The sequence below is a fragment of the Nocardia sp. NPDC055165 genome (genome assembly GCF_053606985.1).
The window spans coordinates 171,037-226,584 of the sequence record NZ_JBSGSS010000014.1; the positions used below are offsets into that span (position 1 = coordinate 171,037).

A 55,548-nucleotide genomic window follows, 5' to 3' on the forward strand; every position below is an offset into this window, starting at 1 on the left:
CGTCGATCTGTTCGCCCACCACCCCGCGGACGTCATAAGCCTTGATCACGGCATTCACGAGTTCGCCAGAGCGCGCGAGGGTCGTCATGGGGCTAACCCTAGCGGGCTGCGCCGACTCTTCGGGATCCTGGCCGGACTAGCTACGGATCCGGCAGAACCCGTAGGTGGCCGCGGCGGCCCGTGCGCGCGGTGCGGGGGGCCGCGGCGGCGTTGTCGCGGTAGCCCGGCTGGTCGGCTTCGGCGGCGGGGCGGCGGCGCAGGCCCGCTTCGCGGACGGCTTCGGCCAGCGCGGTGAGGTCGTCGTCGTCCGGGGTGCTCGAGGAGAAGCCGCCTTCGTGGCGGACCAGTTCCCAGCCCTTGGGCGCGGTGATGCGGCAGGCGTGCGTTTCGCAGAGATCCCAGGAATGCGGTTCGGCGACGGTGGCCAAGGGTCCGACGACAGCGGTCGAGTCGGAGTACACATAAGTCAGCGTCGCTACAGCCGGGTTCTTGCAGCCGGGTCGGCAGCAACGACGCATAGGGATCACGACGTCGAGATTAGCCCTCCGCGGCCCGAAAGTGGATACGGACACGCCCTAATGGGCGAAGGCGGAGGTACGCATGATCGGCACGGCCGCGCAGCGTTCGTCGGTCTCGAGCGCACGGCCGGAGCGAAGGCGGAGGTACGCCTATTCGGGCTCGGGATCGATCAGATCGGGGTCTACACCGAGGTAGGTCGCGATCTGCTGGACGAGGACCTCGCGCAGCAACTCGACCAGATCGTCGGGATCGGCGGCCCGTAATTCCAGCGGCTTGCGGAACAACACCACTCTGGCCCGAGTGGCCGCACCGTGCCGGTCGACGCCCGCGGGGATCAGCCGCGACAGCGGCACCGGTCCGTCGGCGACCACCTCGTCCGGCCAGGTGACCGAATCAGGATGCAGTGGACGGATTTTCGGCACATCGTCGACGGCGATATCGAGCTTGGTGAGGCGATCGTGCCAGCGGGTGTCGAGTGGGGCGAACGCCTCGAGCACGAGCCGATCGAATTTCTGGCCCCTGGTGCGCCACGCGGGCACTGTCGGCGGAAGCATGGGGCCTCGGACTCCGCGGCCGCGGCGGGTCACCGAACGAGCGGTGGGTGCCGGAGAATGACGCCGGGAACGTGCCATGGGTCTTTCACCTCTCTCGCCTGCACCGTGAAGATCAACAAGGGCGTTCGCCCGGAGACACCGACGTACTGCGCCTGCGTGGCTCCGGGCCAGGCCTGGAGAGAGTCTACTTTCGAACAGTCACTTAACCGATTCCGCGCTTCAGCCTGCGACGCTCTCGTTCCGAGAGACCGCCCCAGATGCCGAAGCGTTCATCATGTGCCAGTGCGTATTCCAGGCACTGGTCACGTACTTCACAGCCCAAGCAGATTCGCTTGGCCTCACGCGTCGAGCCGCCCTTCTCGGGGAAGAACGCCTCGGGGTCGGTCTGAGCGCAGAGGGCACGTTCCTGCCACTGCTCTTCGATCGACTCGAACATTTCGTCGAAGCCCGTAACGACCAGACTCAGCCGGGGAGCCGCGACTTCGCTTACCACGTCCGGTTCCTGCCAGCTCATGTCAGCGCAGACAGCGTGAGCTGCGCCTGCTGTGGAATCGGTCGGCGAGACCAGATCTTCGGTCATCGTTCCGCCTCCTCACTATGTGTTAGCGCAGAATGATTCTTTCCGTCGGTCCGAATGAGATCTCCGACGGCCCAACACCGCGACGTAGTCTCGCGGGCTTCCCCGAGCCTGCCTTCCGGCGAGTGGGAACCTTCTCGCAAACGTCCCCTGCGCTGTGTCCTCGCGCCGTGGCCGTTTCCGGCGACGTGGAACCCTCTCGCAAACGCCCCCGCGCTATGCCCTCTCGCGGTGACCGGAATGACATGTCTGTGATTAGACACGCCGCACTTGCCGGTGGTCAACCCGCCGTCACCCTTCCGTTACACTCCGCACCCGCCTTTCGTGTTGATCTTGTTATGTGCCGTGGCAAATGACCAGCAACTTCGCTGTAATTCGGCGCGGAAGCGACGGGCAACCGTCACTCACTAGGCTGTGACCCTGTGACTGCACAACACGCGGTGCGCGAGCCCAAGATCGCCGTTCTCGTCGGCGGTGTCGGCGGTGCCCGGTTCCTCCAAGGCGTCCGGCAGCTGCTGCCCGAAGCCGACATCTCGGCCATCGTCAACGTCGGCGACGACGTCTGGATGCATGGCCTTCGCATCTGTCCCGACCTCGACACCTGCATGTACACCCTCGGCGGTGGCATCGACACCGAGCGTGGCTGGGGCCACGCCGACGAAACCTGGCACGCGAAAGAGGAGCTGGCGAAATACAACGCCCAGCCCGATTGGTTCGGCCTGGGCGATCGCGATATCGCCACCCACCTCATTCGCACCGAAATGCTGCGTGCCGGATATCCGCTGTCCGCGGTCACCGAAGCGCTGTGCAATCGCTGGCAGCCGGGGGTGAAGCTGATTCCGGCTACCGACGATCGCTGCGAAACCCACGTGGTGGTCAGCGATCCCGACAATGCTGGCGAACGTCGCGCGATCCACTTTCAGGAATGGTGGGTGCGGTACCGCGCGGCGCTCCCGACTCACGGATTTGCCTCGATCGGCGCCGAGCAAGCCTCGCCGGCGCCGAATGTGACCGAAATCATAGGCTCCGCTGACGCCGTGTTGCTGGCCCCGTCCAACCCCGTCGTGAGCATCGGCGCGATCCTCGCCGTGCCCGGAATCAGAGGCGCGCTACGCACCAGCGAAGCCAAGGTGATCGGGCTCTCGCCGGTGATCGACGGAAAGCCGTTGCGAGGCATGGCCGATGAGTGTCTGACCGCGATCGGCGTGGAGTCCACCGCGGAGGCGATCGGCCGCCACTACGGCGCCCGCTCGGCCACCGGCATCCTCGACGGGTGGCTGGTGCACTCCACCGACTCCGCCGATGTTCCCGGCGTGGAGGTGCGCAGCGTTCCGCTGTTGATGACCGACCCCGAGGCCACCGCTGAAATGGCGCGCGCCGCATTGGAATTGGCGGGAGTGAAGGTATGAGTTCGCAGACGAACGACACCGGCGGCGCGTTGCCCGACCACGCCGCCGACGAGTTGCGGATCCTCCCGGTGACCGGGTTGCCGGAGTTCCGGCCCGGCGACGACATCGCCGAACACCTTGCGGCACAGGCACCCTGGCTCGCCGACGGCGACATCATCGTGGTCACCAGCAAGATCGTGTCGAAGGTCGAGGGGCGCATCGTCGTCGCGCCGGTCGACCCCGAGGAGCGCGACACCGCTCGTCGCAAGCTGGTCGAGGACGAAGCCGTGCGGGTGCTCGCGCGCAAGGGCCGCACCCTCATCACCGAGAACCGGCTCGGCATCGTGCAGGCGGCCTCCGGGGTGGACGGCTCCAACGTGGCCGAGGGTGAATTGGTGCTGCTGCCTGTCGATCCCGACGGCAGCGCGAAGTCGCTGCGCACCGCGCTCGCCCAGCGGCTCGGCGTCGACGTGGCCGTGGTCATCACCGACACCATGGGCCGGGCCTGGCGCAACGGGCAGATCGACGCAGCCATCGGGTCGGCCGGGCTGCGGGTGCTCCATGATTACGCCGGCTCGGTGGACGGGCAGGGCAACGAACTGCACGTCACGCAGGTGGCCGTCGCCGACGAGCTCGCCGCCGCCGCCGATCTGGTCAAGGGCAAGCTCGGCGGAGTCCCGGTGGCGGTGGTGCGCGGGCTGCGGACCGACGACGACGGGTCGACCGCGGCGGCACTGCTGCGCGGTGGCATCGACGACCTGTTCTGGCTCGGCACCGCCGAAGCGCTCGAGCAGGGCCGCAAAGAGGCTGTGCCGCTGCGTCGTTCGGTGCGCGCGTTCACCACCGAGGCGGTGGACCCGGAACGGATCCGCGCCGCCGTGGCGGTCGGCCTCACCGCGCCCGCGCCGCACCACACCCGCCCGGTGCGCTTCGTCTGGCTGCGCAAGGCGACGCTGCGGACCCAGCTGCTCGATGCCATGACCGAGAAGTGGAGCGAGGACCTCACCGCCGACGGGCTCGACCCCGAACGCGTGCGGCGTCGGATCGCGCGTGGCCGAATCCTTTTCGACGCGCCGGAAGTGATCATCCCGTTCTGCGTGCCCGATGGCGCCCACGACTATCCCGACGCTCGTCGTCAGGCGGCCGAGCAGACGATGTTCACGGTGGCCGTCGGCGCGGCGGTGCAGGGGCTGCTGGTGGCGCTGGCCGCCGACGGCCTCGGCAGCTGCTGGATCGGCTCGACCATCTTCGCGCCCGAGATCGTTCGCGAGGTCCTCGGGCTCGACGAGGACTGGATGCCGCTGGGCGCCATCGCGATCGGTCATCCCCTGGAGGAGCCGGTGGCGCGCACCGTCGGCTCGCCAGGCGCGGGCCTGGTGGAACTGTGAGCGCGGAGTCGCTGCACGCGTCGGCGACCGAGTTGCTCACGCACTGGGAACCCGAGGCCCGCGCGGATCACTCACTGCGCGAAGCGATTCTGGCCTTCCTCGGCTCGGCTCCCCGCGGGTGTCTGCGCGAACACGCGCCCGGCCACATCACCGCGTCGGCGATCGTGTTGTCGCACGACCGTCGCGACATCCTGCTCACCCTGCACCCACGCGTCGGTCGCTGGATCCAGCTGGGTGGTCATTGCGAACCCGATGACAAGACCGTGCAGGACGCGGCGCTGCGGGAGGCGGTGGAGGAATCCGGCATCCCCGACCTGATTCTCACGCCGGGTCTCTACGGCGCGCAGGCGCACCCGATCACCTGCTCGCTCGGCGTGCCGACGCGGCATCTGGACCTGCTCTTCGAGATCGTGGCGCCCCCCGGTGCGGTGCCGGTCCGCAGTGCCGAATCGACCGATCTGCGGTGGTGGCCGGTCGACGGGCTACCACCGGGCGCGGACGTGCTACTTCCGGTCAGAGGCCGAATGTAAAGGCCCCTGAAAAGGTCACTGACCTGTAACGACGGCGACCGTGTCCAGTTCGGGCACGGTCGCCGTCCGCGTTATCGAGTCGTCACTGCTTTACAAATTGGCCAATTTGTCTAGACAGCGGACGCATCCGGACATATCGTCTGTGACAGAGAGTTACGCACATCACACGTGTGAGATGTGCCTCGGGACTGGAGACGATGATGTCGACTGATGCCAACGCGTCCGAGCAGCGGGTCGCACCGCCGCAGTGGCGAGATTCCAAGCGATATTTGTGGCTGTGGGGGCTGTTCGCCCCGACCGGCCTGTTCACGATCGCGATCCCCCTGATCTGGGGCCTCAACCAGCTCGGCTGGCATCGCATCGCCGAGATCCCGTTCTGGCTCGGGCCGGTGCTGGTCTACCTCGTGATCCCGCTGGCGGACCTGTTCTTCGGTCCCGACGGCAACAACCCGCCCGACGAGGTGATGGAGTACCTGGAGAACGACAAGTACTACCGCTACCTCACCTACCTGTACCTGCCGTTCCAGTACGCCTCGCTCATCTTCGCCTGCTACATCATCACCGCGCCGAACCTGCACTGGCTGGGCTTCCCCGGCGGCGCCAATGTGGTCGACAAGATCGGTATCGCGATCAGCGTGGGCATGATCGGCGGCATCGGCATCAACACCGCGCACGAACTCGGTCACAAGAAGGTCGAACTGGAACGCTGGCTCGCGCGCATCGCGCTGGCCCAGTCGTTCTACGGGCACTTCTACATCGAGCACAACCGTGGTCACCACGTGCGGGTCGCCACGCCGGAAGACCCCGCGAGTTCGCGCATCGGTGAGTCCTTCTGGGCATTCTGGCCGCGCACGGTCTGGGGCAGCCTGCGCTCGGCCTGGCATCTCGAGAAGCAACGTCTGGGTCGGCTCGACAAGAGTCCCTGGACGCTGCGCAACGACGTGCTCAACGCCTGGGCGATGTCGGTGGTGTTGTGGCTCGGATTGATCGCCGTATTCGGCATCGAGGTGCTGCCGTATCTGATCCTGCAGGCCGTGATCGGGTTCAGCCTGCTCGAGTCGGTGAACTACCTCGAGCACTACGGCCTGGTCCGGCAGAAGACGGCCGGCGGACGCTACGAACGACCCGCGCCCGCGCACAGCTGGAACAGCGACCACATCGTCACCAACATCTTCCTCTACCACCTGCAGCGCCACAGCGACCATCACGCGTATCCGACCCGGCGCTACCAGACGCTGCGCAGCTGGGACGGTGCGCCGAACCTGCCCAGTGGCTACGCCAGCATGATCCTGCTCGGCTACTTCCCGCCGATCTGGCGCAAGGTGATGGACAAGCGCGTGCTCGCGCACTACGGCGGGGACGTCACCCTCGCCAATATCGAACCCAAGCGCCGGGAACAGGTGCTGGAAAAGTACGGAACCGAGGTCGGGTCGTGAGCGCCTACAAATGTCCGGTGTGTGATTTCGTCTTCGATGAAGCCAAAGGCGCGCCACGCGAAGGATTTCCGCCTGGCACACTGTGGACGGCCGTTCCCGACGACTGGTGCTGTCCGGACTGTGGGGTGCGGGAAAAGATCGACTTCGAGGCGGTAGGAGTTTCGCAGTGACCGACTACAAGCTGTACCAGTGCGCACAGTGCGGTTTCGAGTACGACGAGGCCCAGGGCTGGCCCGACGACGGCATCGCCCCCGGCACCCTCTGGGAAGACATCGCCGACGACTGGACCTGCCCGGATTGCGGTGCCCGCAAGTCCGACTTCTTCATGGTCGAGATCGAACGTTCGTGAGCGTCGCGGGTACCCCGCGCAACGGTTCGCGCATCCCGTACCAGGAGGCCGCGCGCGAACTGCTGCGCAACTCGGTCCTGGACGGGATGCGCGAACTGCTCACCGAGCGTGACTGGTCCAAGGTCACGCTCGGTGACGTCGCGGCCAGGGCCGGGGTGAGCAGGCAGACGCTCTACAACGAGTTCGGTTCGCGCGCGGGGCTCTCGCAGGCCTACGCGCTGCGCCTGGCCGACGACCTCGTCGACCATGTGCGCGAGGCGCTCGATGCCAATGTGGGCGATGCCCGCGCCTCGATCCGGGTCGGGATGACCGGCTTCTTCCTCTCCGCCGCGGGTGACCCGCTGGTCCGCTCGCTGCTGAGCGGGGAGATGAAGCCGGACCTGTTGCGGTTGATCACGCTGGACGCGGCCCCGCTGCTCGAGCACGCCACCACGCGTCTGACTCAGGTTTTCGTGCACAGCTGGGTGAACGCGACCGATGCCGAGGCCGATGTGCTCGCGCACGCGCTGGTGCGGATCGCGCTGAGCTACATTCCGAATCCGCCCGTGCCCGAACGCGACGCCCCGGCCGAGATGAGCGCACTGCTCAGCCCGTACGTCGAGGCAATTGTGCAGGTACGGGGCATCCGTGTCCCATCCGGTGAAGTGGATCACTGAGAGAAGTCACAAGCTCTGATTCGCCCCTGTGTAACCATCACCACGTTTGAGGATCTGCCGCTGTGTAACGCGCCTACGGTCTGTCAGTATTCACATCGGTCGGCGATTGGTCTTTTTGTAGCGGAGCGGGTGTGCAAACGGTTGGCAAACCGGGGGGTCTTCGTGATCCCAAACGGTATCTCTGGGCTTTAGGGCTGATCGCCCCGGCGAGCGCGCTGTTGCCCTCCCAGCTGGTGTTCCATACCAAGGCTGAAGTGTTCTGGTGGATCGGACCTGTCATCGTCCTGATCGCCATTCCCGTGCTGGACTGGATCGTCGGCGAAGACGGCAACAATCCCCGCGACGAGGACTACGCGGCGCTCTCCGCTGACCGGTACTACCGGTGGTGCACCTACCTGTTCCTGCCGATCCAGTTGATCAGCCTCGGTGTGGCCTGCTTCATGTGGACGAGCCCCGAGCTGGCCCTGGTCGACAAGCTCGGATTGGCCGCCACGGTCGGCTTCGTCAGCGGCATCGGCATCAACGCCGCCCACGAATTGGGCCACCGGGTGGAGAGTGCCGAAAAATTGCTGTCGAAGATCGCGCTGGCCCAGTCGGGCTACGGGCACTTCTTCGTCGAGCACAATCGCGGACACCACGCCCGCGTGGCAACCCCTGAGGATCCGGCCAGCGCCCGGCTGGGCGAATCGCTGTGGGAGTTCCTGCCGCGCAGCGTGATCGGCGGGTTCCGGTCGGCCGTGCACCTCGAGCGCGCCCGCCTGCTCCGGCAGGGTCGCGGCTGGTGGAGCGCCGACAACAACATTCTGCAGGCCTGGGCGATGACGGCGGTGCTGTTCGGTTCGCTGACGCTCGTGTTCGGCCCGTCCATCCTCCCGTGGCTGGCCGTCCAGGCCGCGATCGGCATCGCGCTGCTCGAGACCGTCAACTACGTCGAGCACTACGGGCTGCTGCGCGCGCGCAAGCCCAACGGCCGCTACGAACGGTGCTCCCCGCGCGACAGCTGGAACTCCGATCGCCTGGTCACCAACATCTTCCTGTTCCATCTGCAGCGCCACAGCGACCACCACGCCAACCCGGGCCGCCGCTACCAGACCCTGCGCAGCAGCGAAGAAGCTCCGCAGCTGCCCGCCGGGTACGCCACCATGATCGTGCTCGCGGCCGTTCCGCCGCTGTGGCGTGCGGTGATGGACCCCAAGGTCGCGGCGCACTACGGCGGCGACCTGAGCCTGGCCAATGTCCCGCCCGCGAAGCCGCGACGGTTGCTGGCCCGATACCGCGCGGCGGCCTGAGACTCCACCTCGGCGGAGGAGGGGAACTCGCGCGGCCCCAGACGGTAACCTAGCCAACGTGACGACCTCAGAACTCCCCGCGCGCACCGAGCTCACCCCCGACGTCCGCAACGGCATCGACTACAAGGTGGCAGACCTCTCGCTGGCCGAATTCGGCCGCAAGGAGATCCGCCTCGCCGAGCACGAGATGCCGGGCCTGATGGCGCTGCGCCGTGAATACCACGACGTCCAGCCGCTGAAGGGCGCGCGAATCTCCGGATCGCTGCACATGACGGTCCAGACCGCCGTCCTGATCGAAACCCTCGTTGCTCTCGGCGCCGACGTGCGCTGGGCCTCCTGCAACATCTTCTCCACCCAGGATCACGCCGCCGCCGCCATCGTGGTCGGCCCGAACGGCACCGTCGACGAGCCCAAGGGCATCCCCGTCTTCGCCTGGAAGGGCGAGACGCTGGAGGAGTACTGGTGGGCCGCCGAGCAGATGCTCACCTGGCCGAACGCCCCGGCCAACATGATCCTCGACGACGGTGGCGACGCGACCATGCTCGTGCTGCGCGGCGCGCAGTTCGAGAAGGCCGGTCTGGTTCCGCCCGCCGACGCCGATCACTCGGCCGAGTACACGGTGTTCCTCGACCTGCTGCGCGAGAGCCTCGAGGCCGACAAGACCAAGTGGAGCGTCATCGCCGACTCGGTCAAGGGTGTCACCGAGGAGACCACCACCGGCGTGCTGCGGCTGTACCAGTTCGCCGCCGCGGGTGAGCTGGTGTTCCCGGCGATCAACGTCAACGACTCGGTCACCAAGTCCAAGTTCGACAACAAGTACGGCACCCGCCACTCGCTGATCGACGGCATCAACCGCGGCACCGATGTGCTCATCGGCGGCAAGAAGGTGCTGATCTGCGGTTACGGCGATGTCGGTAAGGGCTGCGCCGAGTCGCTGGCCGGCCAGGGCGCGCGCGTGCAGGTCACCGAGATCGACCCGATCAACGCGCTGCAGGCGCTGATGGACGGCTACGACGTGGTCACCGTCGAGCAGGCGATCGGCGACGCCGACATCGTCATCACCTCGACCGGCAACAAGGACATCATCACCCTCGACCACATGAAGGCGATGAAGGATCACTCGATCCTGGGCAACATCGGCCACTTCGACAACGAGATCGACATCGCGGCGCTGGAGCGTTCGGGCGCGACCCGGATCAACATCAAGCCGCAGGTCGACGAGTGGACCTTCCAGGAGACCGGCAAGGCGATCATCCTGCTGTCCGAAGGTCGCCTGCTGAACCTGGGCAACGCCACCGGCCACCCCTCGTTCGTCATGTCCAACAGCTTCTCCAACCAGGTCATCGCCCAGATCGAGCTGTGGACGAAGCCGGAAGAGTACGACAACGAGGTCTACCGCCTGCCCAAGCACCTCGACGAGAAGGTCGCCAAGATCCACGTCGAGGCCCTCGGCGGCACCCTGACCAAGCTCACCAAGGATCAGGCCGAGTACATCAACGTGGACGTGGAAGGCCCGTACAAGCCGGAGCACTACCGCTACTGAGTTCTGTACGCCACGGTGGCCCGTCGACCTTCGGTCGGCGGGCCGCCGTCGTCATCCGGCGGGTAATCTGCTGCGCATGGGCGTACTGATTGCGGTCGAGGGGCTCGATGGTGCCGGTAAGCGGACTTTGATCGACGGGCTGATCGCCGAATTGTCCGCGAAGGGCTTGCGGGCGGACAGTCTGGCCTTTCCGCAATACGGGCATTCGATCCACGCCGATCTGGCGGCGGAGGCGCTGCGCGGGGGCAACGGCGACCTGGCCGGCTCGATCAACGGCATGGCGATCATGTTCGCGCTCGACCGGGCGGCGGCGCGCGCGGAGCTGTCGGACCTGTTGGGCGGCAACGACATCGTGATCCTGGACCGATGGGTGGCGTCCAACGCGGCCTACTCGGCCGCGCGGGCGCACCAGGACGCCGACGGCCAAATCGTGTCGTGGGTGGGCGATCTGGAGTTCGGCAGACTCGAACTGCCAACGCCGGATCTCACCGTTCTGCTCGACGTGCCCACCGAGGTGGCGGCCGAACGCGCCCGGCTCCGAGGCGAACTCGACGACACCCGCGCCCTCGATGCCTACGAACGGGACGGCGGTCTGCAGCGGCGCACCGGCGAGGTCTATCGTGAACTCGCCGACCGCGACTGGTTCGGCCGGTGGTGGACATACCGATCCGATGACGATAGGCCTGCGTTACTCACCCTCTGCTCGGAAATCTTTTCCGGATAAGGTTGGATACGCGACGGGTTCACACCATTAATGGCGTGGCGGCCCGATCCTGGCCATGGAGATGACAACATAGGACTATGAAGCCCAAGATTCTGGTCGTCGACGACGATATGGCACTCGCTGAGATGCTGACCATCGTCTTGCGCGGGGAAGGGTTCGACCCGCATGTGGTGGGCGACGGCACACAGGCCCTGTCAGCGGTGCGGGAGATCCGCCCCGACCTGGTACTGCTCGACCTGATGCTGCCCGGCATGAACGGCATCGACGTATGCCGGGTGCTGCGGGCCGATTCCGGCGTTCCGATCGTCATGCTCACCGCCAAGACCGATACGGTCGATGTGGTCCTCGGCCTGGAGTCCGGTGCCGACGACTACATCGTCAAACCCTTCAAGCCCAAGGAGCTCGTCGCCCGCGTGCGGGCGCGTCTGCGCCGCACCGAGGACGAGCCCGCCGAGCTGCTCTCGATCGCCGACATCGTCATCGACGTGCCCGCGCACAAGGTGACCCGCGGCCCCGGGCAGATCTCGCTCACCCCACTGGAGTTCGACCTGCTGGTCGCGCTCGCGCGCAAGCCGCGTCAGGTGTTCACCCGCGAGGTGCTGCTCGAACAGGTGTGGGGCTACCGGCACGCCGCCGACACCCGTCTGGTGAACGTGCACGTGCAGCGACTGCGCGCCAAGGTCGAGAAGGATCCGGAGAACCCGGAGATCGTGCTCACCGTGCGCGGCGTCGGTTACAAGGCCGGACCGCCGTGATCGGTCACTGCGGGGCGCCGCTGTGACCACTGGTCCAGTGGCGCAGCTGCGGCGATGGGCGAGCCCGATCATGGCCTGGTTCCAGGCCGTCGGGACCGCACTCGGCCACCTGTGGCGCCGATCGCTGCAGCTGCGGGTCATCGTCTCGACGTTGACCCTGTCGCTCATCGTGATCACGATCCTCGGGGTCGTGCTCACCGGTCAGATCACCGACCGGCTCCTCGAAGCCAAGATCAACGCGGCTGTCGAGGAGATGGATCGTGCCCGCAGCACGATCGAGAACAAGATGTCCGGCGTTCCGTCCGGTAACAGCCAGGATCAGCAACTCGCCGACGCGCGAGCCGCGCTGTCCAGCCGTGGTGGCACCGGGCAGTCCAGCGGCGCCGCGGGCAGTTTCGACTCGGCGCTGGCGATGGTCGGCGGCACTCCGCCACACGAGATCGCGGCCGGACCGCTCGCCGAGGTGCCGCAGGAGCTGCGCCGATTCGTCCAGCGCAATCAGGTCTCCTACCAGTTCACCACCGTCGCCGACCCCGACGGCTACCGCGGGCGCGCGCTGGTCATCGGCAGCCCGAGCGCCGAGGTCGCCACCCTGGAGATCTACCTGATCTTCCCGCTGGCCAGCGAGGAATCGAGCCTGTCGCTGATGCGCGGCACGATGCTCATCGGTGGCGTGGTGCTGCTGGTGTTGCTCGCCGCGATCACCGCGCTGGTGACCAGGCAGGTGGTGCTGCCGATCCGGTCGGCGGCGCGGATCGCGGGCCGATTCGCCGACGGCCGACTCAAAGAACGCATGCTGGTGCGCGGCGAGGACGACATGGCCCGGCTCGCGCAAGCGTTCAACGAGATGGCCGAGAGCCTGTCGAACCAGATCACCCAGCTCGAGGAATTCGGCAATCTGCAGCGCCGCTTCACCTCCGATGTCAGCCACGAACTGCGCACCCCACTCACCACGGTGCGCATGGCGGCTGACCTCATCCACGGCTCCAGCGACGATCTCGATCCCGCCCTCGCGCGCAGCTCCGAACTGCTCGTCAACGAGCTGGACCGGTTCGAGGGCCTGCTCAACGACCTGCTCGAGATCTCCCGCCACGACGCGGGTGTGGCCGAACTGCAGGTCGAATCGCTGGATGTGCGGATGTGCGCGCGTGCCGCGATCTCCACGGTCCGCCATCTGGCTCGCGACGCCCAGGTCGAGGTGGTGATCGACCTACCGGAGGAGCCGGTGGTCGCCGAGGTCGACCCGCGCCGCGTCGAGCGCGTGCTGCGCAACCTGCTGGCCAACGCGATCGACCACTCCGAAGGCAAGCCGGTGCTGATCCGCATGCGCGGCGACGCCGAGTCCAACGCTGTCGCGACTGTGGTGCGCGATCAGGGCGTCGGGCTGCGGCCGGGCGAGGAAAAGTTGGTGTTCAACCGGTTCTGGCGCTCCGACCCCTCGCGGGTGCGTCGCTCGGGTGGCACCGGGCTCGGCTTGTCGATCAGCGTCGAGGACGCGAATCTGCACGAGGGCAGGCTCGAGGCCTGGGGCGATCCCGGCGTCGGCGCGAGCTTTCGGCTGCTGCTCCCGATGGTGCGCGGCCGCAAACTCGGGCAGAGCCCGCTCGCCCTGGAACCGATGCTGCGCAAGGTCCCCGCGCTGCCGGAAGCCGAACCCGAGCCGACGACCGTCGAAGCAGAACCGGCCGGACCGACCGCGGACGAGGCGACGGGATCGGAGACGGCCGACGTGGAGCAGACCGGACCCGACTCGGCCGGACCCGACTCGACTGTTGTCGAACTGACGGTCGTCGAGCCGGGAGACGAACCGCGAGACGACCCCTCGGCCGACGATTCCGGTATCGAACCGCCTGCGGCAGGCGCGCACCCGGCGACCAACGGCCGCGACGCGGCCCCCGCCGACGCCGACCGCGACGAGTCGACGCCCACCGAGACCAGAGACAGGAAGTCATGACTAGTGCGCGTGGTGATCGTCGGGATCGGCACGGCGCCGCACTGGTCGCGGCGGTTCTGGCCGGGCTGATGGTGCTCACCGGGTGCGCCAGCCTGCCGGAGTCCTCCGCACCGCAGGCACTCGGCACGATCAACCGCGCGCCCACCTCCGAGGGCCCGACCCCGCCGACCTCCGGCCGCGACCCCGACCTGCTGCTGGGCGACTTCCTCACCGCCAGCGCCGACCCCACCAACCAGCACGCCGCGGCCCGCCAGTACATGGCGCCCGAGACGGCGGGCAGCTGGAACGACGAGGCGAGCACCACCATCGTCGACGATCGCCCCGACACCCTGCGCGAGTCGCGGTCGGGCGACAAGGCCAGCTATGTGCTGCGCGCCCGCAAGGTCGGCGAGCTCGCCCGCGACGGCGGTTACCGCGCCACCGAGGGCACGCTCGAGAACAAGATCGAGATGAGCAAGATCGATGGCGAGTGGCGGATCACCGAGCTGCCGCCGGGCGTCGTGATGGGCAACGACGCGTTCGTCAAGTCCTACCACCGCTACGTCCTGCACTACATCGACCCGGGTAACTCGCTCCTGGTCCCGGATCCGCGCTGGATCTCGGTGCCGCGCGCCCAGCTCACCGAGCGATTGATCGGCATGCTCGCCGAAGGCCCGCAGTCCACGATCGCCCCGGTGGTGCGCAACCAGTTGGCGCAGCCGGTCTCGCTGCGCGGTCCGATCACCAAGGCCAACAACGAACCGGGTGACGTCGGTGTCGGCATCGGGGGAGTGCGCATCGACTTCGCCGGGATCGGCGGACTCGGCCAGCGCGATCGCGAACTGCTCGCCGCGCAGGTGGTGCTCACCCTGGCCGGCGCCGACATCCTCGGACCGTACGTGCTGCTCGCCGACGGTAAACCGCTCGACGACCGGTACGCGGCCAGCGGCTGGTCGGTCGCCGATGTCGACCAGTACAGCGCCTCGGCGCCCGGCCAGAACCGGATCGGCCTGCACGCCCTGCGCAACGGCGCCCTGGTGCAGGTCACCCCGGACGGGATCGTCACCCCGAGTGGTTCCTTCGGCGAGGCGACCAACCTGCAGTCCGTCGGCATCTCGGCCGACGGACAGTTCGTCGCCGCGGTCGCCGACTCCGGCAAACCGCTGCCAGAAGCCGCCCGCACCCTGCTCATCGGCAACTACGGGGCCAAGGCGTTCGCGGTCGCCGAGGGTGCCAGCATCGCCCGTCCGTCCTGGACCAGCGACGGCGGCGCCGCCTGGACAGTGATCGACGGTGACCGGGTCATCCGGGCGGTCACCGATCGGGCCACCGGCAATGTCTCCACCGAGGACGTCGACATCACGGCCCTGTTCGAAGGCGCGGGCGCTCCACGTCCGCCGATCAGCGAGGTGGTGGTCTCGCGCACCGGCGTGCGCGCGGCGCTGATCGCCGACGGCAAGGTGTATGTGGCGGTGGTCCAACGTCGCCCCGACGGCAAGTACGCGCTCACCTCACCGCTGCCGCTCGCGCTCGGCCTGAGCTCGCGCGCGGTGTCGTTGAGCTGGGTCACCGGCGACACGATCATGGTGGCCCGCGAGGGCAATGTCGACCCGGTCTTCACCGTCTCCATCGACGGTTCGCAGTTCAGTGCGGTGACCTCGCAGAACCTCACTCCGCCGGTGCGGGTGGTGACGGCGGCCCCGGCCACGCAGTACGTGGCCGATTCCCGGGCCGTCCTGCAGCTACAGACCGCCGATCCGACCCGCAACGACCGTTTCTGGCGTGAGGTACCCGGATTGACCGGAGAACGGGTTGTGCCGGTCTTGCCGAGCTGATCATGTCGGTGCCCGCTGTCATGCTCGTGCGCTATGAGAACCCTGCTGGACCTGATCCTGCCCGATCGGTGCGGTGGCTGCGGTGCGGTCGGCGAGAGTTGGTGCGCCGAGTGCGCGGCCGAACTCGCCCGCGATCCCGTCCGGGTGCGGCCGCGCGCTGATCCCGGTGTTCCGTGCTGGGCGCTCGGTCCTTACGCCGGTGTGGGCAAGCGGGCGGTGCTGGCAGCCAAGGAACAGAACAGGCGCGACCTCGCCGCCCCACTCGGGCTGGCGCTCGCCCACGCGCTTGCCCGCTTGCGTGCCCCCGATCGCCCGCTGTTGCTCGTGCCCGCGCCGACCAGAACTGCGGCGGCACGCCGGCGCGGTGGTGACCCGGTGGCCCGCTCGGCCGAGGTCGCGGCACGGTGGCTGATCGATTGCCGGAGCGTGCCGCTGCTGCGGATGGGACGCGGTGTCCGGGATTCGGTGGGCTTGACGACGCATGAGCGTTCCCACAATGTGCGCGGCAAGATCATGACTGTCGCCGAACCGGACGAATGGGTCGCCGTCAGCGCGAAAGCCCAGGTAGTGCTGGTAGACGACGTGCTCACCACCGGTGCCACCGCCTGCGAATCGACACGTGTTCTCAGCCGGATCGGCATAGTTCCGCGCGCGGTTTTGGTGACCTGCGCGGCTTGACTGATGAAAGTTCGCGTGAACAGTGGCGGACTTGCCGATGGCGGACTAGCGTCGCGAGCACACACCGAACCACAAGTTTGGGAGGTGGTGCCGCGGATACAGGTGCCGGGCGATTCCCGATCGGCACAGCTCAATCCCGCCGCCCTACGTTGGTAGTTGTGCGGCCATATCCGGGAGGTACGCGTGACGACTTCTTCACGGGCATCAGTGCAAGATGCTGAACCCACCACGGCACTCCAGAACGGTGCCACCGAGACGATCGACTTCGAGACCCCGAACGCCGAAGTGGTGGTCTCCGGTCGCAACGTCGAAATCCCTGACCACTATCGAATCTACGTCGCGGAGAAGCTGTCTCGGTTAGAGCGCTTCGACCCGTCGATCTTCCTCTTCGATGTGGAACTGTTCCACGAACGCAACCGTCGTCAACGCAAGGCCTGTCAGCGTGTGGAGATCACCGCGCGCGGCCGTGGACCGATCGTGCGCGCCGAGGCGTGCGCCGACAGTTTCTACGCCGCGCTGGAATCGGCCACCCAGAAGATCGAGAGCAGACTGCGCCGGGCCAAGGACAAGCGGCGCGTCGTGCACTACGGCGACAAGACGCCGGTCTCGGTCGCGCAGGCCACTGCCACACTGGTCGACGAGTCGCTGTTCACCCCGCCGGACGGTTCCGCTGCCCACGACCACGACGAGGCAATCGACGAGGCGGGCCCCGGCCACATCGTGCGCACCAAGGTGCACACCGCGACACCGATGTCGGTGGACGACGCCCTCTATCAGATGGAATTGGTCGGCCACGACTTCTTCCTCTTCCATGACAAAGAGACCGACCGCCCGTCGGTGGTCTACCGCAGACACGCCTTCGACTACGGCCTGATCAAGCTGGCCTAGAACCCCTGACCGATCCGGGCATCCGCCGTGCGGGTGTCCGGATCTTGTTCAGCAGCCGAAGGTCTCGTGATGTACGGCCTCGGTCAACGATCGGCCGGACCGCCAACCGAAACGTTCCAGGTCCGGCACCTGCTGGAACGCGTCGACCGGGCCCACGCACAGCCAGGCCACCGGCTTGATCCCGGTGGGCAGGCCGACGAGTTCGCGCAGGAATTCCGGATCGTAGAACGACACCCAGCCCACCCCCACCTGCTCGGCGGTCGCCGCGAGCCACAGATTCTGGATCGCCAGCACGGTGGAGTACACGCCGGTCTCCGGCACACTCGCCCGCCCGAGCACCTGTGGGCCGCCACGCGAATCATCGTGCGTGACAACCACACCCGTACCGCTCTCGACGATTCCGTCGATCTTGATCGGCGCGAAGGTCATCGCGCGCTCGGCGGGCAGCGCCGCACCGAACTCGACCCGCTTGTCCGCCACATGGTCGGCGAAACGGCGCAGGGTCTCGGCCTGACGAACCACCACGAAGTCCCACGGTTGTGAGTTCCCGACGCTGGGCGCGCGATGCGCGGCGTCGAGGATCCGCAGGAGGGTGTCGTCGTCGACGAGCTCGCCGGTGTATTCGGCGCGCACGTCACGACGCAAACGGATCGCGTCGTAGACGCTCAGCTGATCGGCACTCACGCCGACCATACAACCGCAGCCGGTCAGGCCATGGTCCGGCGGGCCAGCTTGCGGCCGGCGGCCAGTGCGGTGCGCAGTCCCTGGCGACGCCCGGTCACCGGGTCGATCGAGGGGGTGGTGTTGCCGGCGAACAAGCGTTCGGACTTGGTCTCCGGCGCATCGTCGGTGGTGTGGCGCAGGTACTTGTTCGGCAGCGACAACTTGAGAATGGTTCGCCACGACTTGAAGTACTGCACCGGCAGCGAACCGGTGGTGTAGGGCAGGTCGTACTTCTCGGCCAGCTCGCGCACCCGCACCGCGATGGCGGCGTAGCGGTTGCTCGGCAGGTCGGGGAACAGGTGGTGCTCGATCTGGTGGCTGAGGTTGCCGCTCATGAAGTGCAGCAGCGGTCCGCCGCTGATGTTGGCGCTGCCCAGCATCTGGCGCAGGTACCACTCGCCCTTGGTCTCGTTCTCGATGTCGGCCTTGGTGAACTTCTCGGCGCCGTCGGGGAAGTGACCGCAGAAGATGATCGCGTTGGTCCACACATTGCGCATCACGTTGGCGGCGATGTTGGCGGTGAGCGTGGTGACGAACGCCGGGCCGGTGAGCAGCGGGAAGACCACGTAGTCCTTGGCGGCCTGCTTGCCGATCTTCTTCAGGACCAGGGTGCGGTCGGCCTCGAACTGCTTCCACTCGGGCGAGTCCTTGGCCCACTTCTTCTTGGCGACCTTGCCCAGCTCGAGGTGCTGGATCGCGACGCCGTACTCGAACAGCGCCTGCAGCAGGAAGTTGTAGATGGGGTTGCCCAGGTAGAACGGCATCCAGCGCTGGTCACGGGTGACGCGAAGCAGGCCGTAGCCGATGTCGTCGTCCATGCCGAGCACGTTGGTGTACTTGTGGTGCAGGAAGTTGTGGGTGATCTTCCAGTGCGCCGACGGGCCGGCGTTGTCCCATTCCCAGGAGGTGGAGTGGACTTCCGGATCGTTCATCCAGTCCCACTGCCCGTGCATGACGTTGTGCCCGATCTCCATGTTCTCGATGATCTTGGCGGAGCCGAGCAGGGCGACGCCGGCCAGCCAGGCCGGGGGCAGGAAGCTGGCGAACAGCACCGTGCGGCCGCTGATCTCGAGCGCGCGCTGTAGCCGGATGACGTTGCGGATATAGCGCGCGTCGGCTGCGCCGCGAGAGGATTCGATCTCCCGGCGGATCGCATCGAACTCCGCGCCTAGAGCTTCGACATCCGCTGCGGTGAGGTGCGCGTATTCCTTGACATCCGAGATCGCCATGGCGGCTACAGTACCGTAAGTTACGAGAGCGTAGGTTGGCGATTTTCGGGACGAAATGTGTGATAAGTCCTATTGCGCGATCGAGATGGAAATGTTATCGAGCATGGCGAGCCATGCGACGAGCTGCCTTGTCCCGCAACACGCCCCGTTCGCGCACGGCGCGTTCACCCAATGCCCGCTTGGCCTCGCGCAGCGCCAGCTTCTCCTGCCGGGCTCGAGCCTTGAGCGCCGTCTTCGCCTCGCGCAGCACTTCCTTCTCGTGCCGCGCCTTGATCTCGAGCGAGACCTTGGCATCGTGCAGCGCCGAGCGCAGACCGAAACGCTTTCCGGTCTCCGGGTCGACCCGCAGGCTGTCGGGCAGCGAGATGCCGGCGAACTTGCGCTCCGACGACGTCTCGGGCGCATCGTCGGCGGTGCGCTTGAGGAAGCGATCCGGCAGCGCCAGCTTGTGGATGGTGCGGAAGGCCAGCAGGTACTGCTTGCCCAGCGATCCGGTGGTGTAGGGCAGGTCGTACTTGTCGCACAGTTCGCGCACCCGGACCGCCACCTCCGAGTACCGATTGCTCGGCAGGTCGGGGAACAGGTGGTGCTCGATCTGGTAGCAGAGGTTGCCACTCATGAACGCCATCACGGGGCCGGCCTTGAAGTTGGCGCTGCCCAGCATCTGGCGCAGGTACCACTCGCCCTGGGTCTCCCCGTCGAGCTGCTCGGCGGTGAACTTCTGCGCGCCGTCGGGGAAGTGGCCGCAGAAGATCACCGCGTACGACCAGAGATTGCGGACGAGGTTGGCGGTGGCGTTGGCCTTGAGCGTCGACTTCCAGGCCGGGCCGGTCAGCGCCGGGTAGATCACGAAATCCTTGGCGACCTGACGGCCCGCCTTGCGGTAGAACTCGATGTCGGGCGGCGAGGTCATCGTGACGCCCTCGACGCCGGCCAGCTCCTTCTCGATGCCGAGATCGTGCAGCGCGATACCCCACTCGAAGGTCGCGGCCAACAGCAGATTGGCGGCGGGCTGGACCAGATGCACCGGACGCCACGCCTCGTCGCGGGTCATCCGCAGAATGCCGAAGCCGAGGTCCTCGTCCTTGCCGAGCACGTTGGTGTAGGTGTGGTGCGAATAGTTGTGCGCCCGGCGCCACTGCGCCGAGGTGCCGGTCATGTCCCACTCCCAGGTGGTGGAGTGGATCTCGGGATCGTTCATCCAATCCCATTGGCCGTGGCTCACATTGTGGCCCAGCTCCATGTTCTCGATGATCTTGGCGACCGAGAGCATCGCGGTGCCGCCCAGCCACGCCCAGCGATTGCGGCTGCCGAACAGCACCGCGCGCCCGGCGACCTCGAGAGCTCGCTGGGCGGCGATGGTGCGGCGGATGTAGCGGGCGTCGCGCTCGCCACGGGAGGTCTCCACCGAACGGCGGATCGAATCGAGTTCTTTCCCCAGTGTCTCGATGTCGGCCGCCGTCAGATGGGCGAAGGCCTGAATATCGGTGATGGCCACCGGGGGTCCTCCTGTTGATTATCAGCAGCTGATGCCGCGGGTTCTCGGCCTGGGAACCTCGATCTTGCCTGGTCGAGGGCGCTGCTCGGTCGCACTCTTCGGCGAGTCCGGAATCGAGACGCCGAAAAACCCGGCGCTGCGCGCCTAGGGCTGTCGCCTCGATGCTGTTCGGCCTGTGAGTGATCCTAAGTCGCGCCCTCAGGCATTGATCGAAGTGAGGGGCCTAAGCGATAGCCGCCGGTCACGGGTTGTGGCCGACGCATAGGTCAAGGGTACCCGCTCGGCGGTTCGGCAACCGGTTAGATGTCCAGCGTGCAGTCGCCGGCGGCGGCGGAGATGCAGGTTTGCACCTTGTCGCCGGGCTGACGTTCGTCGCCATTGCGGAGGTCGCGGGCGTGTCCCGCGGACAGCGTCACCACGCAGGTCTGGCAGATGCCCATCCGGCAGCCGAAGGGCAACTGCACGCCGACGGACTCACCGGCTTCGAGCAGGCTGGTGGCGCCGTCGACGGTGAGGGTGCGTCCGGTGGTGCCGAAGGTCACCGTGCCGCCCTCGCCGATCGCGGAGCGTTCCACCTCGAAGCGCTCGATGTGCAGCTGGTCGCCCACACCCGCGTTCTTCCAGTGGCTTTCGATCGCGTCGAGCATCGGGGCAGGCCCGCAGGCCCAGGTCTCGCGTTCGCGCCAGTCGGGGTAGAGCTCGTCGAGGCTGGCCAGGGAGAACAGGCCGTGGGCATCGGTGAGCTGCAGGTGGGAGACGAAGCTGGGGTGCTTGTCGTGCAGGGCGCGCAGTTCGGCGCCGAACATCACGTCGGCGTCGGTGGGTGCGGAGTGGACGTGCACCACATCGTTGACGCCGTCGCGCCGGTCCATCGTGCGCAACATCGACATGACCGGGGTGATCCCGCTGCCCGCGGTGAGGAACAGCACCTTCGCCGGCGGCGGCTCCGGCAGCACGAACCCGCCCTGCGGCGCGGCCAGCCGCACGATGGTGCCCGCGGCCACCCCGTTGACAAGGTGGCTGGACAACTTGCCTTCCGGCATCGCCTTCACCGCGATGGAGATGAGCCGCTTGCCGCCCTCGCCGGTCCAGTCCGGCGGGCAGGTGAGCGAGTAGGAACGCCAGTTCCAGCGGCCGTCGATCAGGATGCCGATGCCGATGTACTGCCCGGGGCGGTACTTGAAATCGAAGCCCCAGCCCGGCTTGATCACCAGGGTCGCCGAGTCGGCGGTCTCCTTCTGGACCTCGACGATGCGCCCGCGCAGTTCGCGCGCCGACCACAGGGGGTTGGCCAGATGCAGATAGTCGTCGGGCAGCAGGGGAGTGGTGACCCGGGCTACCGCGCCGCGCAAGATGTTCAGCTTGCCGCCGCGGTCGGCGACCTGCGCCGCCGGTGCTTCGAGCCATTCCCGGAACTTGTCGATGACCATGCTGTGCGATTTCTCCCTGTCGTGCATCCGGTCCACCGTGGGGTAGCCCTCTCGCAGCCAGGTTACGGCATCGTAGGTTCAGCGCCAGTTGTGAACATTGGGCAACCCCGCCGCCGCCCGCCGCAGATTACAACAGCTCGAGCAGGAACGGCAGTTCTTGTGGTGCGTACCAGGCAAGCTGGTGGTCCTCCGCGTCACCGAGCACGAATTCCGCGTCGGTATCGCCGAGGTCAGCGGCGTCGATGACGTCCACCGCCTTGGCCACCTGCGGCTCGGCCTCGGCCAGGTCCACATGCACGGCCGCGACCTGTTTGAAGGTGACCGGCCCCGACAGCTTCACCACAGCATCGTCGAGATCGGGCCGCAGTTTCGCCCCCGCTACATCCGCCGCGATCACCGCGCGCCGATACACCGGGCCACCCGGGGTGGTGGCCGAGCCCTCGGCGTCGTCGTCGAGTCCGTCGCGCTCGGCGCCGATCAACCGCATGGAGGCCCGGGCGGCTTCCTGCATCGCCACTTCGGCGAGCTCCTCGTCGTCGCCCGCGGCATAGGCCTCGCGCAGCGCGGGCGTCACGGCGAACGCGGTCGCCCCGAGCGGGAGCAGTTGCTGCTCGTCGACGAGTTGGCGCAGCAGCGGAATCGTCGCCGGGATGTAGACGCGCATCGTGTCGTTCTCAGAGACAGGCACCGAGCAACTCCTCCATCGATTCGTGCACCGATGCCGCGAGGACATCGATATCGGCCATGGCGTCGCGGTCGGCGTTGAGTCCGTAGAAGACCTGACCGTCGTACGAGGTGAGCCCGAAACTCAACGTCTGATTGCGCAGCAGCGGTGATACCGGATACATCTCCAGCATGCGCGCGCCGCCGATGTACATCGCGGTCTGTGGTCCCGGCGCGTTGGTGATCACCAGATTGAAACTGTTGTCGGCGAAGGTACTCGCCGCGCGCACACTCATCGCGTGCAGGCTCGCGGGCGCGAACCCGGCCAGGTGCACGAGTGTGCGCGCCCGCACCCCGCGGCGCTGCCTGCCCGCCGCTTCGGTGGCATGCGAGATGTGGGAGAGCCGCATCGTCGGATTCGGTTCGCCCACGGGCAGATCGATGAGGAACGAGGACACCTCGCTGGCCGGGGTCAGCTGATTGTCGCCGTCGACATAGACCGACATCGGCACCACCGCGCGCAGATTGGTCGACTCGACCAGTGCCTCGTTGCGCGAGAGCAGCCAGTTACGCAGCGCCCCGGTGACCACCGCGAGCACCGCGTCGTTGATCGAGCAGTCGAAATGCCTGCGGATCGTGCGGTAGTCGTCCAGATCGGTGCGCACCACGTCGAAGCGGCGGCTGCGCGAGGTGCGGGCGTTGAGCGGGCTGTCCGGCGCCGCGCTCGAGGTCGCCGCGCGCACCACGCTGGCCGCGGCCTTCACCGCCATCCGCGTGCCGCGCACCACCCCGAACGCGTTCGATCCGGCGTCGCGCATCACGCTGTAGGCCTCGCGCGGTTGCGCGGCCAGTTGCGAGAGCGCTCCGGCGAGCAGTTCCACATCGGTGGGTTCGCGCGGCGCACGCCACGAGTCGTCGGCCAGTTCGCGCGGCAGCGGGGAGTTGTCGAGGATCACGTGCCCGATCTCCAGGGCGGTGTCACCGTCGACGAGTGCCGAGTGCGACTTGGTGAACACCGCGGCGCGCCCGTCGGCGAGGCCCTCGATCAGATACATCTCCCACAGTGGTCGTCCCTGGTCCAGGGGTCGCGACGCGAGCCGGGCGACGAGATCGTAGAGCTGGCCGTCGCTGCCGGGACTCGGCAGCGCGGAACGCCGGATGTGATAGCTGATGTCGAAACGGCTGTCCTCGACCCAGACCGGCCTGCCCATGGCGAGCGGGATCTCGCGCACCTTGCGGCGGTAGCGCGGCACCATCGGCAGCCGGGATTCGACCAGGTCGACGAGGCGTTCGTAGTCCAGTACCTGGCCTGTGCTGTCGGGGGAGGAGTTGTTCAGGATCGCGAGAGAGCCGATGTGGATCGGGTTACTGCTCGACTCGAGCCGATAGAACGACGCGTCTTGCGGCGTCAATCTCGTGATCACGCGCTCCGAAGCTCCTTCCGGTGCCGCATGGCGCTGATCGGGCACGCGCTACATCCTACGTCACGGCAGGTGAATCGCGGTGCCGGGCAAGGAGGCTCGCCGAGCGTCGTGACCTGGGGTAATGACTGCGCCGGTACGCCGGGCACGGGTCCGCGCCGCCGGGTACGGTGGTCTGCGGACTACCATCGCCGTTGAACACAACTCCGACCAGAGGACTGACGAGACCCGTGCCTGCGCTGACACTGACGAGGTTGCTACGGATTGGTGAAGGTCGCATGGTCAAGCGGCTCTCGAACCTCGCCGATGAGGTCATCGCGTACGGCGACGAGATCGAAGCGTTGACCGACGACGAGCTGCGTGCCAAGACCGACGAGTTCCGTCAGCGCTACGCCGACGGGGAAACCCTCGACGACCTGCTGCTCGAGGCCTTCGCCGTGGCACGTGAGGCGTCGTGGCGAGTGCTGAACCAGAAGCACTACAAGGTCCAGATCATGGGCGGCGCCTCGCTGCACCTCGGCAATATCTCGGAGATGAAGACCGGTGAGGGCAAGACGCTCACCTGTGTGCTCCCCGCGTACCTGAACGCCATCTCCGGCGACGGCGTGCACGTGGTCACGGTCAACGACTACCTCGCCAAGCGCGACTCCGAGTGGATGGGCCGTGTGCACCGCTTCCTCGGCTTCGAGGTCGGCGTGATCCTGGGCGGTATGACTCCCGCCGAGCGTCGCGTGGCCTACGCCGCCGACATCACCTATGGCACGAACAACGAGTTCGGCTTCGATTACCTGCGCGACAACATGACCCACTCCCTGGACGATCTCGTCCAGCGTGGTCACAACTTCGCCGTGGTCGACGAGGTCGACTCGATTCTCATCGACGAGGCCCGCACCCCGCTGATCATCTCGGGCCCGGCCGACGCGTCGTCGAAGTGGTACGCCGAATTCGCGCGCATCGCGCCGCTGCTGAAGAAGGATGTCCACTACGAAGTGGACATCAAGAAGCGCACCATCGGCGTGCACGAGCAGGGCGTGGAGTTCGTCGAGGATCAGCTCGGCATCGACAACCTCTACGAGGCCGCGAACTCGCCGCTGGTGAGCTACCTGAACAACGCCATCAAGGCCAAGGAGCTCTACCAGCGCGACAAGGACTACATCGTCCGCGACGGCGAAGTGATCATCGTCGACGAGTTCACCGGCCGTATCCTGGTCGGCCGCCGCTACAACGAGGGCATGCACCAGGCGATCGAGGCCAAGGAGAAGGTCGAGATCCAGCCGGAGAACCAGACCCTGGCCACGATCACCCTGCAGAACTACTTCCGCCTCTACAGCAGGTTGTCGGGCATGACCGGTACCGCCGAGACCGAGGCCGCCGAGCTGCACTCGATCTACAACCTCGGCGTGGTCCCGATCCCGACGAACAAGCCGATGGTCCGCAAGGACCAGGCCGACCTGATCTACAAGTCGGAAGAGGCCAAGTTCGCCGCGGTGGTCGACGACGTGACCGAGCGGCACGAGAAGGGTCAGCCGGTCCTGATCGGTACCACCAGCGTCGAGCGCTCGGAGTACCTGTCCAAGCAGTTCACCAAGCGTGGTGTGGCGCACTCGGTGCTGAACGCGAAGTTCCACGAGCAGGAAGCCCAGATCATCGCCGAGGCCGGTCGCCCCGGCGCGGTCACCGTGGCCACCAACATGGCCGGTCGTGGTACCGACATCGTGCTCGGCGGCAACGCCGACATCATCGCCGACATCCTGCTGCGCAAGCAGGGCCTCGATCCGGTGAACACCCCCGACGAGTACGAGGCCGCCTGGCACTCCGCCCTCGACCAGGTCAAGAAGCAGACCGAGGACGACGCCGAGACGGTTCGCGAGGCCGGCGGTCTCTACGTGCTCGGCACCGAGCGCCACGAGTCGCGTCGTATCGACAACCAGCTGCGTGGACGTTCGGGCCGTCAGGGCGACCCGGGCGAGTCCCGCTTCTACCTCTCGCTGGGTGACGAGCTGATGCGCCGCTTCAACGGCGCCGCGCTCGAGTCGATCATGACCCGCCTGAACCTGCCCGACGATGTCCCGATCGAGGCGAAGATGGTCTCCAAGGCCATCAAGAGCGCCCAGACCCAGGTCGAGCAGCAGAACTTCGAGATCCGCAAGAACGTGCTGAAGTACGATGAGGTGATGAACCAGCAGCGCACCGTCATCTACGGCGAGCGCAACCAGATCCTGCGCGGCGAGGACATGGAGGGTCAGGTTCAGAACATGATCACCGACGTGACCACCGCCTATGTCGACGGCGCCACCGCCGAGGGTTACGTCGAGGACTGGGATCTGGACAAGCTCTGGACCGCCCTCAAGACGCTGTACCCGGTGAGCCTGGATCACAAGGAACTCACCGGCGAGACCGCCACCGGCGACGCCGGCGAACTCACCCGCGACGAGCTTCGCGAAACGCTCCTCGACGACGCGCACACCGCCTACGAGAAGCGCGAGCAGGAGATCGACGGCCTCGCGGGCGAAGGCGCGATGCGCAACCTGGAACGTCAGGTTCTGCTCTCGGTCCTCGACCGCAAGTGGCGCGAACACCTCTACGAGATGGATTACCTCAAGGAGGGCATCGGCCTGCGCGCCATGGCCCAGCGCGATCCGCTGGTCGAGTACCAGCGCGAGGGCTTCGACATGTTCGCCGCCATGCTGGAAGGCCTGAAGGAGGAGTCGGTCGGCTTCCTCTTCAACCTCCAGGTGGAGGTCCAGCAGCCCCAGCCCGAAGGCGTCTCGGTCGACAAGGGTCTGCGCTCCCCGGTCGGTGCCCGCCCGCAGGACACCCCCGCGGAGACCCAGGCCCCGCCTGCTCTGCGTGCCAAGGGAATCAGCGACCAGGCTCCCCGAGCCATGAACTACTCGGGCCCCGCCGAGGACGGCCACGCCGAATCCCATTCCGACGCACAGGAATACGGCGGTCATCAGCAGGGCGGCACCCGCCGCGAACGCCGCGAAGCCGCCCGCACCGACTCCAAGGGCAAGCGCCGCCGCTGAGGCGAGCCAGCTGATCGAGACGACTGAAGCCCCCGCTTTCGGCGGGGGCTTCAGTCGTATTTCCGTCTACCGGTCGGTCCTCGCGTCAGCTCGCTCGGTGGATGGGGTGGACTCGGGAGAGGGCGCGTTTGGCTTCGGCCAGGGAGATCATCTGGTCTTCGTCGTCGATATCGGCGACGGCTGCCTCAGCCCATTCGCGCAGGAGGGTGGAGACTCCTACCCGACGTTCGTCGGCGAGGGATTTCAGCCGGCTGTGCAGACCGAGGGGGAGCCGGATCGACGTGGTCACCATGATGTCTTCGTTGACGGGAAGACGTGGTGGGGCATCGGTGGGCTCGTCGGAGAAACTCAGCCGATCCATGAAGTCGGCGAGTTCTTCTTTGCTGGACGGAAGTCCTGGCTCGCTCATGATCGGGTCTCACTTTCCCACTGCTCGAATTGCGCCAGTTCCTCGGCGCGCATCGTGCGTGCGCCGATGATCACCCACGTCCAGTCCTCCCGTTGCCGCATCACCACGATCAACGGGCGGCCGGCTGTGGTGCGCCCCCACACCGTCAGGACGGTCACCTGGCCGTCGAAGGCCGGGCGTGGCCACCGTCGTGACGCTGCGAGGACCTGCCGAACCTCGCTGGGTTCGATGCCGATCAGGTGAGCGATCGCCCAATCAGGCCACTCGAAACCCATAAGTCCATAATACGCATGTAGTAACGCCATGTGAAAGTGCTGAGTTTCGGGCGGGCGTCGGTACGCTCGCGGTGTGTCGATACAGCGGAGGCCGTGTTGGGCGAGGTGATGCGCCCGCTGTCGGCGTCGGAGCGGTGGTTCTGGCTCGTCGATCAGTTGTCGCCGGCGAATTGCGTGGTCCGATTGCGGGTGCGCGGCCCGATCGGCGCTTACCGCTTGGAAGAGGCCGCGGACGCGCTGGTCGCGGAATTTCCGCTACTGCGGACAACCGTTGTCGACGGCCCGCGTTTCGCCCCGTCCGCCGACCCGCATCTACCGGTCCTGCACCGCATGGTCGACGACCCCGACGAGTGGCGCACGGTCTTCGACGAACAGCTGGCCGAGCCCGTCGACCTCGCGACCGCACCTGGGCGCCTCATCGATCTGGTGTGGCGCCCTGGCACTTCCGAGGAACACCACGACCTGATCCTGGTGCTGTCGCATGTGCTGCTCGACGGCCGCTCGATGACGTCGCTGGGGTGGCGAATCCTCGCTTACGCCTTCGGATCTCCCCTCCCCGGCGCCGCGCGTCCGCCGATTCCGGCTCCCGACGACCTCATCCCTCCCGCACACACGCGCCTGCTGCGCTGCCTGCGCACCAACCTCACCGGTCAGCTCACCGCGATGGCGCGCCGCCCGACCAGCCTGCCCGGCATCGCGCCACCACTTCCGATCCGCCGCACCCGCACCGTGATCCGCACCGTCGAGGGCGACACCCTCACCGAGCTCCGGACCCGCTGCCACCAGCACGACGTCACCGTCAACGCCGCGCTGACCGCCGCCTTGGCCAACGCCCTCGGTGAACTCGCCCCCCGGCCCTCCGGCGTCGCGGGCATCGGCATTCCGGTCGACGTCCGCTCCCGCTTGAACCCGCCCCCGGCCGACGACGAGCCCGGCATGTTCACCGCGGTCGTCCCCACTTTCGTCCCCTACGGCCCTGGCCATTCCCTGTGGGACGCGGCTCGCGCGGCGAAAACCCAACTGCACCAGCGGCTGGCGAAGAACACCGACCTCACCGCCCTGGCCGCCATCCGCTACGGCTGCCCCCGCTCGCTCGAATCCGGCAGGCGCACCATCGAACTCATCGACCGCCGGGCTCCGTGGAACGTCACTCTCAGCAATCTGGGCAGACTCGCACCGCCCGAAACCCCTGAGCCGCTGGATATCACGGCGCTGACGGTCGCCGGGACGAACTCCTGCGCCAGTGCGCTGACGGTCGCGGTGGCCACTCTCGGCACCACGATGTCGATCACCTTCTGCTACGTCGACACCATGCTCCCTCGGGCCACCATCGAATCCCTCGCCGACCGCACGCTCCGCTCGGTGACCCGTTGAGCCGACCGGCAGCACCGAGTCCAGCGGGCGGCCCGCACTCAGGCGAGCAGCTTGCCCACAAGCTCCCGTAGCACCGCGCGATCCGGTTTGTTCGTCCGCCCGCTGACCGGAATCCGATCCACCACCACGATGTCGTCGGGGACGGCGGTGGTGTCGATGACCTGCGGCAGTCGTTCGCGAAGCAGGGCCGCGATGTCGTCTGCGCCCGGTTCGGCGACAATGGCGAGCACGATCCGCTCATCGCCGATCTCGTCCGGCAGGCCGACCATGATCGCCTCGCGCACCCCGTCGATCGCGGTGATCACCGGCTCGTACAACCCCGGGTAGATATTGGTCTTCCCCCGGATCATCATGTCTTTCTTGCGTCCGGTGAGGACGAGTTCCGTTCCGTCCCACCGTGCGAGGTCCCCGGTCGCGATCTCGGTCAGCGGCTCCGCGCCGAGATACCCGCGGCACAGGTTCGGGCCCGACAGCACGAGTTCCCCGTCGTCGGCGATCCGCGCCTGCACACCACGCACCGGAGCGCCGAGCAGATCCCCGTCGTGCGCGAGCTTGGCGGTGCCGGTCGCGATCGCCACCGGCAGGATCTCCGTCATCCCATAGATCGCGAGAAACTCGGTGTCGGGCAACGATTTCCGTGCCCGGCACAGGAGTGCGGAGGTGACCGGCGCGCCGCCGAGGGCCACTTGACGCAGATTCGGCGGCGGCTCGAGGTCGCCGGCTTCGATCGCGTCGAGCGCGACAGCGAGATCGGCCGGGGTGTAGAACGTATGCGTAGCGCTCCGCAGATTTCGCGTGAATCGGACAGGATCGATGTGCGTCCCGAACCGTGGATACCGCGGCATCGCCCACCGCGCCCCCGCCATCAACGCGGGCAGTCCCATCATGAGCTGCTCGGTGTGCAGGAAGGCGCCCGGCGCGAGGCTGGTCTTTCCGCCCATCGCGGCGAGTCCCGCGCTCAGCGAAGCACGCGTGTGCACCACGGCTTTCGGGTCGTCCGTCGTTCCGGAGGTGAAGACGATCAACGCCGCCGCGTCGGGATCCGCGGCGGGCAGGGCGGTCTCGCGTGCGTCACCGGTGAACCGCCGCAACGGAATCGACCCGAACGGCGTACCGGGCAACCACACTCCGCTGTGGATATGGCGAACATCGAGCGCGCCGAACCGCGGCAGTTCCAGCCCCTTCTTGCGCCCGAACCCGGCGAGTGGGCCACTCACCGCGTACAGCAGCGATTCTGTTGCGGCCCAAGCTGGTTCAACCAGGCCGACTCGCTTGGCGAAGAGCTCCGGCCCGACGCCGGGGTCGACGAACACGATCGTCCCGCCCGCTGCGATCACCCCGAAGATCACCAGCACCGACGAGACACTCGGCCGGATCGAGAACAGCATTCGATCGCCCGGCGCGAACCCCGCCTCGCCGAGGTTGTGTGCCACCCGGCCGACGGACTCCACCAGCTCCCGGTAGGTGAGCGCGCGCTTGCCGACCGTGCCGAGCGCCGACGCGTCCGGAATCCGTGCGGCTTGCGCGGCAAGCCGTGCGAGAAAGTCGGTCACCGATGTTCCCCTCCACTGCCGATCGGCCCGGCCGCGGTCACCGAATATCGACCACGTCGGGCCGATACCGATGATCGGCGTACCAGGCCAGCGTCTTGCGAATACCCCAGGCGCGCACTCGCCGATTCGAGCCGTGCACCCGCACGTCCCGGCGCAAACCATAGTCGGTGGTGATCGTGCGCACCGCGTTGACCAGCGCCCGGTCCTCGTGGAGATCCTCGATCGCGGTGCGCGGGAATCCACCTGCGGCAACATACAATTCGGCGGTGATGGCCATATTGCACCCCGGTGTCATCACATAGGGTCCGAGATACTTCGGATCCCGGTTGCCCGAGCGCACCTTGCCGAACGTCGACGCCACTTCCAGTGCCACCCGAATGATCGTGCGGTCGATCCAGGAAACGCCTTCATCGGTGCGCGGAATCAGCTGACCGCTGACCAATCGCAGCCCGGAGCCGAACCCGGCCTTGATCCGCCGGGTCCAGTCGGGGGCGGGCAGGCAGTCGGCGTCGGTGCGCGCGAGGTAGGTGGCGCCACGGGAAATCGCGTAGCGCATCCCGGTATCGGCGGCGGCGCCGGTGCCCTTCTGCTGCTCGTCGATCACCACGATGCGCGGCAGTGGATGGGCGGCGGCGAAGGCCCGCACCACCTCGACGGTGCGGTCGGTGGAGTTGTTGTCGACAACGACCACCGTGAAATCCGTGTCCTGCTGCGCCGCGATGGCATTCAGGGTGCTGCCGATGCCACGTTCCTCGTCGAAGGCGGGAATCACCACCCACAGATCACTCACGCGTCCTCCAGCAGCCGGTCCAGCCCGCCGACCTGGTCGACCCAGCGGTGGAAGTCGTCGAGGCCGGTCGTGAACGGCACCTCCGGTCGATAGCCCAGTTCACGGGCGGCGCGCGAGATGTCATAGGTCGCCGACCGGGTGACGAGCGCGACCGCGTACCGCGAGAGCGGGGGAGTCCACCGCTGCGCGACCGCCGGTATCCGCCACAGTGTTTCGATCGCCGCCAAGGCCCCGCCGAGCACCGTCGCGGGTACTGTCACGCTCGGTCCGGCCAACGAGAACCGTGCGGCCACCGCGTCCAAGGTCGCCCATACCGGCACCGGCTCCGCGTCGGCGATGAAATACGCACGCCCACCGATCTTCTCGGCTGTCAGCGCGAGAGCGGCGGCGTCGACGAGGTGGTCGATGTAGCACAGCGAAGCCCGAACATCGCGCCCGCCGGACAGATCCGGCAACCGCCCCGCCCGCAACTTCGCCAGAATCTGCACGATCGGCCCGTGCCGGTCGCCGGGCCCCCACACCGCGCGCGGCCGCAACGAACACGTCGTGAACTCCGGTGTATCGGAGGCCAGCACCAATTGCTCGGCGACGGCCTTGGTCTCGCAATAGCTGTTCAGAAATCGCGCCGGGTAGGGCACGGTCTCATCGATCCCCACCTGATCCCCGCCGTCGGGCGCCATCAACGCACTCGGACTCCCGATGAACACGAACCGCCGTACTCCGGCCGCCGCGGCTTCCTGCATCAGCCGATCGGTCCCGGCCACGTTCACCGCGAAAAACTCGGCGGGCCTGCCGAATTCACCGAGCAGGGCCGCCGCGTGCACCACTGCGCGCACTCCGGCCACCGCCGCCGCCAGCGCACCCGCGTCGGCGAGATCGGCCACCGCCACCTCGACACCCTCCGGTGCCGAGGCCGGATCGCGAACCATCGCCCGAACCGGCACTCCGCGCGCCACCAGCCCGCGCACGATCGCGCCGCCGACGAACCCGCTCGCGCCAGTCACCAGCACTGTCATCGCGCCACGTTATCCCGTCGACGATCTCGCGAAGCCGCGGCCGGACGGTGCCGCCTCGGTCACTGTTCGCCCTCGCCCAGCGTCTTCCACCAGGTAGCCCCGAGCAGCATGGTCATCACGGCCGCACGACGACCCGAGATCCCCCGTTCAGCGGCCACTTTCCGGGCTGCTGGAATCTGCGCGGCGTGCACCCCGACGCTCAGCACCACATCGATCCAGAAGGCCACCCGCAGCCACCGGGCCCGGAACGGCCGCACCACACCGGCGATCAGGAATATCCAGCCGATCACCGGAATCGACCGCAGCGCCAGCACCGCTCCCGGGCTGGGCACCGCGACCGAAGTATCGGCCGCCGCGCGATGGCGACCATGTCGCGGCGCACTCACCGGATCCGGAACAACATGCAGAGACCGTGTCACCGCACACCAACCCCTCGATAGGTCACTGCCGCCGCGGTGGGTCCACCGTCGGCGGCGACGAACAGCAACGGTCGTTCGGCCAGTCCCGCGTCACGAGCCGCCACGAACGCGGCGGTCAACGCGGAAGTGTGTGCGTCGGCGGCGAAGTCGTCGGTCACCACCGCGCCCACGCCGAGCTGGGCCGCCAGTTCGCCGGCGAAGTCCGCCGTCGGCTTACCGCACAGCAGCACCACCTGTCCGGCGTCGATACCGTCCGCCGCCAACGCCTCTCGCGCCGCGATAGCGGCGTGCTCGACGAGTTCCGCTGTCCCGGTGAGCAATTCCACCGTCAGCGAGGAACGGCCCTCGGCTCCCATCGCGGACAGCTTCACGTAGCCCTGCGGGTCGGGCAGTACGTCGCCGGCACTCACATGGACTCCGCCGAAACCCGCCGCTTCGGCGGAATTCTCGAGCACGAGAGCCGCCCCTACCGGCTCGAACGCGAACTCCACATCGGCCCGGCCCGACGGATGCGCGTCGCCCGACACGACGACGACATGTCCCGTGGGCAGATCTGCCAGCAGCGATGCGGCCACCCCGACCGCGTTCACCACCCCGCAGGCACCGTTCATCAGATCGAACGACAAGCACGGCACGTCACCGCGCCGATAGTCCAGCCCGATCCCCGCGGCCTGCTGGATCAGCGCCGCGACCGCCGGTTCCACCAGGTTCGCATCGCGATAGACCCCCACATTGATCAGTGCGTCGACCTGCTCCGGCGGACAACCGGCTCCCGCTAAGGCGTCGCGCGCGGCGCTTGCCGCCTGTCCTACCGAGCTGACTCCGCCGCTGCGCGTCACTGCCGAAGAAATGATGATTCCCATACTGTCCTATACCCGCAGATCGCCGATTGTCACCGACAAGAATCCGGCGACCACCCCGGAAGCCGCCGGTACCAGCAGTACTTTCGACCCCGGCTCGATCAGTCTCTGCCGCAACGCGTCGTGCAACACCACGAAATGCGAGGTCGACGCGGTATTGCCGTATCGGTCCAGCACCGCGAGTCCCGGCGGCATCGCCGCGTCGAATTCGCGCTCGGCGATCTTGTTGATCAATTCCACAGCGGGGCCGCTGAACTGGTGATGGATCAGGTAGTCGTAACCCTCCTCGGCGAAGCTGGAACCGCGGGCGGCCAGGAACTCCAGCTGCCGCGAGGTCCACAGCAGGTACCGGGACTCGTTGTGCATCGCCCGGTTGTCGGTGTAGAGCGCGACTCCCGGCCCCTGGTCACTGGGCATCCCCAAGCACAGCTTCGCGAACGCGGCGCTGGTGTTGAGCTCCACGTAGTCGAGCCCTGGCCCGTCGGTGCCGTCGAGCAGCACGGCCGCCCCGGCGTCGCCGACGGTGAGCGAGGCGAACTGCGGGTCGTACTTCTGCGAGATCTCCCGCACCGCGGTGTCGGCGATGGGCGTGATGCACTCCCCGGACACCACCATGCCGCGACGCACCGCACCGGATCGAATCATCCTGTCCAGCAGGAGAACTCCGGTCATCATCCCGGCACACGCGTTGGACACGTCGAAATGGATCGCCCTGTTCGCCCCGAGTGCGGTGCGCAGCATCAGAGCGAACGACGGTTCCAGACAGAAGTCCTCGCCCCGGGTCCGGGTGATCGAGCAGGAGATGATCACATCCAGATCGGCGGCGTCGTAGCGCGAATTGCCCAGTGCGCTGCGGGCGGCGGCCGAGGCGATGGTGAAGGAGTCCTCGGATTCGCCGCGTACCCTGCGCGCCCTGACTCCGCTGACCTTCTCCAGATCCAGCGGCGCGTCGACGGCCAGCTGCGCCAGCAACTCCGCCGTGGTCACTTCTCTGGCCGGCAGATACGCGCCGACGGCTTCGATTGTCGAACTCACCATGCTTGTTCACTTCCAGATATCGCGTGATGCACAGATCACCACCAGCGCATCTCGTCGATCCTAGCCACAGACCTTCACTAATCGGGCGTGCTCGATTAGATTCTGCCGGGGTGTGGAGCTCCGCCCGACGCCATGAACTAACCCTACTCGCCGCTGGTCAACCCTGGTTGCCTGGATTATTGCTGCTGGGACGGTTCGCGCGGCCCATCCGCAAGGTGCCCGAACTCGGCTGGTTCGTCGCCGATCCGCTGGTGGCCCGCCAGATCTACAACGACAGCACCCATTTCAGCATCGTGTCCGAGGGCGCGGCCGGGCACTGGTGGGCGCAGGTCATCGGCGACTGGGTCGAGGATCTGTTCGAGGGTCCCGGCCATACCGACCTGCGGACCAAGGTGCGCGACCTGTTCACCCTGAGCCACACCGATGCTCTGGTCGAGCGCGTGATCGGCCCCGACCTGCGTGACCTGCGCGAACGCCTGGCGGCGGGGGAGACCGTCGACATCGCCGCCCGCGCGCAGATCCTGGTCGGGCGCAGCGTCTCCGACCTGGTCGGCATGCGCCCCGAAGACATCGCCGCGGCCATCGGCGGCGACTACACCGACGATCAGGACGCGCTGTTCCTGCGCCTGTTCCATCACGTCGAAGAACTGGTCAACCTGGGTTTCGGCACGATGGCCTCGACCACGCTCGACCCGGTGGCGCTGGCCCGCGCGCGGGAGCTGGCCACCCAGCTCGCCGTCAACGTTCCCGACGCGTACGCCCGCGCCGATCCCGACACCACCCTCGGCCGCTGTCGCGAACTGGGCCTCGACGTCGAGCACGCGGGCGGCCTGGCGATCCTGATGGCCGTCGCGGGCACCGACACGCTCGCCAGCGCCATGACCAGAATGATCGCGATCATGCACGACACCGACCAGCACCGCGCCCTGCTCGCCGCTCCTGATCGCCTTCCCGACGCGGTCCGCGAGACCCTGCGCGTTACGAGCCCGGCCTACCTCGTCGGCCGCTCGGTCACCGCGGACGTCCGCATCGCCGACCGCGACCTGCGCGCCGGCGAACACGTCAAGATCCTCACCTGGACCATCAACAACGCCGCGGGCGAGTTCCGCGTCGACCGGGACTACAACCCCGAAACCCGCCAGCTCTGGTTCGGCGGCGGCCGCCACCTCTGCCTCGGCGCCCAGCTCGTCCACTCCGAACTCACCGCGCTTCTCGAAGCCCTGACCGCAGCCGGCCGCCCGTGGGAGATCGTCGAACGCCGCTACCGCAGAAAGGTTTTCATCCCCACCTACGAGGCGCTGCGCATCCGCCTCGCGCGCTGAACAGCACGAAAGACCCCGTCCGGGTGGACGGGGCCTTTCCGGCGACGACTACTGGTTTTCCGGCGCGTTGATCCGGTTGCTGAAGCCGATGCCGATGGCGATCGCGGCGGGGACGCCGGTCAGCACCAGGCCCGCGGCCGCACCCAGCGGGATGCCGACGGCGGCACCGGCGAGGCAACCCGCGAGGCCGGTGGCGCCGCCGAGGGCGAGGACCGGGACGCCGAGAACCAGGCCGCCGACGCCGCCGATGGCGCAGCCCGCGAGGCCACCGGTGAGGGTGCCGACGAGAGTGCCGATGGCGGTGATGATGCCGAACTGGGTGGCCGCGGCGCTGACGGCGTCGTCGAAGGCGTCCTGCCGGACGACGTCCTTCAGCAGGGTCGACGGGCGGGCCGAGGCCACGTCGGTGCGCGGGGTCAGGGTGGCGCGGGTGCCGTCGACGGCGGCGTCGATCGGGTACTCGAGGTCGTCGAGCGTGTAGGCCAGCGGCAGGGCGGCGACGATGTTGCCCTGGTTGTCGCGCACCTGGAACTGGTTGTTCTCGGTGGTGAGCGAGCCCGCGTCGGTCTCGACGACGACCGCGTCGCCCTCGATGCCGGTCTTCCAGTTGATGCCGGGCAGCACCTGGTTCACACCCTGGTTCACGCCGTCGAGGAAGGCCGCGACGGGCGCGGGAGCAGGCGCCGGAGCGGCGTGCGACGTGCCGGTGGCAACGCCGAGCGCGGCGATGACGAGTGCGGAGGTTGCGGCAACCTTGCTGATGTTCATGAATGCAGTCTTTCCCTCAATGGCGATGCTCCCTGGGGAGCGCAGGCCCTCGATCGAGCACCCATGATCAAGTGTCCAACTGTTTGTTGCTGAAATGTAACTTAAAAAGTCTTAAGAGTTCAAAACGGACAGTGACGTGCGTCATTGCCGGTGAATTCGATTAACTGTGAACAGCTTTCGCTCGCAATTTACCGGCCGTGATCTGAAACACATCAATGTCGAAGTCCTGTCACCAGCCGCAACCGTCGTGCGAGGTCGGAGGCGAATACCCGTTCGGGGTCGACCCGGTCCCTGACCCGGCGCCATTCGCCGAGCCGTGGATACATCGTCGCGATCATCTCGGGGGTGGTCCGTGATTCCTTCGCTAGGTACAGCCGTCCACCCGCCGCCCGCACCCGCTCGTCGAGGTCGGCGCAGAATCGGTCGAGCCCGCTGGAGAGCGCGAAATCCAAGCTCAGCATGTATCCGGGATGCGGCCACGACAGCGGCGCCGGATTGCTCGCCCCCATGCGCTTGAAGACGTTGAGGAACGAGTGGTGCCCTGATTCGGCGATGGTGCGCACCGCGTCGGCCAGCTGCTGCTCGGCCCCGAACGGCATCGAGAACTGATACTGCAAGAACCCGCGCTTGCCGTACGCCCGATTCCATTCGCCGAGCAGGTCGAGCGGGTGATAGAACTGCGTCAGATTCTGGATGCGCCCTCGCGACCGCCGGGGAAACAGGCGATGAGCGGCCTCGGCGGCAATCCGGGTGGTCACCGAATTGACCATCCCGTTCGGAAAGATATCGGGCACTGTGAACAATTGTGGGGCATCGAAATTCAAGGGTTTGCTACGCAGTCTCGACGGCAACTGATCGACCGTGGCCAGCGAGCCCCGGCTGAATCCGGCCCGCCCGAGTTTCGCCCCGGTGGAAATGGTGTCCGGCACCGCCATCGAGTAGTCGTACCCGTCATCGGAACCGCCGGTCAGCAATTCCATCGTCTCGTCGAGATCGCGTGTGCGGTCGTTGTCGACGAGGAAATACGCGGTCTCGGTGTGCTTCAACCGAACTCGCGCGCCGATGATGATGCCGGTGAGCCCCATCCCGCCGACCGTCGCCCAGAACAGTGCCGAGTCGGGCCCCTCCGGGGTCAAGGTACGTACCGTTCCGTCGGCGGTCAGCAGATCCATCGACACCACGTGATTGCCGAAGCTGCCCTGCGAATGATGGTTCTTACCATGGATATCCGCGCCGATCGCCCCACCGACCGTCACCTGCCGGGTACCCGGCAGCACCGGGACCCACAGCCCGAACGGCAGCGCCGCCCGCATGAGCGTGTCCAGGCTGATGCCCGCGTCGACCTCGACGATCCCGCTGTCGGGATCGATGCTGTGGATGCGGTCCAGCGCGGTCATGTCGACCACCAGTCCGCCCGCGTTCTGCGCCGGATCCCCGTAACTACGCCCGAGCCCGCGCGCGATCACCCCGCGCGGTCCCGCGGTCCGCACCCGTTCGGCGATCACCGCGATGTCGGGGGTGCGCAGCACTTCGGCGACGGTCGGTGCGGTGCGGGCCCATCCGCTGAGGCTGCGGCACGCGCTGACTGGATTCGGTTGCGTGAATGTCACAGGGGCTCACGCTAAAACGGGTTCCTGTGCGCAGCCTGAGGTAATCGTGCGGTTATTGCGGAGATGCCTGCCGCGGGCCGAGGGTGCCGTCGTGCATCGTGGCGATGCGGGTGCAGGCGGCCGCGAGGAGGGGCTCGTCGTGGCTGATCAGCAGGACGCCGAGGTTGTCGTCGGCGCGCGTCATGACCAGCCGGATGATGGTGGCGGTGGTGGCCGCGTCGAGCATGGCGGTGGCTTCGTCGAGGATGAGGTAGCGGGGGTTCTGGGCGAGGGCGCGGGCCAGGCAGGCGCGTTGGAGCTGGCCGTCGCTGAGGGCGTGGGGGCGGCGGTCGAGCAGGTCGGGGGTGAGACCGACAGCGGTGGCCAGCGCGGTGAGATCGGGGACCGTGGCGCCGCGGATGCGGGCGGGCTCGGCGATGATCCGGGCGAGAGTGAAGTGGGGATTGGTCGCGGCACGGGGGGATTGAAAGACCATGGCGATGGCGCCGCGGGCCCGGCGGGGTGCCTGCCCGTCGACGGTGACAGTGCCGGAGGTGGGCGTCAGTAGCCCGGCCATGGTTCGCGCCAGCGTGGTTTTCCCCGATCCCGAGTCGCCGGTGATTCCGACGATCTCGCCCGGAGCGATCCGCAGGTCGACCCCGCGGATGACGGATTCCGAGCTGTAGCCCGCGGTGATGGAGTCGGCGATCAGCATCAGGACCTCGGTCGGCGAATCATGCGCGGCAGTTGGGGAACCAAGTGCGTCGGGCCACCCGCGTAAGGGCAGATCTCGGACAGGTTCGTCAGCGCTCGCGGGGGATGGGGGAGCGGGTGCAGGCCGTGTTCGGGCAGGGCGGCGAGCAGGTCGCGCGTGTAGTCGTGCCACGGATCGTCGAGCACGTGCGCCCCGGGGCCGACCTCCATCAGGCGCGACGCGTACATCACCGCGACAGTGTCGGCGATGCCCGCGCGGATCAGGTGCCCGAGATCGTGCGTGATCAGCAGGACCGCCGCACCGTCATCGGCGCACTCACGCAACAGTTTTCCGATCTGGTCGGTGCGTGTGCGATCGAGTCCGGAAGTGGGTTCGTCGGCGATGATCACCTCGGGGTCACCCGCCAAGGCGGCCGCTACGGCTGCCCGCTGGGCCATGCCGCCCGAGAGCTCGTGCGGATACAGATCGAGCGCGGCGACGGAGAGCTCGGCGCGCTCGACGAGGTCGGCGGGGGTGTGTGCGGTGCCGAGCGCGGTGATCGCCTCCGCGAGTTGAGATCCGACGGTCCGTACGGGGGAGAAGTAGGTGCTCGGCGACTGGGGGACCAGGGCGATGTGACGGCCGCGATACGGCAGGTGGGCGGCGAGGATGTCGATCGGTTCGGGGGCCGGGTCCGCACTACCGAGTTGCAGGCGAACGGACCCGGTGGTGATGGCTTCGCGTGGTAGCACACCCATCACGGCACTCGCGACAATCGACTTCCCGCAACCGGATTCGCCGACGAGCGCGGTGATCGCGCCTGCCGCGATGTCGAGAGACAGTTCGGTCACCGCGTGCACCACGCCACCGCGGCTCACCGGAATGCGGACGGTCAGCGCGTCGATGGACAGGCAGGTACCTGACTCGGGCGATCTCGCGCTGTTCATGTGGCCTCCTCGGCGGTCGCCGCAGCGCGACGTCGGCCATGGCATCCCGGGATCGGCGGGTCTTGCCATGCTCGGTTCATCGCGGCATCCGTGCAGGTTTCGGCGGGGCCAGCAACCCGCGGAGTGACGATCCCGAGACGGCGACCGCCACCGTCGTCAGCACCAGGAATCCAGCGGGGAAGACCAGCGTCCACCACCCGCCCAGCAGCAGCGACGTGCGCGCTTCCTCCAGCAGTGTGCCCAGGCTCGGCTCGTGCGGCGGCAGTCCGAACCCGAGGAACGACAAGGTCGACTCGTGCCAAATCGCGTGCGGGAGAAGCAGAACCACCGCGATCAACGCCTGCGGGGCGACGGCGGGCAGCAGATGTCTGACCAGCAGGTGAGCGCGACTCGCACCTGCGAGCACCGCCGCGGACACGTACTCGCGCTCGCGCAGACTCAAGCTCTCCGCCCGCACGATCCGCGCCACCTGCACCCAGTGCGTGAGTCCGATCGACAACACCACCGCCAGCGCGTTTCCCCGGAACAGCGCCACGATCACGATTCCGAGCAGCAGATGCGGCAGCGCGTTCGCGGTATCGGCGAAGCGCATGATCACCCGATCCACCCACCCACCGGCCAGCGCGGAGACAGCACCGACCAGCACCCCGATCACCGTCGACACCGCAGCCGCACACGCCGCGACCACCAGCGAGGTCCGCAATGCCGCCGCGATTCGCACGAACAGCGACCGCCCGGCCGAGTCGGTCCCGAACCACCACTGTCCGGACGGTGCCTGCCGTGCGCTCGCGAAGTCGGTCAGCCGATCGTCGACCCCACCGATCCACGGCACCGTCACCGCGTACAGCACCACCGCGGCCAGCACCGCCAGCGCGACACAAAGCCGCCGCTCACCGCCCGCTGACGCCCAGCAGGCACCGCGCCGCCCCTCGGCAGCTTCGCGCGGGACGTCGCGTGCACGAACGCGCAGGCGATACCGCTCACCCATCGGCGCGCACCCTCGGATCGAGCAGCACCACCGCGACATCGGCGAGCAGCGAGCCGAGCATCACCGCGCAGGTCGTGCCGACAGTCAGCACGGCAAGCAGCGCCATGTCCAGATCCTTCGCGGATTGCACGAACGCACCGGCGATCCCCGGCCACGAGAAGATCTCCTCCACCAGCACCGCCCCGACCACGACCTCCGGCAGTCGCGCGCCGAGGATCGTCACGAACGGGGCCAGCGAGGCAGGCAGGATGTGCTTGCGGGTGATCGTCGCGGGGTCGATGCCGCGCGTGGCGGCACCGACCACGAAATCCTCACCGCGATTGCCCGACACCGATTCCCGCACGGCCAGCAGGAGCCACGGCACCTGTGAGACGGCCAACGCGGCAGCGGGCATCACGAGATGTCGCGCCACCTGACCGACCCCGGCCTCGGCCCCGGCGTCGGTGAGCCCGGCAGGCGGCAACCAGCCGAGTCCGACCGCGAACACGCCGATCGAGGCCAGCGACACCACGAACGGCGGTAGCCCCTGCATCACCACACACGACGTGGTGACCAGCCGATCGATCACCCCACCGCGATGCATGCCCGCCCAGACGCCCGCGCCGAGCGCGACGGCGATCGCCACGCTCATCGCGATCACGACCAGCAGCACTGTCCACGGAATCCGTTGGGCGAGCAGGGTACTCACCGGCTGGGCGAACCCGCGGGAAACGCCGAGGTCGCCGCTGAACAGGTCGCCGATCCAGCGTCCGTACAGCTGGTACCACGACGCGTCCAGCCCGAGCTGATCGGTGAGCATCGCCCGATCCGACGCACTCGTCGTCTCGTAGCGGGCGCCGAGATAGCCGACCAGCGGGTCGAACGGCGACACCGCCGCCGCGGCGAAGAGCGCGGCCGACACCGCGGCGAGCACCGGAATCAACGCCGCCAGTCGCCACCCGACCATGGCCCGGAGGCCGCGTCCGCGAACGCGACTGCGCCCCATCAGCGGGTCCAGGTCTGCAGCGACCACCATGGTCCCCAGGTGACGCCGTGCGCGTGCGGCTCGAGAATCGGTCCCGACATCGTCCAGGGAGAATCCTTCACCACATAGGTGTGATCGAGATGGACCAGGAAGACGTGGCTCGGATCCTGGGCATACCGGCTCTGTACCTCCCGGTACGCGGCGGCGCGCACCACGGGATCGACACTGCGCCGCGCGGTGTCGAGTCGCGCGTCGATCGCGGGATCCGCGTGCCTGCTCGCATTGTCGTACGGGCTACCCGCACTCGGGTCGAGCAGCGGCGAGTGCAGGGTGTTGTAGGCCTGGGTGTCGGGATCGTAGGGCTCGCTCCCGCCGCCGAGCAGAATCCCGGCCTGTGCGATGCGCGGCTCGATCCGATCCCAGGACAGCGCCTCGAGATCGACCTCGATACCCACCCGCCGCGCATCGGAGGCGAAAGCCAGTGCGAGGTCACGGCGCAACGTGTCGGTGGAGTTGTACATCACGGTGAATCGCGCGCGCACGCCGTCTTTCGCGCGCACGCCGTCGGCGCCGGCCCGCCATCGCGCACCGTCGAGGATCTGCTCGGCACGCGCGCGATCGAAGGCGAAAGCGACCGCCGGGTTGTGGGATTCGCCGTAGACCTCGGCGAAAGGCGTGTAGGCCGGGCGACCGTAGCCGCCGAGGATGTTGTCGATCATCGCTTGCCGGTCCACCGCGTAGTTCAGTGCCAGCCGGACGGCCGGGTCGCCGGCGACCGGATCGCGCTCGGGCATCGACACACCGCGCCAATCCGCGGAAGTGTTGGCCTGCACCGACATCCGTTGTTCGAAGGTGGCGGCCAGCAGGGGCGGCAGTGACGTTCCGTCGAGTTCACCGGCGGCCATCCGCTGCGCGCGGGTGTTGTCGTCGGGCACGTAGAGCACAGTCAGCCGCTTGACCGAAGGCACACCACCCCAGTAGCTTTCGTTCGCTTCGAACACCGCTCTCGTCGGCTCCAGTGTTGTGAGCCGATAGGGGCCGGTGCCGATCGGGGCGGTATTGAGCGGTGATTCGGTCGCGGGTCCCGGTGTCGAGACGGACTCCGACGGCACGATCCCGATCAGCAGCTTGGTCGGGAAGGCGGCATAGGGATGACGCAGGGTGAACCGCACCGACAGCGGATCGACGGCGTCGACCCGGTCGATCATCGAAAACGACGACCGCACCTCCGAGGCCGACGCCGGATCCAGAATCGCCCGGTAGGTCGCCACCACGTCGGCGGCGTCGAACGCCGACCCGTCACTGAACCGCACGCCGGGGCGCAGCGGCGCCGTCCAGACAGTCGCGTCGGCGTCGGGCGTCGGCAATGCCGTTGCCAGGGCGGGCTCGAAACCGGGCAGGCCGGTGCCGCCGGTGAGGCGCAGCAATCCGTCGTAGACCTTGGCCTCGCCGGCCGCGCCGTACCCGGCGACGGGGTTGTACCCGCCCAGCTCATACGCGTCGGCGAGCACGAGCGAGTCGATGGACCCGCTGCCGGGCGCTCCGCACGATGTCAACACGACCGCCAGCGCGGCTCCTACAGCGAACAGCGGCCGAGTGCGCATCCATCATCCCTACATGTTTATCTGAACAGATGAACAGATAATAGTCGCGGGCGGCGCCGTCCTGTCCACTCGGCGATTAAGCTGGGCACCGCCATGGGAGAGCCACGCACACTGCACGGGTCGCCGGTCGAACTCGGCCGTCGCGCGATCGGCGACGTCGAGATCAGGGAATGGGCGCAGCGCTTCGACCTGCTGTCGGACCCCGGCCGCCTGGAAATCCTGCTGTGTCTGCACCGCTCGCCGGGCATCAGCGTCGGCGAACTGGCCGCCGCGGTCGGCCGCAACGAGAATGCGATCTCCCAGGCGCTACGCGTGCTGCGGCACGAGGGGTGCGTCACCTCGAGTCGCGAAGGCCGATCGGTCACCAACCGGCTCACCGACCCGATCATCCACGAAATTCTCCACACCATCGGCGCGAAGCACTGACGTCGAGAATCCACTGCTCGCAGGATTCGGCCGCGCCGGAACCCGCCTCGGCAGGGCCGTCGCGGGGTTCCGGCGCATGGTGAATGCTTGTCGCTCAGGAGAACTCGGCGACCACCTCGTACAGGGCGGGGTTGGCGCGAGCGACCTGACGCGCCTGGTCGACCGAGGCGACGACCGTCGGGTTGAGTCCGGCGGCCTCGCAGGCCTCGGCACTGTCCCAGTGCGCGATGTTCACCAGCTGGAATCGCGAATCGGGCAGCAAGGCACGGTGCAGGCGGACATCGCGGAAACCGGGGGCGGTGCGCATGTGCGCGGCTCGTTCGCGCCACTGCGCGACGAATCCCTCGATGTCGTCGGCGGAAACCTCGATCACATTGATGAAAGTGACACCCTGGTCGGTCATGGGGAGCTCCTGTTCGGTCACGCGGCGGATCCGGGACGGACGATCATGAGAACGACCACGGCCGTCCACAGCAGGTTGTAGATGCCCGCGAGCATCGACAGCACCCGCAGGCGCTTGCCGTCGTCGGGCTGGTCGAGGGCTTCGCGCTGCATCGGAACGATCTGCACGGCGAGCAGCCCGCCTGCCACCGCGGTCGTCACCATCGCGGTGGTGATCCAGATTTCGTTCATCCGGCCCTGGATCGTGGCCAGCACGATGCCGATCACCGGCACGATGATGGCGAGTTTCGCGTAGTTCCCGGTGATCCGGTGCATGGCGGCCGCGACCGGCCTGCTGCGCACCGATTCCGGATCGGGCGCGCCCGCGACCGGCGCGTACCGGGGAAAAAGACTGGTGGCGACCGCTGAGCCGCCGACGAAGACGATGCCCGCGAGCACATGCACGGACAACAAGACGTGTTCCAACTACCGACTCCCTCCGACCTTCAATGTGCTTGAAGCCTAGCTCGAGTTTCAGCCACATTGAAGGTCGGATTCGTCACGCCTCGGGTCGAGGGGGAATCGTCCCGGCGAACGCGTCGACGATCGCTGCTCCGACCCGCCGCAGAATCGGATCCGATTCTGCCCCGAACAGCTGGGTGTCCACCCGCGCCACCGCTTGACGCGCCTGCGCGAGCAGCTCCGCGCCCGCCTCCGTCAGCTCGATCGCCGACGCCGACCCCGCCCGCGCCGTCCGATCCTGCACCAATCCCGCCCCCACCAGCCCCTTTACCGCGGCGTGCACACTCTGCACGCTCGTCCCCGACATCCGCGCCAACTCGCTGAACGAGGCCCCGGGCACCCCATTGATATGCCCGAGCAACCCCAGCCGAGCCACCGTCAAATCCAGCGCCCCCAACTCGGCCCCCAACGCCGCCTCCACCCGCCGCGACATCGTGATCACCAAAATGCTCGGGCTCATAGCCGGCGGTCCAGGACGCTCGTTCTCGGTGGTCACCCCCTCATTTTCCCGCACGACACCCCGATAGTCGTGTTCCGGGAGCCGTATTCACTCCGCGTCCGCGAAATAGCCTCGGGGCCCAGCGAGTTCGCTGGGCGCCTCGCCGGCTCAGGCAGGGAGGGCGGGGAGGGTTCTCGTGTGGGTGATCTCGGGGGTGACGGTGATGATGTCGCAGGCGGCGACGATGCGGTGGGGGAGGTCGGAGCCGAGGTGGGTGAGGCTGGGGGTGACGATCGCGGCGGCTTCGGTGGTGGTGACCACGTCGAGCAGGCGGCCGATCGGGTCGGCGGTGCGGTCACTGAAGACGACGGTCTTGGTGAAGCGGTAGCCCAGGCGTTCGGCTAGGGAACGGATCTGCGTTTCGTCCCAGGACTGGGCGACACCCGAGATGTCGCGGCGCAGGTAACCGATCGCCGGTGGCTTCATGGGGATGACGGTACCGGCGGACAGTGTCGTGGTTGTGAACGCGAGCGAACGCGAGTCGAATTCGAAATCTGAACGAGATCTATTTCGGATTTGGATCCGCCGGGGACCATGGCGTGATCTACTGCTCGCCACTCGGGCGTATCAGCGCCTCGACGACGTCGAGGGCGTCCGGCACGTAGTTGGAGACAGATGATGGTGGACAGAAGAGTGCAGCGCGCGGCCGTTTTCGCCGCCGCGGCGGGGCTGGCGATGACGGCGTTTCCCGGCTCGGCCGTAGCCGCTCCGGGATCGATCACCTGGGATGACGGCAACAGCCATTTCACCCGAACGGTATCGAACACCAACCCGGTGGTCGGCGACACGGTCACCGTGACCACGAAGTTCGAACGCACCGGCATCCCGGTGGAATACATCTACTCGATCAAGGACCTGCACCCGGCGTGCCTGACGCCGGTCGCGGGCTCGGCGAAGATGTCGGGTGACGCGGTCTCGATCGACACGTCGTCGTCGGACTGGATCCGCGCCGAGTTCGGCATCACCAAATACCCGGTGTACCCGAATATCTCGCCGAAGTCGCAGACCTTCGAGATCCAGTACAAGGTCGGCGTGAACTGCGCCCGCGACACCCCGCTGCCGACCTCGATGCACTACGGCGGGTCTCTCGGCGACGGCATCTACCAGGCCAAGGGACCGGCCATCACAGTGTCGGGCGACGCCGTGTCCAGCACCGCCATCACCGCGGTGTCGGGTGCGCAGGTCGGCAAGGCCGTCACGCTGGAAGCGAGCGTGACCCCGGCCGCGGCGGGCGGCACGATCCAGTTCAAGGCGGGCGACAACGTGCTCGGCGACATCCCGGTCGGCGCGAACGGCAAGGCGAGCATCGTCTGGACGCCGGGCGCCCCGGGTGCCTACAGCATCGGCGCGGCCTTCTCCGGGCGCAGCGGAGTGGCGGGTTCGTCGAGCACCGCGACGGTGACCGTGGCCGAGGTGCCGACCGACGGTGGCGGCGGTGGCGGCGGGGTCGACACGGGGTCGTTCAGCTTCTGAGCGTCACCCGGCACGGAATCGGTTGCTACCAAGCATCGTTGGCGATCAGGGCGGTCAGCAGCGTGCGAATCGCGGCGACCCGCCGTTCCGTGCCGGGCAGCTGATCGAGCGCGCATTCCGGATCGGCAGGCGGCCCGAGATGGGTACAGCCGCGCGGACAGTCCTCGATGGCACCGGCGAGGTCGGTGAACGAGGCGATCACATCGTCGGGCGTGATGTGGGCGAGGCCGAACGAACGCACGCCCGGGGTGTCGATCACCCAGCCGCCTTCGGGTAGCGGTAGCGCCACCGACTGGGTGGAGGTGTGCTTGCCCTTGCCGACGCCGGACACCTCGCCCACCGCCCGATAGGCATCGGGCACCAGACGATTCACCATCGTCGACTTGCCGACACCGGAGTGCCCGATCAGCGCGGTGAGCCGGTCGTTCAAGATCTCCAGCACCGGCTCCATCGGGTCGTCGATGCCCGCGTAGAGGATCTTCAGATCGAGACCGTCGAAGGCGGAAGCGAATTCGGATTCCGAGACCAGGTCGCGTTTGGTGAGCACCAGAATCGGTTCCAGCCCACCGGCGTAGGCAGCCACCATCGCCCGCTCGACGAAACCGGTGCGCGGTGGCGGATCGGCCAGCGCCACCACGATGAACAACTGCTGGGCATTGGCGACGACGATGCGTTCGAACGGATCGGTGTCGTCGGCGGTGCGGCGCAGCACGGTGCTGCGCTCGCTCACCCGCACGATCCTGGCCAGGCTGTCGGGCCTGCCGGTGAGGTCGCCGACCACGTCGACCTGATCGCCCACGACGATCGGGGTGCGGCCCAGTTCACGGGCGCGCATGGCGACGATGCGCCGGTCGGCGTCCCCGTCGAGCACGCAACCCCAGCGGCCGCGGTCGACGGCCACCACCATGGCGGGCTCGGCGTCGGCGTGCTGGGGACGGGTCTTGGTGCGGGGACGCGACGACGCCTTACCCGGGCGTACCCGGACGTCGGATTCGTCGTAGCTGGCTGAGGATCGCCCCTGGCGGCTCAGCGCGCCACTCCGTCACTGGATAACGCGGGAGCCAGCATCTGCTCCCACAGTGCGACGAAGGTCGGCAGGGTCTTGGCGGTGGTGCCGATGTCCTCGATCTCCACCCCCGGCACGCGCAGGCCCAGAATCGCGCCGGCGGTGGCCATCCGGTGATCGGCGTAGGAGTGCCACTGTCCGCCGTGCAGCGGGGTGGGCACGATCTCGAGGCCGTCCTCGGTCTCGGTGACATTGCCGCCGAGCCGATTGATCTCGGCGGAAAGTGCTGCGAGACGGTCTGTTTCGTGTCCGCGTAGGTGGGCGATGCCACGCAGTCGCGAGGGAGAATCGGCCAGTGCGGCCAGCGCGGCGACGGTGGGGGTGAGTTCGCCGACGTCGTGCAGGTCGATGTCGATGCCCGCCAGGCGTTCCGGACCGTGCACGGTGAGGACGCCGTCGAAGATGCGGGCCTCGGCGCCCATCCGGACGAGGATCTCGCGGATCACGTCACCGGGCTGGGTGGTGCCGCGCGGCCACATCGGGATGCTCACCTCGCCGCCGGTCACCGCGGCCGCCGCCAGGAACGGGGTGGCGTTGGACAGGTCGGGCTCGATGTCCCAGTCGACCGCGCGGATCGGGCCGGGCGCCACGGTCCAGGTCTGGGCGTTGCCGGAATCGGCCGGGGTCTGCACGGCCACATCGGCGCGGCGCAGCATCTCGACCGTCATCTCGATGTGCGGCATCGACGGCAGTGCCTTGCCGTCGTGGTGGACGGTGATGCCCTCGTCGAAGCGGGCGGCCGAGAGCAGCAGCCCCGACACGAACTGCGAGGAACCCGACGCGTCGATGGTGACGGTGCCGCCGCGCAGCGCGCCGGTGCCGTGTACGACGAAGGGCAGCGCGTCACCGTCGACATCGAGACCGAGCTTGCGCAGGGCGTCGAGAATGGTGGACAGCGGACGCAACTTCGCCTGCTCGTCGCCGAAGAACGCGACATCGCCCGTGGCGAGTGCGGCGGCGGGCGGCAGGAATCGCATGATGGTGCCCGCCAGCCCGCAGTCGACAGCGGCACTGCGCAGGGGCGCCGGGGTGATCTCGAGGATCTCGGCGTCGCCGGTGATCTCGGTGCCGAGGGCGCGCAGGGCCCCGATCATCAGATCGGTGTCGCGGCTGCGCAGGGCGCCGGTGAGCGTGGACGGCCCATCGGCCAGTGCGGCCAGGATGAGCGCGCGGTTGGTGATGGACTTCGATCCGGGCAGGGTCACGGTCGCGTGGACGGGGACCTCGATATGGGGCGCAGGCCAGAAACTCACGTCCCCATCTTCGCTTATGTGCGGTTCGGACGCACCGGTGGTGCGCTTTTTCGGCGTGGGGTGGCGTCGTCGGCGGTGCCTGATGTCGGTGCCCGCGCGTATCTTGACCTTTATGTGTGGACGATATGCGACGACCACGAATCCGGGCCGGTTGGCGGCCGAACTGGACGCTGTCGACGAGACGGGGCTCGACGAGCCGGACGCCGCTGTCAGCTACAACGTCGCGCCGACCACACAGGTGCTCACGGTCGTGGAGCGGCACGCGCACGGCGAACCCGACGACGATCCGCGGCTGCGGATCCGGCGGATGCGCTGGGGCCTGATCCCGCACTGGACCAAGGCGGCCGAACCCGGCGTGCCCGCCAAGGGGAAACCGCTGTTCAACGCGCGCGCCGACAAGGCGACCACCGCGCCCTCGTTCCGCGATTCGGCCAAGCACAAGCGCTGCCTCGTGCCGATGGACGGCTGGTACGAGTGGCTGGTCGAGCCGTCACCGACCGGCAAGGGCAAGGCGGTGAAGCGGCCCTTCTATATGTCGCACAGTGACGGTTCCCTGCTCTATATGGCCGGGCTCTGGTCGGTCTGGCGGGACCGCAGCCTGCCCGATGCCGAGCCGCTCATGTCGTGCACGATCCTGACCACCGACGCGAGCGGCGAGCTGGCAGGCATCCACGACCGGATGCCGTTGCCGATGCCGCGCGAACACTGGGACGCCTGGCTCGACCCGGATCACCCGGCGCCCGCCGATCTGCTGCGACCGCCCTCGCAGGCGGAGCTGGCGACGATCGTGGCGCGCCCGGTCTCCACCCTGGTCAACAATGTGCGCAACAACGGGCCCGAACTCCTGGTGCCCGACGGGTCATGCGACGACAAGGCCGGGCAGACCACAGTGTTGTGATCGTGCCCGGCCTCGGGTAGCAGTTCCTCAGAGCGAGCAGGGCACCGAGTCGGTGGCGATGTTCAACCCGCACTTGATGACTCCCGTGATCAGATCGATCACCTCGGTGGCGACCCCACCGCCGAGCTTTTCGGCCTTCTCGGCCTTCTCGTCGGTCTCGGGTGCGGTCTTCGGCGAACTCTTCGGCGTGGTGCCCTGGCCGTTGAGCGGATAGTCGCCGGGCTCGGCCTGCGACGGCGGAACCACCTGCGGAACCGCGGTGGCCGGAGCTATAGCGGCAGCGCCGAAAGTGATTACCAGGGCACCGGACAGGGCGGCGATCGTCGAACGAGCGGACATTTTCGCATCACATCCTCGGGTCGAATCGGTCGTACCGGGCGCAGAATGCGTCGAAGTGATTCGGAACGAGGCGCCGACTGGATTGCCTCAGCTGGTGATCGGGGCGGTGACGGCCGCGCAGGCACGCACCAGATCCGCGGGCGCCAACTCGATTTCGAGCCCGCGTTTGCCCGCGCTGCACAGCACCCGATCCCAGTCGAGCGCGGAGGCGTCGACAACAGTGGGCAACTTCTTGCGCTGACCCAGCGGCGAAACCCCGCCCAGCACATAGCCGGTGGTGCGCTCGGCCTTGGTCTTGTCGGCCATGCTCGCCTTCGGCGCGCCGAGCGCGGCGGCCGCCGCCTTCAACGACAGCCGCGCGGGCACCGGCAGAACGGCCACCGCGAGCGTGCCGGATGAGAGTTCGATCACCAGTGTCTTGAAGATCTGCTCGGCTCGCACTCCCAGTTCGTCGCCGAGTGCGTCGACGGCCTCGTCGCCATAGGAGTCGGCGCGTGGATCGTGGGAATAGGAATGCACCGTGTGCGCGATACCGCTGAGGGCCTTGATCGCGGGAGTCGACATAAGCGGTCACCTTAATCGCGGCCACGCCCGGTCCGGCAACCAGATTTCCGCCGGTGTGGGAACACGAATGCGGGGGTGCATGTTGCACACAAGTGACAAGCCAACGCGGCCAGAGACGACGTGAAGGAGAGATAGTGACACTGCTGCTCGAGGAGCGTCCTGTCCTGCCACGGGGTGCGCGATTGCCAGTCGATTCCGTCGTGCCGGTAGATTCGGCTACTACGGCGATCGAAGGGATTGGTGTGACGAGCGACGACGACGTGGTGTCCGACGGTGCGTCCGGCACGGAAGTCGACGAAGCCGAGCTGGCGGCCCGGTTCGAGCGTGATGCGCTCCCGATGATCGACCAGCTCTACGGCGCCGCCCTGCGGATGACCAGGAACCCGGCCGATGCCGAGGACCTGGTGCAGGAGACGTTCGTGAAGGCGTTCCAGGGGTTCAAGTCGTTCCGGGAAGGCACCAATCTGCGTGCCTGGCTGTACCGGATCCTGACCAACACCTACATCAACTCCTACCGCAAGAAGCAGCGCCAGCCCGCGCAGTACCCGACCGACGAGATCACCGACTGGCAGCTGGCGGCCACCGCCGAGCACTCCTCGGTGGGTCTGCGCTCGGCCGAGGTGGAGGCGCTGGACGCCCTGCCCGACGACCAGATCAAGTCCGCGCTACAGCAGCTGCCGGAGGAATTCCGGATGGCGGTGTACTACGCCGATGTCGAAGGCTTCCCGTACAAGGAAATCGCCGACATCATGGGCACCCCCATCGGTACCGTGATGTCTCGGCTGCACCGTGGACGCAAGCAGCTCAAGGGCCTGCTCGCCGATGTGGCGCGCGAACGTGGATTCGACCGTGGGGAACGCCAGGAGGTAGTCAAGTGAGTGACGATCCCGATCTCGACATGGACTGCACCGCGGTCCTCGCGGATGTGTGGCTCATGCTCGACAACGAGTGCGATCAGGCCACTCGGCAGCGCTTGCAGGAGCACATGGACCACTGCAGCCCGTGCATCGAGGCCTATGGCATCGAGGAGAAGATCAAGGGTCTGCTCAGCCGCAAATGCGGTGGCGAGCACGCTCCCGAAGGCCTGCGCGACCGGCTGAAGCTGGAGATCCACCGGACGATCTCGGTGACCAGGATTGAGACCACCGAAGGCTGATCAGCCCGGATACGGAAACAGCACGCTCTCAGTAGCTTCTGAGAGCGTGCTGTTGTCGTCTGTGCGCAGCGGCACGACTCAAGCGTTAGGACGCTTGCCGTGGTTTGCGGCGTTGCCCTTGCGGCTGCGCTTCTTACGTCCACGCTTACCCATGGGAGCTCCCTTCTCTGTCTGGTCGAGAGCCATTGTTTCACGTGTGGTTGGCTGTAGCTTCGGCGGATACTAACGAAGGGGTGCCATGCCTGAAGAAGTGCGCGCGGAGATGGTCTCGACCGTGCTCGCTGTCGAGGTCACCGTGGGCGAACACGTCCGGGTCGACCAGACACTGGTGCTGCTGGAATCGATGAAGATGGAGATCCCGGTGCTCACCGAGGTCGAGGGCGACATCACGTCGGTCGACGTCAGCCCGGGCCAGGTTCTCCAGGCGGGCGACCTCATCGCCACCATCGCGTAACTCACCCGAGCAACGAAGCGGTAGATCCAGCGTGGCAACACTGAGCGAGCTCCTGGCCGAACACACCGACCTTCCCGGCATCGCCGTGGACCATCTGCAACGGGTGGTGGGCGATTGGCAGTTGCTCGCCGACCTCTCGTTCTCCGATCTGCTGCTGTGGGTGGGCGCGGGCCCGGTCGTCGACGGTTCCGATGTGGTGTGTGTGGCCCAGATCCGGCCCACGACCGCGCCGACCGTGCATCTCGACGACAAGGTCGACACCACCGCCTCGCGCACCGACTTCCCGCAGGTCTTCGATGCCCTGCTCAGCGGACACACGGTGCGCACCGACACCGAGGTCGAGGTGAGCGGGGTCTATCACCCGAGCCCGGTGCACGCGGTGCGCGAAGCGATTCCGGTGCGCTGCGGCGACGATGTGATCGCCGTGCTCAGCCGCGATTCCGACCTGGCGCGCTCGCGGGTCCGCAGCACCCTCGAAACGGCGTATGTGTCGTGCGCCGACGATCTGTGCCAGATGATCGCCGACGGCAGTTTCCCGACGCCCGAGGATCGGGCGGCCACGCATTCCAGCCCGCGCGCGGGCGACGGATTCATCCGCCTCGATACCGACGGCATCGTCGTCTACGCGAGCCCGAACGCGCTCTCGGCCTATCACCGGATGGGGATGCAGGCCGATCTCGTCGGCCAGGATCTCGCGGTGACCACCCGCTCGCTGATCACCGATCCGTTCGACGCCCAGGAAGTGGTGGCCGATATCCAGGCCGCGCTCGCCGGGCGAACCGGGCGCCGGATGGAGGTCGAGGCGCGCGGGGCGACGGTGCTGTTGCGCACCCTGGTGCTGCGTCCGGGCGGGGAACTGGCCGGGCCCGCGGTGCTGGTGCGCGATGTCACCGAGGTGAAGCGGCGCGATCGCGCGCTGTTGAGCAAGGACGCCACGATCCGTGAGATCCACCACCGGGTGAAGAACAATCTGCAGACCGTGGCGGCGCTGCTGCGATTGCAGGCGCGCCGCACCGAGAACCCGGAAGCTCAAGTGGCGCTGACGGAATCGGTGCGACGGGTCACCTCCATCGCCTCGGTGCACGAGATGCTGTCGATGTCGGTGGACGAGGAAGTCGACCTCGACGAGGTCATCGACCGGCTGCTGCCGATCATGGCCGATGTGGCGACGGTGCACACCGCGCGGATCAAGGTGCGCCGCGCGGGTTCGCTCGGGGTGTTCTCCGCCGAACGGGCGACGCCGCTGGTGATGGTCTTGACGGAACTGGTGCAGAACGCGATCGAGCACGCCTTCGACGCGGGGGAGAACGGTACCGTGACGATTCGCTCGGAACGGTCGGCTCGCTGGCTCGACGTGATCATCTCCGACGACGGCCGTGGCCTGCCGTCAGGGTTCAGTCTGGAAGGTTCCGACCGGTTGGGTTTGCAGATCGTGCGCACCCTGGTGACCTCGGAACTGGGTGGCTCGATCGGCTTGCATCCGGGTGCCGATGTGGGCACCGATGCGGTGTTGCGGGTTCCGCTCGGACGCCGTTCCGGGCGCTGAGGCTACGGAAACCTCAGGTGGGCAACAATAAACCCGGCACCGTGAAGGTGCCGGGTTCTCACACATGCGTTACCGGACCGGGGCTGATGGCCCGGCAACGCCAGGTCCGTCGATTCAGACGGAGGTACGCGTACGGGTGCGCGCGTTGCGCCGCTTGAGCGCGCGACGCTCGTCTTCGCTCATTCCACCCCACACGCCGGCATCCTGTCCGGACTTGAGGGCCCATGACAGGCAATCGGCCGTGACGGGGCAGCGGGCGCAGACCAGCTTGGCATCGGCAATCTGCGCGAGCGCAGGACCACTGTTACCCACCGGGAAGAACAGTTCGGGGTCCTCATCGCGACAGATGGCCTTGTGGCGCCAGTCCATTCCTCTGCTCCTTTGCGAGGGCGCCACAAAGGGCGCCTGTAGTTAGTGGATCGTTCACTTGTGCGACTCGAATGTTTCCGCACGGTTGCTTGTGAATGCTTTCACGATCACCGTAGATGTCAATAGGTCTCCGGCGCACCGTGGGGGAGATCACGCTCTAGGCCCCCACAAGGGGAACCTGCCCGGTCCTTTGTACTCGCGTCTCCGGGTTTTCGCAGCGCAACCAGGAGATTTTTCTTGCCGTCCGGTGGTCAGGACGGCTTGGGTGCCACCACGTCGAGCACGCTGGGGACGGATGTGAAATGCACCATCTTGCGTTTTCCGATGAAGTCGCCATCGATTTGCAGGCCGATCTCCTGGCCCGTCTCGATTCGCACGGACGGCACGTCGTCGGCGCGGAAAAGTATGGGCGACTTGGGGTTTCCATTCTCGGCCAGCAACTGCCGCGCAAGCAGCAGTGTGCGGGTCACACTCATCGACCGCACCGCGAACACGCCGAGGCCCGATTCGAAGGTGGTGGTGGGATTCGTGCGAATCGGGCGGTCCTCGAGATAGGTCCACGGACTCGAATTCGTGACGAAGGCGTAATAGACCTCCTCGACCGGATCCCGTCCTGTTACCTCGAGGGTGACGCTCGGATCCTGCCGCCGAGCCCGGAAGAACTGCCGGACCGTGGTGCGCAGATAGCGCGCGGGCGTCGCCTTGCGGCCCTTGGCGCGCGCGGTGTCGATCGACTCGCACACATCGGCGTCGAGGCCGACGCCCGCGCTGAAGGTGAACCATCGGTCGTCGGCGAGACCGAGCCCGATCCGGCGGTCGGCATCGCGCGCCAGCAGATCGATGAGCTGGTTGGTTGCTGTCACCGGATCGGGGGAGATGCCGAGCGCGCGCGCGAAGACGTTCGCCGAGCCGCCCGGGATGATCCCGAGACGTGGGCGCCACACCTGGTCGTCGCCG

At 67.4% G+C, this 55,548-nt stretch carries 61 protein-coding genes (2 of these 61 cut by a window edge); 25 read left to right on the forward strand and 36 right to left on the reverse strand.

Annotation, left to right across the window (positions count from 1 at the left end):
• The 4 genes from ACWFRF_RS26295 to ACWFRF_RS26310 form a co-directional block, all read right to left on the reverse strand.
• Nucleotides 1-88 carry the start of a phosphomannomutase/phosphoglucomutase gene (locus ACWFRF_RS26295; protein ID WP_378993518.1) on the reverse strand. 1,292 nt of this gene lie to the left of the window's left edge, so only the first 88 of its 1,380 coding nucleotides appear in the window; the start codon lies at nt 86-88; its stop codon lies beyond the left edge, outside the window.
• A gap of 52 nt (nt 89-140) precedes the next feature.
• On the reverse strand, nt 141-518 hold the full coding sequence (locus tag ACWFRF_RS26300) for a DUF3499 domain-containing protein (RefSeq protein ID WP_378652435.1): 378 nt from the start codon (nt 516-518) through the stop codon (nt 141-143).
• 150 nt (nt 519-668) lie between these two features.
• Nucleotides 669-1,151 carry a metallopeptidase family protein gene (locus ACWFRF_RS26305; RefSeq protein WP_194826429.1) on the reverse strand — a complete coding sequence of 161 codons (483 nt, stop codon included), beginning with the start codon at nt 1,149-1,151 and terminating at the stop codon, nt 669-671.
• 124 nt (nt 1,152-1,275) lie between these two features.
• A complete protein-coding gene (locus tag ACWFRF_RS26310) occupies nt 1,276-1,509 on the reverse strand; it encodes a WhiB family transcriptional regulator (RefSeq protein ID WP_133733920.1) in 234 nt (77 codons plus the stop codon).
• A gap of 563 nt (nt 1,510-2,072) precedes the next feature.
• Here ACWFRF_RS26310 and cofD point away from each other — a divergent pair.
• The 15 genes from cofD (at nt 2,073) to hpf (ending at nt 17,042) form a co-directional block, all read left to right on the forward strand.
• On the forward strand, nt 2,073-3,059 hold the full coding sequence (gene cofD, locus ACWFRF_RS26315) for a 2-phospho-L-lactate transferase (protein ID WP_378993519.1): 987 nt from the start codon (nt 2,073-2,075) through the stop codon (nt 3,057-3,059).
• Nucleotides 3,056-4,426: a coenzyme F420-0:L-glutamate ligase gene (locus ACWFRF_RS26320; protein ID WP_452452749.1), complete on the forward strand. Its 1,371-nt coding sequence runs from the start codon at nt 3,056-3,058 to the stop codon at nt 4,424-4,426. Before cofD ends, ACWFRF_RS26320 begins: the two co-directional genes overlap by 4 nt.
• On the forward strand, nt 4,423-4,956 hold the full coding sequence (locus ACWFRF_RS26325) for an NUDIX hydrolase (protein ID WP_378993521.1): 534 nt from the start codon (nt 4,423-4,425) through the stop codon (nt 4,954-4,956). The genes ACWFRF_RS26320 and ACWFRF_RS26325 overlap by 4 nt, the downstream gene beginning before the upstream one ends.
• 197 nt (nt 4,957-5,153) lie before the next feature.
• Nucleotides 5,154-6,392, forward strand: coding sequence for an alkane 1-monooxygenase (locus ACWFRF_RS26330; protein WP_449963905.1), 1,239 nt, complete (start codon nt 5,154-5,156; stop codon nt 6,390-6,392).
• Nucleotides 6,389-6,562, forward strand: coding sequence for a rubredoxin (locus ACWFRF_RS26335; protein ID WP_082844102.1), 174 nt, complete (start codon nt 6,389-6,391; stop codon nt 6,560-6,562). Before ACWFRF_RS26330 ends, ACWFRF_RS26335 begins: the two co-directional genes overlap by 4 nt.
• A complete protein-coding gene (locus ACWFRF_RS26340) occupies nt 6,559-6,741 on the forward strand; it encodes a rubredoxin (protein ID WP_378632574.1) in 183 nt (60 codons plus the stop codon). Before ACWFRF_RS26335 ends, ACWFRF_RS26340 begins: the two co-directional genes overlap by 4 nt.
• A complete protein-coding gene (locus ACWFRF_RS26345) occupies nt 6,738-7,397 on the forward strand; it encodes a TetR family transcriptional regulator (protein WP_452452751.1) in 660 nt (219 codons plus the stop codon). The genes ACWFRF_RS26340 and ACWFRF_RS26345 overlap by 4 nt, the downstream gene beginning before the upstream one ends.
• A 131-nt stretch (nt 7,398-7,528) precedes the next feature.
• Nucleotides 7,529-8,686, forward strand: coding sequence for an alkane 1-monooxygenase (locus ACWFRF_RS26350; protein ID WP_452452752.1), 1,158 nt, complete (start codon nt 7,529-7,531; stop codon nt 8,684-8,686).
• Nucleotides 8,687-8,744: 58 nt separating this feature from the next.
• Nucleotides 8,745-10,229, forward strand: coding sequence for an adenosylhomocysteinase (ahcY, locus tag ACWFRF_RS26355; RefSeq protein WP_452452754.1), 1,485 nt, complete (start codon nt 8,745-8,747; stop codon nt 10,227-10,229).
• Nucleotides 10,230-10,305: 76 nt separating this feature from the next.
• Nucleotides 10,306-10,953: a dTMP kinase gene (locus ACWFRF_RS26360; protein WP_378993525.1), complete on the forward strand. Its 648-nt coding sequence runs from the start codon at nt 10,306-10,308 to the stop codon at nt 10,951-10,953.
• Between the two features lie 77 nt (nt 10,954-11,030).
• Entirely contained in the window at nt 11,031-11,708 is a 678-nt protein-coding gene (gene mtrA, locus ACWFRF_RS26365; RefSeq protein ID WP_056813049.1) for an MtrAB system response regulator MtrA, read from the forward strand.
• 70 nt (nt 11,709-11,778) lie between these two features.
• The gene (mtrB, locus tag ACWFRF_RS26370) at nt 11,779-13,662 is read left to right on the forward strand and encodes an MtrAB system histidine kinase MtrB (RefSeq protein WP_452452806.1); all 1,884 of its coding nucleotides are present in this window, start codon (nt 11,779-11,781) and stop codon (nt 13,660-13,662) included.
• Entirely contained in the window at nt 13,659-15,476 is a 1,818-nt protein-coding gene (gene lpqB, locus ACWFRF_RS26375) for an MtrAB system accessory lipoprotein LpqB (RefSeq protein WP_449963920.1), read from the forward strand. Before mtrB ends, lpqB begins: the two co-directional genes overlap by 4 nt.
• A gap of 33 nt (nt 15,477-15,509) precedes the next feature.
• Nucleotides 15,510-16,154, forward strand: a complete 645-nt coding sequence (locus ACWFRF_RS26380) for a ComF family protein (protein WP_452452757.1) — start codon at nt 15,510-15,512, stop codon at nt 16,152-16,154.
• Nucleotides 16,155-16,412: 258 nt separating this feature from the next.
• A complete protein-coding gene (gene hpf / locus ACWFRF_RS26385; protein WP_379311862.1) occupies nt 16,413-17,042 on the forward strand; it encodes a ribosome hibernation-promoting factor, HPF/YfiA family in 630 nt (209 codons plus the stop codon).
• Nucleotides 17,043-17,090: 48 nt separating this feature from the next.
• Here hpf and bluB read toward each other — a convergent pair whose 3' ends face one another.
• The 6 genes from bluB to ACWFRF_RS26415 form a co-directional block, all read right to left on the reverse strand.
• Complete coding sequence (gene bluB, locus ACWFRF_RS26390; protein WP_379311858.1) at nt 17,091-17,735, reverse strand: 5,6-dimethylbenzimidazole synthase; 645 nt, start codon at nt 17,733-17,735, stop codon at nt 17,091-17,093.
• Nucleotides 17,736-17,749: 14 nt separating this feature from the next.
• A complete protein-coding gene (locus ACWFRF_RS26395; RefSeq protein WP_452452759.1) occupies nt 17,750-18,994 on the reverse strand; it encodes a fatty acid desaturase family protein in 1,245 nt (414 codons plus the stop codon).
• A 94-nt stretch (nt 18,995-19,088) separates the two neighbouring features.
• Entirely contained in the window at nt 19,089-20,492 is a 1,404-nt protein-coding gene (locus tag ACWFRF_RS26400) for a fatty acid desaturase family protein (RefSeq protein ID WP_378993529.1), read from the reverse strand.
• Nucleotides 20,493-20,791: 299 nt separating this feature from the next.
• Nucleotides 20,792-21,949 carry a ferredoxin reductase gene (locus tag ACWFRF_RS26405; RefSeq protein ID WP_378993530.1) on the reverse strand — a complete coding sequence of 386 codons (1,158 nt, stop codon included), beginning with the start codon at nt 21,947-21,949 and terminating at the stop codon, nt 20,792-20,794.
• 100 nt (nt 21,950-22,049) lie between these two features.
• Nucleotides 22,050-22,586 (reverse strand): DUF6912 family protein, encoded by a 537-nt coding sequence (locus ACWFRF_RS26410; protein ID WP_452452808.1) that lies wholly within the window; start codon nt 22,584-22,586, stop codon nt 22,050-22,052.
• A 10-nt stretch (nt 22,587-22,596) separates the two neighbouring features.
• Nucleotides 22,597-24,009: a WS/DGAT/MGAT family O-acyltransferase gene (locus ACWFRF_RS26415; protein WP_378993531.1), complete on the reverse strand. Its 1,413-nt coding sequence runs from the start codon at nt 24,007-24,009 to the stop codon at nt 22,597-22,599.
• Nucleotides 24,010-24,236: 227 nt separating this feature from the next.
• Here ACWFRF_RS26415 and secA point away from each other — a divergent pair, with 227 nt between their 5' ends.
• On the forward strand, nt 24,237-27,035 hold the full coding sequence (gene secA, locus ACWFRF_RS26420; protein WP_378993532.1) for a preprotein translocase subunit SecA: 2,799 nt from the start codon (nt 24,237-24,239) through the stop codon (nt 27,033-27,035).
• An 85-nt stretch (nt 27,036-27,120) separates the two neighbouring features.
• On the opposite strand, the gene ACWFRF_RS26425 is transcribed toward secA, so the two are convergent.
• The gene (locus ACWFRF_RS26425; protein ID WP_378632602.1) at nt 27,121-27,444 is read right to left on the reverse strand and encodes a hypothetical protein; all 324 of its coding nucleotides are present in this window, start codon (nt 27,442-27,444) and stop codon (nt 27,121-27,123) included.
• Complete coding sequence (locus tag ACWFRF_RS26430; protein WP_056813016.1) at nt 27,441-27,719, reverse strand: hypothetical protein; 279 nt, start codon at nt 27,717-27,719, stop codon at nt 27,441-27,443. The genes ACWFRF_RS26425 and ACWFRF_RS26430 overlap by 4 nt, the downstream gene beginning before the upstream one ends.
• A gap of 93 nt (nt 27,720-27,812) precedes the next feature.
• Here ACWFRF_RS26430 and ACWFRF_RS26435 point away from each other — a divergent pair, with 93 nt between their 5' ends.
• Nucleotides 27,813-29,093: a phthiocerol/phthiodiolone dimycocerosyl transferase family protein gene (locus ACWFRF_RS26435; protein ID WP_452452762.1), complete on the forward strand. Its 1,281-nt coding sequence runs from the start codon at nt 27,813-27,815 to the stop codon at nt 29,091-29,093.
• Nucleotides 29,094-29,131: 38 nt separating this feature from the next.
• Here the strand turns inward: ACWFRF_RS26435 and ACWFRF_RS26440 are convergent, their stop codons facing one another.
• From ACWFRF_RS26440 to ACWFRF_RS26465, 6 genes are read right to left on the reverse strand one after another with little or no spacing between them, the layout of a single operon-like run.
• Nucleotides 29,132-30,646: a class I adenylate-forming enzyme family protein gene (locus ACWFRF_RS26440; RefSeq protein ID WP_452452764.1), complete on the reverse strand. Its 1,515-nt coding sequence runs from the start codon at nt 30,644-30,646 to the stop codon at nt 29,132-29,134.
• A gap of 37 nt (nt 30,647-30,683) precedes the next feature.
• Nucleotides 30,684-31,436: a glycosyltransferase family 2 protein gene (locus ACWFRF_RS26445; RefSeq protein WP_378993535.1), complete on the reverse strand. Its 753-nt coding sequence runs from the start codon at nt 31,434-31,436 to the stop codon at nt 30,684-30,686.
• Nucleotides 31,433-32,452: an NAD-dependent epimerase/dehydratase family protein gene (locus tag ACWFRF_RS26450; RefSeq protein ID WP_452452766.1), complete on the reverse strand. Its 1,020-nt coding sequence runs from the start codon at nt 32,450-32,452 to the stop codon at nt 31,433-31,435. The genes ACWFRF_RS26445 and ACWFRF_RS26450 overlap by 4 nt, the downstream gene beginning before the upstream one ends.
• Nucleotides 32,453-32,511: 59 nt before the next feature.
• Nucleotides 32,512-32,871, reverse strand: a complete 360-nt coding sequence (locus ACWFRF_RS26455) for a hypothetical protein (RefSeq protein WP_379312726.1) — start codon at nt 32,869-32,871, stop codon at nt 32,512-32,514.
• Nucleotides 32,868-33,734 (reverse strand): hypothetical protein, encoded by an 867-nt coding sequence (locus tag ACWFRF_RS26460; protein WP_387447559.1) that lies wholly within the window; start codon nt 33,732-33,734, stop codon nt 32,868-32,870. The genes ACWFRF_RS26455 and ACWFRF_RS26460 overlap by 4 nt, the downstream gene beginning before the upstream one ends.
• A 6-nt stretch (nt 33,735-33,740) precedes the next feature.
• A complete protein-coding gene (locus ACWFRF_RS26465) occupies nt 33,741-34,769 on the reverse strand; it encodes a 3-oxoacyl-ACP synthase III family protein (RefSeq protein ID WP_452452768.1) in 1,029 nt (342 codons plus the stop codon).
• Nucleotides 34,770-34,948: 179 nt separating this feature from the next.
• Between ACWFRF_RS26465 and ACWFRF_RS26470 the strand changes: the two genes are divergently transcribed.
• Nucleotides 34,949-36,091 carry a cytochrome P450 gene (locus tag ACWFRF_RS26470; RefSeq protein WP_452452770.1) on the forward strand — a complete coding sequence of 381 codons (1,143 nt, stop codon included), beginning with the start codon at nt 34,949-34,951 and terminating at the stop codon, nt 36,089-36,091.
• Between the two features lie 48 nt (nt 36,092-36,139).
• On the opposite strand, the gene ACWFRF_RS26475 is transcribed toward ACWFRF_RS26470, so the two are convergent.
• From ACWFRF_RS26475 to ACWFRF_RS26505, 7 genes are all read right to left on the reverse strand, one after another.
• Nucleotides 36,140-36,859, reverse strand: coding sequence for a hypothetical protein (locus ACWFRF_RS26475; protein ID WP_378993541.1), 720 nt, complete (start codon nt 36,857-36,859; stop codon nt 36,140-36,142).
• A 212-nt stretch (nt 36,860-37,071) separates the two neighbouring features.
• Nucleotides 37,072-38,469 carry an FAD-binding protein gene (locus ACWFRF_RS26480; protein ID WP_452452772.1) on the reverse strand — a complete coding sequence of 466 codons (1,398 nt, stop codon included), beginning with the start codon at nt 38,467-38,469 and terminating at the stop codon, nt 37,072-37,074.
• Between the two features lie 52 nt (nt 38,470-38,521).
• Nucleotides 38,522-39,163 carry an ABC transporter ATP-binding protein gene (locus tag ACWFRF_RS26485; RefSeq protein ID WP_452452773.1) on the reverse strand — a complete coding sequence of 214 codons (642 nt, stop codon included), beginning with the start codon at nt 39,161-39,163 and terminating at the stop codon, nt 38,522-38,524.
• Nucleotides 39,163-40,089 carry an ATP-binding cassette domain-containing protein gene (locus tag ACWFRF_RS26490; protein WP_452452775.1) on the reverse strand — a complete coding sequence of 309 codons (927 nt, stop codon included), beginning with the start codon at nt 40,087-40,089 and terminating at the stop codon, nt 39,163-39,165. Before ACWFRF_RS26490 ends, ACWFRF_RS26485 begins: the two co-directional genes overlap by 1 nt.
• Before the next feature lie 76 nt (nt 40,090-40,165).
• Nucleotides 40,166-41,077 carry an ABC transporter permease gene (locus tag ACWFRF_RS26495; protein WP_378993545.1) on the reverse strand — a complete coding sequence of 304 codons (912 nt, stop codon included), beginning with the start codon at nt 41,075-41,077 and terminating at the stop codon, nt 40,166-40,168.
• Nucleotides 41,070-42,092, reverse strand: a complete 1,023-nt coding sequence (locus tag ACWFRF_RS26500; RefSeq protein WP_452452777.1) for an ABC transporter permease — start codon at nt 42,090-42,092, stop codon at nt 41,070-41,072. The genes ACWFRF_RS26495 and ACWFRF_RS26500 overlap by 8 nt, the downstream gene beginning before the upstream one ends.
• On the reverse strand, nt 42,062-43,645 hold the full coding sequence (locus tag ACWFRF_RS26505) for an ABC transporter substrate-binding protein (RefSeq protein WP_452452779.1): 1,584 nt from the start codon (nt 43,643-43,645) through the stop codon (nt 42,062-42,064). Before ACWFRF_RS26505 ends, ACWFRF_RS26500 begins: the two co-directional genes overlap by 31 nt.
• A gap of 93 nt (nt 43,646-43,738) precedes the next feature.
• Here ACWFRF_RS26505 and ACWFRF_RS26510 point away from each other — a divergent pair, with 93 nt between their 5' ends.
• Nucleotides 43,739-44,071 carry an ArsR/SmtB family transcription factor gene (locus ACWFRF_RS26510; protein ID WP_378632642.1) on the forward strand — a complete coding sequence of 111 codons (333 nt, stop codon included), beginning with the start codon at nt 43,739-43,741 and terminating at the stop codon, nt 44,069-44,071.
• Between the two features lie 94 nt (nt 44,072-44,165).
• On the opposite strand, the gene ACWFRF_RS26515 is transcribed toward ACWFRF_RS26510, so the two are convergent.
• From ACWFRF_RS26515 to ACWFRF_RS26530, 4 genes are all read right to left on the reverse strand, one after another.
• Nucleotides 44,166-44,474 carry an antibiotic biosynthesis monooxygenase family protein gene (locus ACWFRF_RS26515; protein ID WP_378993548.1) on the reverse strand — a complete coding sequence of 103 codons (309 nt, stop codon included), beginning with the start codon at nt 44,472-44,474 and terminating at the stop codon, nt 44,166-44,168.
• A 17-nt stretch (nt 44,475-44,491) separates the two neighbouring features.
• Nucleotides 44,492-44,938, reverse strand: coding sequence for a hypothetical protein (locus tag ACWFRF_RS26520; protein WP_378993549.1), 447 nt, complete (start codon nt 44,936-44,938; stop codon nt 44,492-44,494).
• Between the two features lie 73 nt (nt 44,939-45,011).
• Entirely contained in the window at nt 45,012-45,434 is a 423-nt protein-coding gene (locus ACWFRF_RS26525; protein ID WP_452452782.1) for a MarR family winged helix-turn-helix transcriptional regulator, read from the reverse strand.
• Nucleotides 45,435-45,581: 147 nt separating this feature from the next.
• Entirely contained in the window at nt 45,582-45,899 is a 318-nt protein-coding gene (locus ACWFRF_RS26530; RefSeq protein ID WP_101466068.1) for a hypothetical protein, read from the reverse strand.
• Nucleotides 45,900-46,088: 189 nt separating this feature from the next.
• Between ACWFRF_RS26530 and ACWFRF_RS26535 the strand changes: the two genes are divergently transcribed.
• Nucleotides 46,089-46,946, forward strand: coding sequence for an Ig-like domain-containing protein (locus ACWFRF_RS26535; protein ID WP_452452784.1), 858 nt, complete (start codon nt 46,089-46,091; stop codon nt 46,944-46,946).
• A gap of 25 nt (nt 46,947-46,971) precedes the next feature.
• On the opposite strand, the gene rsgA is transcribed toward ACWFRF_RS26535, so the two are convergent.
• The gene (rsgA, locus tag ACWFRF_RS26540; protein ID WP_378993552.1) at nt 46,972-47,853 is read right to left on the reverse strand and encodes a ribosome small subunit-dependent GTPase A; all 882 of its coding nucleotides are present in this window, start codon (nt 47,851-47,853) and stop codon (nt 46,972-46,974) included.
• Nucleotides 47,854-47,972: 119 nt separating this feature from the next.
• Nucleotides 47,973-49,265, reverse strand: a complete 1,293-nt coding sequence (aroA, locus tag ACWFRF_RS26545; protein ID WP_452452786.1) for a 3-phosphoshikimate 1-carboxyvinyltransferase — start codon at nt 49,263-49,265, stop codon at nt 47,973-47,975.
• A 112-nt stretch (nt 49,266-49,377) separates the two neighbouring features.
• Here aroA and ACWFRF_RS26550 point away from each other — a divergent pair, with 112 nt between their 5' ends.
• Nucleotides 49,378-50,163, forward strand: a complete 786-nt coding sequence (locus ACWFRF_RS26550; RefSeq protein ID WP_379312576.1) for an SOS response-associated peptidase — start codon at nt 49,378-49,380, stop codon at nt 50,161-50,163.
• Between the two features lie 27 nt (nt 50,164-50,190).
• On the opposite strand, the gene ACWFRF_RS26555 is transcribed toward ACWFRF_RS26550, so the two are convergent.
• On the reverse strand, nt 50,191-50,502 hold the full coding sequence (locus ACWFRF_RS26555) for a hypothetical protein (RefSeq protein ID WP_378993555.1): 312 nt from the start codon (nt 50,500-50,502) through the stop codon (nt 50,191-50,193).
• Nucleotides 50,503-50,589: 87 nt separating this feature from the next.
• Complete coding sequence (ybaK, locus tag ACWFRF_RS26560; RefSeq protein ID WP_449963976.1) at nt 50,590-51,066, reverse strand: Cys-tRNA(Pro) deacylase; 477 nt, start codon at nt 51,064-51,066, stop codon at nt 50,590-50,592.
• A 164-nt stretch (nt 51,067-51,230) separates the two neighbouring features.
• Between ybaK and ACWFRF_RS26565 the strand changes: the two genes are divergently transcribed.
• Both ACWFRF_RS26565 and rsrA read left to right on the forward strand, forming a co-directional pair.
• Nucleotides 51,231-51,944 (forward strand): sigma-70 family RNA polymerase sigma factor, encoded by a 714-nt coding sequence (locus ACWFRF_RS26565; RefSeq protein WP_378993574.1) that lies wholly within the window; start codon nt 51,231-51,233, stop codon nt 51,942-51,944.
• Nucleotides 51,945-51,964: 20 nt separating this feature from the next.
• Complete coding sequence (gene rsrA, locus ACWFRF_RS26570; protein WP_378993575.1) at nt 51,965-52,222, forward strand: mycothiol system anti-sigma-R factor; 258 nt, start codon at nt 51,965-51,967, stop codon at nt 52,220-52,222.
• A gap of 78 nt (nt 52,223-52,300) precedes the next feature.
• On the opposite strand, the gene ACWFRF_RS26575 is transcribed toward rsrA, so the two are convergent.
• Nucleotides 52,301-52,375: a 50S ribosomal protein bL37 gene (locus tag ACWFRF_RS26575; protein WP_022597109.1), complete on the reverse strand. Its 75-nt coding sequence runs from the start codon at nt 52,373-52,375 to the stop codon at nt 52,301-52,303.
• An 85-nt stretch (nt 52,376-52,460) separates the two neighbouring features.
• Here ACWFRF_RS26575 and ACWFRF_RS26580 point away from each other — a divergent pair, with 85 nt between their 5' ends.
• Nucleotides 52,461-52,676 carry a biotin/lipoyl-binding carrier protein gene (locus ACWFRF_RS26580; RefSeq protein ID WP_378632681.1) on the forward strand — a complete coding sequence of 72 codons (216 nt, stop codon included), beginning with the start codon at nt 52,461-52,463 and terminating at the stop codon, nt 52,674-52,676.
• Between the two features lie 31 nt (nt 52,677-52,707).
• A complete protein-coding gene (locus ACWFRF_RS26585) occupies nt 52,708-54,222 on the forward strand; it encodes a sensor histidine kinase (protein WP_379312578.1) in 1,515 nt (504 codons plus the stop codon).
• A 114-nt stretch (nt 54,223-54,336) separates the two neighbouring features.
• On the opposite strand, the gene ACWFRF_RS26590 is transcribed toward ACWFRF_RS26585, so the two are convergent.
• Together ACWFRF_RS26590 and ACWFRF_RS26595 are read right to left on the reverse strand one after the other, a co-directional pair.
• Nucleotides 54,337-54,591, reverse strand: coding sequence for a WhiB family transcriptional regulator (locus tag ACWFRF_RS26590; RefSeq protein WP_022567051.1), 255 nt, complete (start codon nt 54,589-54,591; stop codon nt 54,337-54,339).
• 251 nt (nt 54,592-54,842) lie between these two features.
• Nucleotides 54,843-55,548: the 3' portion of a diacylglycerol/lipid kinase family protein gene (locus ACWFRF_RS26595; RefSeq protein WP_378632685.1), read on the reverse strand. Its footprint extends 239 nt past the window's final position; the window shows 706 of its 945 coding nt (coding positions 240-945); the start codon falls outside the window, past its right edge — the gene reads right to left on this strand; its stop codon occupies nt 54,843-54,845.

Bases quoted from the DNA above. Each gene is read 5' to 3' on its own strand.
- ACWFRF_RS26580 (WP_378632681.1), top strand. From the start codon at position 52,461: ATGCCTGAAGAAGTGCGCGCGGAGATGGTCTCGACCGTGCTCGCTGTC.
- rsgA (WP_378993552.1), bottom strand. From the start codon at position 47,853: ATGGTGGTGGCCGTCGACCGCGGCCGCTGGGGTTGCGTGCTCGACGGG.
- lpqB (WP_449963920.1), top strand. From the start codon at position 13,659: ATGACTAGTGCGCGTGGTGATCGTCGGGATCGGCACGGCGCCGCACTG.
- ACWFRF_RS26405 (WP_378993530.1), bottom strand. From the start codon at position 21,949: ATGCACGACAGGGAGAAATCGCACAGCATGGTCATCGACAAGTTCCGG.
- ACWFRF_RS26475 (WP_378993541.1), bottom strand. From the start codon at position 36,859: ATGAACATCAGCAAGGTTGCCGCAACCTCCGCACTCGTCATCGCCGCG.
- ACWFRF_RS26550 (WP_379312576.1), top strand. From the start codon at position 49,378: ATGTGTGGACGATATGCGACGACCACGAATCCGGGCCGGTTGGCGGCC.
- rsrA (WP_378993575.1), top strand. From the start codon at position 51,965: ATGGACTGCACCGCGGTCCTCGCGGATGTGTGGCTCATGCTCGACAAC.
- ACWFRF_RS26310 (WP_133733920.1), bottom strand. From the start codon at position 1,509: ATGTTCGAGTCGATCGAAGAGCAGTGGCAGGAACGTGCCCTCTGCGCT.
- ACWFRF_RS26395 (WP_452452759.1), bottom strand. From the start codon at position 18,994: ATGGCGATCTCGGATGTCAAGGAATACGCGCACCTCACCGCAGCGGAT.
- ACWFRF_RS26525 (WP_452452782.1), bottom strand. From the start codon at position 45,434: ATGAGCCCGAGCATTTTGGTGATCACGATGTCGCGGCGGGTGGAGGCG.
- ACWFRF_RS26360 (WP_378993525.1), top strand. From the start codon at position 10,306: ATGGGCGTACTGATTGCGGTCGAGGGGCTCGATGGTGCCGGTAAGCGG.
- ACWFRF_RS26320 (WP_452452749.1), top strand. From the start codon at position 3,056: ATGAGTTCGCAGACGAACGACACCGGCGGCGCGTTGCCCGACCACGCC.
- ACWFRF_RS26590 (WP_022567051.1), bottom strand. From the start codon at position 54,591: ATGGACTGGCGCCACAAGGCCATCTGTCGCGATGAGGACCCCGAACTG.
- ACWFRF_RS26330 (WP_449963905.1), top strand. From the start codon at position 5,154: ATGATGTCGACTGATGCCAACGCGTCCGAGCAGCGGGTCGCACCGCCG.
- ACWFRF_RS26510 (WP_378632642.1), top strand. From the start codon at position 43,739: ATGGGAGAGCCACGCACACTGCACGGGTCGCCGGTCGAACTCGGCCGT.
- ACWFRF_RS26300 (WP_378652435.1), bottom strand. From the start codon at position 518: ATGCGTCGTTGCTGCCGACCCGGCTGCAAGAACCCGGCTGTAGCGACG.
- ACWFRF_RS26535 (WP_452452784.1), top strand. From the start codon at position 46,089: ATGATGGTGGACAGAAGAGTGCAGCGCGCGGCCGTTTTCGCCGCCGCG.
- mtrB (WP_452452806.1), top strand. From the start codon at position 11,779: ATGGCCTGGTTCCAGGCCGTCGGGACCGCACTCGGCCACCTGTGGCGC.
- ACWFRF_RS26485 (WP_452452773.1), bottom strand. From the start codon at position 39,163: ATGCTGATCGCCGACTCCATCACCGCGGGCTACAGCTCGGAATCCGTC.
- ACWFRF_RS26410 (WP_452452808.1), bottom strand. From the start codon at position 22,586: ATGCGCGTCTACATCCCGGCGACGATTCCGCTGCTGCGCCAACTCGTC.
- ACWFRF_RS26380 (WP_452452757.1), top strand. From the start codon at position 15,510: ATGAGAACCCTGCTGGACCTGATCCTGCCCGATCGGTGCGGTGGCTGC.
- ACWFRF_RS26450 (WP_452452766.1), bottom strand. From the start codon at position 32,452: ATGACAGTGCTGGTGACTGGCGCGAGCGGGTTCGTCGGCGGCGCGATC.
- ACWFRF_RS26465 (WP_452452768.1), bottom strand. From the start codon at position 34,769: ATGGTGAGTTCGACAATCGAAGCCGTCGGCGCGTATCTGCCGGCCAGA.
- ACWFRF_RS26515 (WP_378993548.1), bottom strand. From the start codon at position 44,474: ATGACCGACCAGGGTGTCACTTTCATCAATGTGATCGAGGTTTCCGCC.
- bluB (WP_379311858.1), bottom strand. From the start codon at position 17,735: ATGGTCGGCGTGAGTGCCGATCAGCTGAGCGTCTACGACGCGATCCGT.
- ACWFRF_RS26425 (WP_378632602.1), bottom strand. From the start codon at position 27,444: ATGAGCGAGCCAGGACTTCCGTCCAGCAAAGAAGAACTCGCCGACTTC.
- ACWFRF_RS26490 (WP_452452775.1), bottom strand. From the start codon at position 40,089: ATGAACAGCGCGAGATCGCCCGAGTCAGGTACCTGCCTGTCCATCGAC.
- ACWFRF_RS26530 (WP_101466068.1), bottom strand. From the start codon at position 45,899: ATGAAGCCACCGGCGATCGGTTACCTGCGCCGCGACATCTCGGGTGTC.
- ACWFRF_RS26430 (WP_056813016.1), bottom strand. From the start codon at position 27,719: ATGGGTTTCGAGTGGCCTGATTGGGCGATCGCTCACCTGATCGGCATC.
- ACWFRF_RS26305 (WP_194826429.1), bottom strand. From the start codon at position 1,151: ATGGCACGTTCCCGGCGTCATTCTCCGGCACCCACCGCTCGTTCGGTG.
- ACWFRF_RS26500 (WP_452452777.1), bottom strand. From the start codon at position 42,092: ATGGTGGTCGCTGCAGACCTGGACCCGCTGATGGGGCGCAGTCGCGTT.
- ACWFRF_RS26505 (WP_452452779.1), bottom strand. From the start codon at position 43,645: ATGCGCACTCGGCCGCTGTTCGCTGTAGGAGCCGCGCTGGCGGTCGTG.
- ybaK (WP_449963976.1), bottom strand. From the start codon at position 51,066: ATGTCGACTCCCGCGATCAAGGCCCTCAGCGGTATCGCGCACACGGTG.
- ACWFRF_RS26460 (WP_387447559.1), bottom strand. From the start codon at position 33,734: ATGGGAATCATCATTTCTTCGGCAGTGACGCGCAGCGGCGGAGTCAGC.
- mtrA (WP_056813049.1), top strand. From the start codon at position 11,031: ATGAAGCCCAAGATTCTGGTCGTCGACGACGATATGGCACTCGCTGAG.
- ACWFRF_RS26555 (WP_378993555.1), bottom strand. From the start codon at position 50,502: ATGTCCGCTCGTTCGACGATCGCCGCCCTGTCCGGTGCCCTGGTAATC.
- ACWFRF_RS26495 (WP_378993545.1), bottom strand. From the start codon at position 41,077: ATGGGTGAGCGGTATCGCCTGCGCGTTCGTGCACGCGACGTCCCGCGC.